This window comes from Bacillus sp. TL12 (genome assembly GCF_022625245.1).
GTDB lineage: Bacteria > Bacillota > Bacilli > Bacillales > Bacillaceae_G > Bacillus_A.
Genome location: NZ_JAJJBY010000015.1, coordinates 57672 through 105695, shown reverse-complemented (window position 1 = coordinate 105695; position 48024 = coordinate 57672). Strand labels below are relative to the sequence as shown.

Sequence of the window (48024 nt, the reverse complement as noted above, 5' to 3'; positions counted from 1 at the left end):
ATTTGGTCATAAAAAAACACCTCCAATTGTTAGTTAGTGTCCAACAATTGGGGTGCAGTTCAAATCCTCTTACGCCTTTTCAATGTGCAGTATTTGCTCTATTACTTCTATTAACAATTTCTTTGTTTCTTCAAAATTATGATTCTGCTTTTCTCCAGGTTGTACCGTATAAAACTCAGCAAACGAGCGCTCTTTATATCTTGGTACAACATGCATATGATAGTGTGTTAATTCGTTGAAGATTCCACCATTTTGACAAATTGTAATTCCGTCAGGTTTATATAATGACTTAATCGCTTTTGTAATAACCTTAGACGCATCCATAATTGATTTGGCTACAACATCATCTAATTCATCCACTTCTAAAACGTGCTGCTTTGGCACAATTAAAGTGTGCCCTGGATAAAAAGGTGCATGGTCTAAAAAACACATTACATAATCATCTTCATATACTTTATATATTTTTTCTTCTTCGTTTGCTAATTTACAACCTAAGCAGTCCATTACACTTTCCCCTCTTTCTAAAACATAAAAACGTGAGTGCCCTATTCTCACGTCTTTATGTTTCACTTTATTAATTCAATTGTTTCTGTAACCTTTATACTATCTTTTACAGATTGAACAATCGTACAATTCTTCACTGCAAGTTGCAGTGCCTTATCTAATTGCTCTTCTGTAATATTCTGCGCTTTAATTTTGTAATGTAAATGAACACTTTCAACCGGTCTTGATAAAGCTTCACTTCTTCCAATTTCAGTTTCAATTGTAAACGCCTCATATGTAATACGTTTCTTTTCTAAAATTGTTCGGAAGACAATTGCACTACATCCCGCGATAGAAGAAACGAGTAATTGTAACGGTGAATACCCGTTTTCTTTGCCAATCGCTAATTGACCATACGATAAATCTGCTTCAATATCATCATGCTTGATTGTTAGTTTCATACGTTGTTTCCATCTCCACTTTCGTAATTTGCTGCCGTTTCTTATTTATATAATAATACACATAGCAGAAAATGATAAATGGAATGCCGCAATATAGTGCCATACGCTGTTCTGGAATGAACGCTAAACTAATTACAACAATACTATTTGTAATTAACGCTGAAATTGGAACAATTGGATATAGTGGTGTTTTATATTTTAAATCTTCTAATTTCCCGCCACCCTTTATATACTGGCTTCTAAAGCGAAGTTGTGACAAGGCAATAATAATCCAACTTGAGACAGCTGATAAGCCCGCGATAGATAATAAGTACATATATACTGTATCTTCCGCTAAAAAGCTTGTTAGTAAAGATAATGCTGCTACTGCAATTGTAACTACTAATGCTGTAATCGGAATCCCACGCTTATTTACCTTTTTGAAAGAAGCCGGTGCCATTCCTTCATTTGCAAGTGACCATAGTATACGTGTCGCTGCATATAATCCTGAGTTCGCTACAGATAATAACGCAGTGATAATAACGAAATTCATAATATCTGCTGCATATGGAATACCGATTTTATCAAATACAACAACGAATGGACTTTCAATAACTCCTGCGTCTTTCCAAGAAATTAAACCTACTAAAATCGTCATTGTTAAAATAAAGAACAACATAATGCGCCATACTGTATTACGAATTGCACGTGGAATTGTTTTTTCCGGCTCTTGGCTCTCCCCCGCTGCAATCCCAATTAACTCTGTACCTTGGAACGAAAAGTTAACTGTAATCATTGTGAGAAGTACCGCAGCAAGTCCATTCGGGAACAAACCTCCATCGCTTACAAAATTAGAAAAAAGAGGTGCTGCTTCTTTTCCGTCATATGGTAAAAATCCTAATAACGCACTACCACCAAGAACAACAAATGCGATAATCGTAATAACTTTAATACTTGAGAACCAAAATTCTAATTCCGCATAACTCTTTGCTGAAATAGCATTTGACATATATAAAATAACTCCAAATACAAGACACCATACCCAAACATCGACATGTGGAAACCATCTTTTCATCATTAAACCGATAGATGTTAACTCTAAACCAACTGTAACTGCCCAGCCAAGCCAATACAGCCAGCCGATCATAAACCCTGTTCCAGGACCTATAAACTTCGTCGCATATTTTTGGAAAGAACCAGAAACTGGCATCGCTACTGTTAGTTCACCAAGGCAAAGCATTGTTAAATACATAATAAATCCGCCCACTAAATAAGAAAGAATCGCTCCCCCTGGTCCCGCTTGGTTAATGGTATATCCTGATCCTAGAAAAAATCCTGTTCCGATTACACCTCCAAGTGCAATCATAAATAAATGTCTACTCTTCATCGTACGATGTAATTTCTCGTTCGTTGTTTGCTGCATCGTAATCCTCCCCTATAAAAACCCTCTATCTCTTTTTAAAATTTTCTGATAATAAAAATATACACGAAAGCGGTTACAATTTCTATATAAAATTAAAACTTTTCTGATAAAATATCATATTCTTTTATCCATCTTACAATTACACTACTAAAAAACAAATATCTACCAAACTAAATTTTCCATACTATGTAAACATAAAAAAACTCTTACATCTTATTCTATGTAAGAGTTAACGGCTCTCCAATTTTCTAGACACAAGCGATAAACTGTAGTTAACAACAAAATACATACAAGCAACAAGTAATAACGTAGGGATCATATAGTTTACGTTTTGTCCATTAATAATTTGGGCGTTATGCATGAGTTCTGGCAAAGAGATAACAACCGCTAGTGACGTATCTTTTAATAAAGAGATAAATTGACTAACAAGTGGTGGTACCATGCGTCTCAATGCTTGTGGCAAAATAATATGCCACAGTGTTTGTACATATGATAGTCCAGAGGCACGTGCTGCTTCAATTTGTCCTTTTTCAATCGATAATAAGCCACTTCGCACAATTTCTGATATCATCGCTGCTTCAAATATCGTTAAAGCAACAATAGCTGCTGTTGTAATCTCTAATTTCAGTCCAGCTTCTGGAAGTGCAAAATACGTAAAGAAAATAATTAAAAGCAGCGGTAAATTTCGAATGATTTCAACGATAAAACCTAGTAACTGTGATACGACTGGTATCTTTGTATATCGCAACGTCCCAACCACACTACCAATAATAAAACTAAGCAAAATTGCTATAACAGCTATTTCTAACGTAACAAGTAGCCCTTTTAATAAAAATAAAATATGATCGCCTGTATAAGCACCTCGAAAGTCCATTTACACCGCTCCTTTCGCTAAGCGTTTCTCAAAGTAACGCACAAGCATACTAAGCGGTACAGTTAAAAGTAAATAAAACATTCCAACAAATATATATACATCAAATGTAACAAATGTTCTTGTTGAGATTAAATCCCCTTGATACATCAAATCTGCCCCAGCAATAATACCAAGAATAGATGAGTTCTTTACTAAATTGAGAAACTGATTTCCTAATGGTGGAATTACTATTTTAATAGCTTGTGGTAAAACGACATAATACATAGCTTGCACGTATGTTAAGCCTGAAGAACGTGCCGCTTCCATCTGCCCTTTCGGAACTGACAAGATTCCAGCTCGAATCGCTTCTGCAATAAATGCTGCTGTATAAACTGTAAGTGCTGCCGTCCCAGCAACAAAGCCATTTAATGTGACACCCATTACTGGAAAAGCAAAGTAAAACACAAATGCAATTAAAACGAGTGGAATATTCCGAATGAATTCTACATAAGTCGCGCCAAACCAATTCAAAACTCGAATGGGTGCAATTCGCATCACTGCCATAATAATGCCAAGAATAAAACTCCCAATGAGTGCAACAACACTAGACATCACTGTATATTTAAACCCTTCTAGATACAAATCAAGATTGTTTGTAAGAATAGAAAAATCAGGCAAATGCTCCCCCCTCTTTCTTTACAAGAAGAGGATGAGTATCTCTCATCCTCTTACTCTTTCTATACTTTACTTCTCTGGCTTTTCACCAATCCATTTTTCATATAATTTATCGTATTCTCCATTTGCTTTCATTTCTTTTAACAAATCATTAATTGCCTTTGTTAAATCTGTTGCTCCTTTTTTCACAGCGATTCCATACGGCTCATCTGTAAAGATTTTTCCAACAACTTGATAATTTGCATCTTGTTTTGCCATACCATATAAAATGGCATTATCTGTTGTAAGTACATCACCTTTTCCTGCTTTTAACGCTGTAAATGCTTCACTATAATTTTCAAATTCTAGCACCGTTGCTTCTGGTGATTTTTTACGAACATTTTGTGTAGAGGTTGACCCTTTTACCGCCAATACCTTCACGCCACTTTTCACATCATCGATACTCTTAATCTTGCTTCCTTTTTTCACAAGTAACGACTGTCCCGCTTTAAAATATACATCTGAAAAATCAACTTCTTTTTTACGCTCTTCTGTAATTGTCATCGTTGCGATAATCGCATCAATATCACCGTTTTTTAACATTGGAATACGCGTTTTGGAAGTTACCTCTTTTAATTCTAATTTACTTTCATCTCCTAGAATTTTTTTCGCAAGCGCTTTTGCTACATCTACATCAAACCCTTCTACCTTCCCTGTTGCAGGATCTTTCAATCCAAATAAGTTTGTATCATTTTTAACTCCAACCACTAGTTTTCCGCGTTTTTTAATTTGGTCTACTATATTCCCGCCAGAAGATTCTTTAGACACTTCTTTAGACGTCTCTTTCTTACCTCCGCAACCCGCTATGATAAGAGTAAATAAACATGAAAATACAATTAAAACAAACAGTTTTTTCGCTTTTAACATGAAATCCCTCCTCTAATGATTTAACACCCTGCTTAAAAACAATCGTGCTCTTTCTTGCTTTGGATTTGCAAAGAAGTCTACTGGCTTTGTATCTTCAATGATTTGTCCTTCATCCATGAATATGATGCGGTCTGCTACTTCACGCGCAAATCCCATCTCATGAGTCACGACAACCATCGTCATCCCTTCTTTTGCTAAAGTTTTCATTACATCAAGCACTTCTCCGATCATCTCTGGATCAAGTGCTGAAGTTGGCTCATCAAATAGCATAATTTCTGGCTTCATTGCTAATCCCCTTGCAATCGCTACCCGTTGTTGTTGCCCCCCAGATAATTGCTGCGGATACACATTCGCTTTCTCTGGAATTCCTACTTTCTCTAAATAGTACTTTGCTGTTTCTTCCGCTTCTTCTTTTGTTACATTATTTACTTTTATTGGTGCAAGTGTAATATTTTGAAGTACTGTTTTATGTGGATATAAATAAAAATGTTGAAATACCATTCCAATATTCCGGCGTAACTCATTCAGATCTGTTTTCGGATTATGTACTTCAACATCTTGTACTACTAATTCTCCTTCTGTAATAGTTTCCAATTGGTTAATGCAGCGAAGTAATGTACTTTTTCCAGATCCAGATGGTCCGACGATTACAACTACTTCTCCTTTTTGAACTTGTAAATTAATATTTTTCAAAACTTGAAAGTTACCATAAAATTTATTTACATCACGAAAAGCAATCAATCTTTTTCCCCCTTTCCACCCTAATTTCATCGTATTTTAACTTGGCCCAATTATTAATAAAGTCAAGCTTACCTGATTCAAATTTTATTCGGCCACGCAAATAGAAATACCCATTATTTGAACAATAACGGACAGAGATACTGTCCGTTATTATTTTACAAATACTCTATTATGAAACTTCTTCTTTCTTATCTTTTCCGTATTCATGCTCCCAGAAATCAGCGTTTTTAATTCCTAGTTCGCGAGGATCGAATACAGGATCTTTTCCTTCTTTCTTCTGTTTTTCATAGTCTTTCAATGCCAGGAGTGCTGGTTTTTGTAGGAATAAAATTGCAATGATATTCACCCATGCCATAATTCCTACGCCGATATCACCAAGAGCCCAAGCGGTTGCTGCTGTTTTTACACAGCCGTAGAATACAACACCTAAGAAAACAATTTTTAAAACAAGTGACATCCATGGACGATCTTTATCACGATTTAAATAGGCAATATTCGTTTCTGCAATGTAGTAATACGCCATAATTGTTGTAAAAGCGAAGAATAATAGAGAAATGGCAACGAAGCCGTTTCCAAATCCAGGGAATACAGATTCTACTGCAGCTTGTGTATATCCAGGACCCGGTTCTGCACCATTTAATTTGTTTACAATGAAGTTTTTTCCGCTTGCATCAAATACGTTATACATGCCTGTAATAATCATCATAAACGCTGTTGCTGAACAAACGAATAATGTATCAATGTAAACGGAAAATGCTTGCACAAGTCCTTGCTTTGCTGGATGTGATACTTCCGCTGCTGCCGCAGCATGTGGCCCTGTTCCTTGACCTGCTTCATTTGAATAAATACCACGTTTTACTCCCCAAGAAATTGCTAAACCGATAATCCCTCCAAAAGCGGCTTCTAATGCAAATGCACTTTTTATAATTAACATAAATGCTTCAGGCAACTTTTCAATATTCATAAAAACAATTACACAAGCAACAAGTATATACCCAACCGCCATAAATGGCACAACAACTTGTGCTACGTTAACAATACGCTTAACCCCACCAAAAATAATAAGTGCTAATACAACGACTAATACTGCACCTGAGACAGATGTATTAATACCAAAAGCTGTTTCCAAACTTAAGGCAATACTATTTGCTTGAACACCTGGAAGCAACATGCCTGTTGCAAGGATTGTAGCAGCGACAAACACAAGTGCATACCACTTAATCCCTAATCCTTTTTCAATGTAATACGCTGGGCCACCACGAAATTGTCCTTGATGCTTCGTTTTATATATTTGAGCAAGTGTTGATTCTACATAAGCAGATCCCGCTCCTAAAAATGCCACAGCCCACATCCAAAAGACTGCTCCCGGTCCACCAAAAGCAACTGCTGTTGCTACACCAGCGATATTCCCTGTTCCAACGCGCCCTGATAAAGAAAGTGCTAACGCTTGGAAAGAAGAAACACCCGCTTCTGACTTTTCTCCTTGAAATGTAAGCCTCACCATTTCCCCTACATGCCTAACTTGTAAAAATCTCGTTCGTATTGAGAAATATAGACCTACTCCTAAGCATAAATAAACAAGTGCGGGACTCCATACAATATTATTTAGCCAAGTAACGAAAGCTTCCAATCCATTTCCCCTCCTTTTATTTATAAAGAATATTCAGAATATATAAAAATTATAAATGTATCTATAGTCTATGACAATATTATTTTGATAAAACAAACATATTTTTGTATAAAAAAACAAAGTATATATTCGATATACATACTTTGTTACATTACATCTGTATTATATATTCACAATGGCTTCCTGTTTTATAATCCTTACATACAGTTCATCTGCTAGTTTTTGAAAATATACTGGCATTTCTTTACCCTTGAACTTCTTCTGAATCGTACCATATAAACCAATATCACGAAGACGTAAAAATAATGGTAGGGATTCATACCAACTTTCATCTAATTGATGTTCTAACTCATAACCTTTTCGTAACACTTGCAGTTGTTTACGTGCAAACAATGTTTTTTCTTGTTCAGTCTTCCATACATTCGAAAGAACGGAATAATAAATAACCATTGCTAAATCATGAATAAAATAATTATAAGTTGCATCATCAAAATCAAAAATCGTCAATTCTTTCCCATCATAATGGAAATTCCCTTGATGAATATCACCATGCATAAGGCCAAAAGTTCTCTTTTCTATTGGAAGCATCTTTATTTTATCAATTAATACATATGCAATCTTTTTTACTTGTTTATCCTCTAACTGATCAATAATCGCTTTCTCTTCTATCTCCCATGTATCACGATATCCTGTATTAGGATAACTTATTGTAAGACGATGAAGTTGACCAATCGCTTTTCCCCATGCTTCAAAAAGATCATCTCCCCAATAAATAGATGTTGAATCTTTTACTCTCTCTCCTTTGGCATACGCAAATAAAGAAGCGTAAAAGAAAGTTCCATCTACTGCTTGTATCCTTTCTACAAGTTTTCTAGATTTTGAATAATATGGTCTAGCAATCTTAGCTCCATGCTCCCCTAGATACTGTAAAAAATCTAATTCTGCTTCTACTTGTTTTTCAAATCGATGAGAAGAGTGCGTTAATCTTAATACGTAAGATGCGCCTTTTTCATCCTTTGCATGAAAAATATAGTTTTCAAAATCTCCAAGCGGATTTTTCTCCACTATAACGTTAAATAAGTTTGCAGCTTCTTCCAAAATTTCATTGGTGAAAACTCTCTCTACGGCTATTTCCATATTTAATCCCCCTTTATGTATCCCTTATTTAATTCGCCATGAACGTGAAAAATACTGCTATGAATAGAATGATCAAGCTAATTTTTATAAATAGAAGGGATCTAAAAGCAAAAAGATTGATTATCACATCAACCTTTTTTGTTCAGGCGGGTGGGAAATCATTTAGAACCTCCCGGCATTCTGTAAAATAAGAAACCTATGCCTAAATGTGAATTTAAACTAAAATTTTACAATAATCTCCTTTAAAGATGGAATAAAATTTAATATTCACTCCGTCTTCTTATTGCCCTTTATATCACTTTATGATATATCATCTTCAGATATATCGTAAAGTGATATAAAGAAGGTAGGGAGAAAATGAAATCATTAGAGCAGTTAACTGATTCTGTATTTTATATTATGGCAGGATTCACAACACCAAGGCATGGCTATGCAGTGATGAGTTTGATTGAAGAATTAACAGAAGGTCAAGTAGTAATTGGACCTGCATCACTGTACACAATTATTAAAAAGTTAATAACCGAATCTTACATTGAGTTATTTGATGATTCAAATTCACGTAGAAAAGTATATGTTTTAACAGATAAAGGTAGGGAAGTGTTGAAACAAGATATTTTGAGACGTAAAACGATGGTTGATTTCGCTGAAAATGGATTAAAAGGGGAGAACTAAAATGGAGAAAACAAAATACATACTGTCAAATGGAATTGCTTTTTCAGAAAGAAAAGACTTACAAAAGCTAAGAAAGTATGCCACAAAAGGCTGGATTGTGAAACGCTTCAAAAAAATGGGATATGAATTGGAAAAAGGTGTTGCTGAAGATGTTATTTTTAATCTTGATATAAGAGAATTAGCAGAAAACGAATTAGAAGAATATATTGAAATGTTTGAACTGGCAGGTTGGGAATATATTTGCTCGAGTTATACTATGCACCTATTTAAAGCAAAACCTGGTACGAAACCAATTTATACAGATAAAGAAACAAAGCAGGAAAAAATAAAAAACCTTAGAAAACCAGTTCTATTAACAGTCACAATTAGTATGGCTCTGCTTATTGTAAGTTATATAGTTCATTCAGTAAGTTCAGGATTATTAAGTACAATATTTTCAACAATCTTTTTATTTTCACTTGTCATTACCATTCCAATGTTAATGACATTAATGGCGACCTACTACCATTCGTTTCGAACAAAATAGTATAGAAACCGAATTTCTAAGTTTATAAAGAAGCGGTAAGTTATAAATCCCTTATATTTCGATCAATCTTTGTTCAAAATATAAGGGATTCTTTTCATGATAAAATGAATGTTCTCAGCAACCTTTTAATCAAATTTTATTTTGAGCCCACACATTCATTTACTTCTCTTCACCTTCTGTTTGCATCGAATTAAATGTCCAATTTAAATTCAATGCATCTCCTTGGAACACATTTTGATCTTCGCCGTTATCTACAAATGTAAACATTACATAGAAAGTATCATCATCACCTGGAGCAAGTCCATTTTCTTCTCGATCTACAATACCTTTTTGCACAAGATCAGGAATATTTCCATTTTGTGTAGCTTCCTTCAATTCAGATAATGTAGTAGACCATATAGGTACTGTATTTTTATCTAAGTTCCATAAGAAATCAACGCGGATGTGATCCCCAAAATCAGTATTTCCATTATCTCCTTTAGCATCGATTACAGTGTAATCAGTAAGAAGCTTCACATCTCCTATCGCTAATGTACCTTTATTAACTAGTTGAAACCCACGCTCCATTTCGTCACCTGGTTTAAGATTATCTACATCAATAACAACTTTAGGATCAACACTCAAGTCTAAAGTACCAGCTGCAAACGTGTTATTTGACACTTCTTTATCACTGAAATACGCATACGTTCCTCCCCCAATTAAAGATAAACCAAGAACCGCAGTCATAGCACTTATACCAAGCTTTTTCTTAAGACCCATTTCAATAATCCCCCTATTTTAAAAGTTCAAGTTATAGATCACGTATCAATTGCACGAAAAATAATAAACAAGCTAGTAAACTATTCCACGTTAAAAACTAACCAATTTTAATTACTTAATGTTAAAATTCAAGTACCAAAACACATTTCACTATAGAACTATTTGAAGAAAAACCGGTAACGTTACCGTGAAGCATTACCGGTCCTCATTAATGATGGAAGCACATTCCTAATTGGTTTTATAGTAGCTGTTTAATAGCATAAAATTGTGCCTACTTATTTTTTCGGTTCTAATCCAATCGAGCGCAAGATTTTCTCTAACGTTACTGGTCCAACATTTTCTTTTGGTTTCTGATTTTCTTTAGCATCTGGACCCTTTTTCAAGAAGTTCTTCTCGATAAAACGTATATCTGTTTCGTTTACAACACCGTCTTGATTCACATCGCCATCTTTGACAGTTACTTTTCCTTTTTCATATGATAGAGCTGCTATTCTAGCATCTTGAATATCCACCATTTTATCGCCGTTCACATCACCTGCAAGGTTATCATCCATATAAGCTCTAAAATATTGACCTACTAATTCCCCGTCCTGCATTTTACCTATTTTTGTTGTTAATTTGCTATTTAAATGACCCGGCATTTCTACAAAAATATCGTATTCTTTATCGCTTACAGGAACATTGTGAATTTCAAATTGACCGTTATCATCAACCGTTCCTGTGTATTTCTTTCCATCCTTGCCAACCGCGTACACTTTTGCTCCTAGTTTTGTGTAGTCGTTCTTATTTAGATATCCCCCTTCATTCAAGAACGCTTCCGGACCAATATATCCTGTAACCGTTGAATGCTTCGAAACAACAGAAAAGGCTTTCTCTTTAAAAATAGGAATCTCAACAGACTCTGACGCACCAGCTTTTGTATAAGAGAATTTATCTGCTCCAAATACAGTTAAATCATTAAAATATTCATCACTCGTCATTTCGAATGTAACATCTAAAAATGGTGTGTCTCCATCTAATCCCTTAAATTCTGCTCCTTCTACAGATGCGCCAACTTTTACTTTATTTTCCCAAGCTCCTTCTTCATTTATCACCGGATCTTCTAACTTGATATTTAATCCATGTTGTTTTGCATATTCCGTAAGAGCTGGATTTGGTTTCACATCTGTAAATTTAAACAACTGTTTACTATAAGGAACCTCAAATGTACCTGTCATAAGTTGTTTCACATTGTTTAGATTTAAAGTTAACGTAATTTTGTCTCCTAATTTTATTTTGTTTTTGTCATAGCTTGGCACAGCGTATTCTGTTCCTTCTTTAACAAAGACGTAATCTTTAAATCCATTCGCCATATTCGCTGCAGTTGCGAGGTCATATCCAAATAGCCTTAAATCTAGCGGTTCCTTAATTTCCTCTGGAAGTACACCAAATTTAAAATCACCGTTGGCTTGAATTGTATTCAACCAACCTGACGGGAAGGCGGAGTTTTGATAATATACAATTTCATTAGCCTTTTGGTCATACTGGAGGCCTTTTGCCTTTAATGCATCCACCGTAGAATCATAAATATTACCGTGGACCCATAATGCCCTTTGACCATCTTCTTCTGTGAACATAGATTCATTTACCTCATGAACACCAGGTTGTACATCAGCAAATTTCACTTCAGGTTTGACATTATCAATAATTACGCTATCACCTTTTGTATAAGATTTCCCTTCTTTGTCGTATCCAACGAAATCCAGTTGGTAATCTCCATCAGGCAGCGTAACTCGTTTATCTCCAATTGGATGATTCGGATCTCCTGTAAATGGGAACACATATCCTCCCATACCATCGAACATCATATATTCAACATTCGGTGTTAGACTGCTTGCATTAAGTGTACCGACAATTCCTAACGCCTTTCCTGTTTTTCGATCCTTCACCACTGCATCAATGGTTTCAATTGGACTATTTAATTTAAATGTCAACGGTGAGCTCGGTCTTCCCATAAATGGATGGAAGTTAGATGCATCTGTCGCCATTGCATCTCTAAGCAAATCTACAGTTGCAATTCCTTTTTCTGTGAATTTCACTGCAAATGGCACTTGATACGTTTCTTTTTCATTGTTTTTATTTGAAATATGAATGTACCCTTCATATCTACCAAACTCTGCGTTTTCCGGAATAAGAATTTCCGGTTGAATTTCTCCGGATGCCCCCGGTGCTACCTTAATAGAATCTTGTACATTCAACTTCACACCATTCTTCGCTGCATCTTGCACTCCTACACTTGTTGGTGAAAACTCTACTTCTAGTTTGAACTCTTTTGCTTCTGTTTTATTGTTGTTTTTAATCAGAACTTTTCGCTTATCTTTAATTGGTCCATTTGCTAATTGCGTTTTATAACCAAATGCAATAGAACCAGTTTTTTCTTCAATTTCTACTTCTTCATCGTTTACCACATTTGTTGTTTTATCGATAACCTCAATAAATGTATCCGTATGAACTGCACGATACGCATCAATTCGTCCTGATCCCACCTCAAATACGGAGCGCTCTTCTTTTAAATCTACCGCTGTATTCATAAGCGCCTCTTTTACTTCAAATGGACTATAGTTTGGATTTTCTTGTAAAATTAATGCTGCTACCCCCGCAGTATGAGGAGTTGCCATAGATGTACCCGACATACGTCCATATGCTACTGGATAATTTTCGCCATCCTTTGGATCATTAATATATTCAGGAACAGTAGAGAAAATAGACACACCTGGCGCTACTATATCTGGTTTAATATCATCTGTTTTACTTGCAGGACCTCGTGAACTGAAATCAGCTAGGTGATCTCCCTCTGTTTTTGTATTACTCAGTTCTCCAAATGCTAAGGACACATCCCCTTGGGCAGCTTTTGCTTGTAATTTCTCACCATCTTCTTTTGTTAAGCGGAAAGATGGAATAGATGAAGTACTTTCTCCAAGATAACTTGTAATTTCACCATCCACATTGTTGTACACAATGACAGCTTTCGCGCCTGCTTCCCTCGCATTTTTAATTTTTTCATCAAATGTAATCTCACCACGCTGGATGAGCGCTAGCTTTCCTTTTACATCTTTCCCTGAAAAATCATCTGATTTTCCAAGGCCTGTATATACAACAGATAAGGATTGTCCTTTTAAGTCCTCAAGCTTATCAGCAAAGCTTTTTCCAAGTAGCATCATCTTATCTACATGTAAATCACCCGTATCAGCAGAAAACGTTGGAATAGTCATCGCAGCGTCGCTTGCTCCAACTGTAATCGGAAGTGCTGCCGCACTAGGTGACCCAAGAGTCCCTTCTTCTGGTCCACTATTTCCTGCCGCTACAACTGCGACAACACCAGCTAGCATAGCATTATTCACTGCCACAGAAGTAGGGTATAAAGGATCATTAATAGAAGCACCCAGTGATAGATTAATAACATCCATATCATCTTTCACTGCTTTATCAATCGCAGCAAGAATACCATTTATTTGTCCGCTTCCATACGGTCCTAATACACGATATGAATATAAATCTACATCAGGAGCAACTCCCTTAACCGCATGATCTACGTTATTCTTTTTATCCGCAGCAATGGTTCCAGCTACATGTGTACCGTGAGATGTATAATATGCATTTCCATTATAAATCTCAGGATAACCTCCAGAATTTTGCCAGTCTTTATATGTTGTTTCCATTGGATCAGCATCGTTATTTACGAAGTCCCATCCTTTTATAGAGTTTGGATCTACTTTTGTTGGATCTTCCCCTTGTGTTGCACGATATCCTTTATATGCATCTTTTAAATCAGGGTGGTTATAATCGATACCTGTATCCAGCACCCCCACCTTAATTCCTTTACCTGTTATTTTTTCATCATGAAGCTTGTCCACACCGATTTGTGGTACACTATCTGCCATTTTTGGCTGGGCAGCAGTCTTAGCTGTTTCTTTCGGCAGAGCAATTTTGACCTCCTGATCTTCCCATACGCGCTTAACGATACCAGTGCGAACTAAGTCTTCAATCATATTCCCAGGTAACGACATTGCCACACCATTAAAAGCATTCTTATATTCTCTTGTTATTTTGGCAGATTTGAAATTTTCTCCTTTATCTTTCTTTTTCCGAAGCTGTTCGAGCTCAGATTTAAATCCTTTATGAGATGCTTCCACCTTCTGTTCTGCATTAGAAAGAGCTAATTTTTTCCCTTTAGCTGCTTGTTTTAGCACCTCAATTTTAGCAGGAGCTTGCTTGAACTCTACAATTACATTCACATTATCAGGACTTGCTGTATTGATACCTGGTGAAATAACAAAACCTGGTTTTGTATCTAATGTTTTTAAAGCATTACGTTGTTCCTTTGTAAGTCCTTTCAATACAGAATTTGCATCATCAATACCAGTTAAAGTAGATGTATTTACCTCTTCTGCCAATACGTTATATGGAATTCCTTGAGACAATAACATACCAGCAGTCAACGTTCCAATAAGAATCTTTCCAAATCTTCTTTTCTTCATATGGCATCCCCTTATAATTACAAAGTTATTTTTCGAAACGAATTGATTCTCAAAACCTTGTTCAGTATTGGTAATTCTATCAATCTTGAACCTTTATTTCGTATAATTAAGAATAACCAGCACTGCTACCATCCCCACATTTCATCTAGCTGACCGCTCATTTTAATTTTTTCTATAAAAGCCCCCCACATTTTATTTCTAATAACAAATTTTCACAAAATGAATTATTAATAGAATGAAACTTTAATTCTATTTTTATTATTCCACATTTTGATTTTTCTGAATATTGGACAAAAGGAGTAATTTTTGTTCTAATGATTCTACACCTAAATAGTACAAAAGAACTATCTTGCTCTTTATTCTTCAAAATATAGAATAAAGAAACGTGATAGTTCTTTTAGACATCTCTTATTTAGTTAAGCGGAACCAGCTGATTTCGAACAGCATAAATAACCGCTTGCGAACGACTTTTTACATTGAGTTTTTTAAAAATTTTATTGATGTGAATTTTAACTGTCTTGTCACTAATATATAGAGCTTCAGCAATTTCTTTATTACTAAGCCCCTTAACCAATTCAAAGAGAATTTCCTTTTCACGCTCTGTCAGTTCATTTTCGTTTGATTCTACTTTTATTTGTTGCTGATGATACGTAATTAATTTTTTCGTCATGCGCGGATGAATAACAGAATCGCCTTGATGTAACATTCGAATTGCTGCTACTACTTGCTCTGATGATGAATCTTTCAACAAATAGCCATCAGCACCCGCCTGAAGCGCATCCATTAAATATTCATCATGCTCATACATAGTAAAAGCAAGCACTCGGCAGGCCGGATACTGTTTTTTCACTAACGCCGTAGCTTCAATTCCATTTTTCCCAGGAAGATTAATGTCCATCAAAATACAATCTGGCTCACATTCCTCAACTTTTTCCAATACTTCATCCCCAGAGACCGCTTCTCCAACTACCCTTATATCAGATTCAACTTCTAATATGCTGCGAATTGCGTCTCGTAAAAAAGCATGATCATCCACTACTAATATTTTAATCATTTTACGCACCCCTTGTTTGTGAATCTGGAATTAACAATGTAATTTCTGTCCCTTTCCCTATAGAACTATCAATCTGTAAAGTAGCACCTAGCTGTTCAGCTTGTTCATTCATATGTAATATACCATAATGTGGCTCACACTTCGTTTTAACCATAGACTCAAATAGTGAAAAACCAACTCCATTATCCTTCACCTTTAAAAGTACGTGCTCACGCTGATAGCTTAACAGCACATCAACTTTTTCTGCTTGTGCATGTTTAACAATGTTCTGTAAACTCTCTTGAAATGTATCAAAAAGAACTCTTTCTTTAGAAAAACTGATTGTGCGAGAATGACCTCTTTCATGGTATGTAATGTCTATTTCATATTCTTGTTTTACAGATTTTATTTTACTTGCTATCGCTTGCTTAAGTCCTAACTGTTGCGTTGGATACGGCTTTAAAGCATAAATAGAATAACGAACTTCTCCTAAGCTTCCCCTTAATTTTTTTATACTTTTCTCCACTACTTGCTGCATCTCAATTGGTTTATCACGATATTTTTTCTGGGCGGATTCTAGTTGGAATATTACCCCAGCTAACGCTTGCGCGATACCATCGTGAATTTCGCGTGCAATTCTATTTCTTTCTTCTAAAATCATTCTTTTTTCTTGTTCAGAAATCAATATCCTTGTTTTAACTACATTAGCTAATTGGTTAGAAAACGTAGCTAAAGACTGTACATCCTCAGGGAAAAAACCCGCATTTCTACTTTTTCCCGCAACAAACATTCCAACTAATTCATCATTTACAATAAGAGGGAAATATACAAGCGAGCGTATGATATCATCAAATATTTCATCTCCAGGAGCCATGCCAGTTTTCCAATCATTAAAAATAAGATTTTGGGAGATTTCCTCAAACGCTCCACTTTTATCGGAATGATCAGAAATATCAGATCGAACTTCCCCATCTTTTAACAGAAGGTTCCAGCTTCCATCCTCTTTTGTCCATATTACATATGCTTGTATTCCAAAAAAACCTTTAAGTGCTTGTTTTATATGCTTCAAATTCCCTCCGGTTAGTCCACGACTTATTTCTGTTGTAATAAGAAACAGTTCGTATAATCGGTCCTTCTCCATTCTTATTCGCACAGAAAAAGAGCTGATAACTGAAATTGCTACAAGTGGAAAAAAGAAAAACAATACTGTAATCTCGTTTATCTCCACACTATATTTACTAACTAAGAAATGCATCAGAGCAGCGTAAAATAAACCAAAAGTTTCACAAAGAAATACCGTTGTGGTTTTTTTATACCATTGATGTATTGAATACGGTTGTGGAAGGAGTACCATTAACAAATCGTAAAAACGGTTGTTGAAAAAACAAAAAAACACGCAAAACAATAACAAGAATATTAATTTCTCATACAGGAATGACATATCCATTCTGCTAATCAATAAAGACAGACATTCATTGGAAAACCATTCTGCCAAGATCAAACTAAGAGCATGCTGGGTACTATTAAATAGCATTCTTTGCACTGGCGAACGACGATGCAGATGAATAATTAGCGTAACAAATACAATTGCAATAATAGTCATATGTATTCCAAACTGCCAACTCATAGCGTAAATAATCGGAAAGGTAAGCGAGCTAGTTCCTCTCCAAAATCGTACAGGAAAATACTCTGCAATCCCCATAAATATTAATAACAATATCAGTATTGTTGGATGAGAAGGGATTTTAATTTCAAGTAAAGATATAGTTATAGTAATCAAACCAAGAAAAGAAATGAAATAAAGATAATAACTAGCAACTTTTTCTCTCATAAAAATAGAATCTACATCTTTCAAAACAGCCCCTTCTTTCTTTATAAGAATACATTTTCTCTATTATCCAACAAAAAACCGGCACTGGCAAAATGGAAGAACTTCCACTAGCCAATCACCGGCTGTGTACTACACCTAAACAGGCAAGACACAATATTAGTATAAATTGATTTTCATAAATTTCCTATTCATCAAATGATGTAATTGTACATACCATTAGACGTAATCTTTATAGTACAAAAGATGTATGTGTTTGTAGTATGAATATGGTGTTTGATCAAAACTATCTTTGATCAAATAAAAAAATTTTTGATTCGATTCAAACGCCTTTTTGCTCTACTTTCTACAAATAGTTCATCACATCCGTACATTTCATCATATCTAAACCTTAGCTTCATACACAATCAAATCCCCGACGATAACTTGCCCTCACCACTCAAACATTTATCTTCTATTTAACCTCTTTGCTTGTTTCTGAGACTTGATTTAGTCATGAGAACATTCTCCTTTAAAACTTCCACACTATATGAAATCCCCTTCAAAATAAAATCATCTTTGGATGATTTTTCCTTCTCATAATTCTTCTTATTTTACACAGATTAAAGCATAATTTTTTCCTAAAAAGCCCAAATTAACATCATAATTTTTTTACTCAATGTGAAAGGGATGGCTAATGTGGTACATACAAAGCAAAACAATACTCAATCCGCAAATAAAACACACCCTATATTCCCATCACTTCAAGAAAATATCAATTATATTGAAAACAAATTATTTCATTCTGATGATTTAAAAAAACTCGATCTCCCTTTTCAAAATGGAAAAGGAACTCTATTTTATATTGAATCTTTAGCAGATTCTAATTTAATTCATCAATTAGCTATCGAACCTTTATTAACACAAACTGAATTACCACTCGATAAAGTTCTTTCTACCTTAAATATGAAAAAGGAAAAGAAATTGTAACAAATGGTCTAGCATTATTTCACAACGATCAATTAACAGGTCTTCTCCCTACTGAACAATCGGTACTCTTTGTATTATTATCGGAGAAAATGGGGAAAACTGCTCGTATGACGCAGAGATTATCGAGTAAAGACTCATCCAATCTATCTGATTATGTGACGTTTGAAGTAAGTAAAGGGAGGCTAAAAAGAAAATTGAAAGTGACAACAGACAAAAATGATAACGTTCATGTAAATATTAAACTTCACTTGCAAATCGTTGTCGTCGAATATCCGAAAGGCCAATTGCATAAAACAAAAGAAAGAGAAAATTTGAATAAGCAATTATCCAAACAGCTTACAAACGAGTCTAAAAAAATTATTAAAACTCTCCAAAAAGCTCATTGTGATGCCTTTGGTATCGGCAGACAGCTTATTGCTTATCATCCAGATTTGTGGAAGAAAAAGAACTGGAAAGAAGATTATCCAAAGGTGAAATTTACTCCTGAAGTAGAAGTGAAAATGTTATATAGCGGCGTTTTAAATTAATAAGAGGTTGAATGCTATGGGCATCCAACCTCTTATTTCAATTATTTAGTAAATCGATACACGATGGATTCATACGGTCTAAGGATAAGCTTTCTAATCTCCTCACCTGAATCCTCATAATTGGATATTAATATTTCTTGCTTCATCCCATTTACTTTAATCTCTTTTGGCACAGAATATGTTATTGTTTCTCCATAGAAATTATTGATTGCAAGTAGCATTTCATCATTTAACTCGCGAGTATATACCCAAACATTCGGATGATTCATATCTATAATTTCATATTTACCATCTGTAATTACGTCATATTTTTTCCTAAGGGCAATTAATTTTTTATAGTGATAAAAAACAGATTCTCTATCTTGTAAGGCGTTTTCCACATTAATCTTTTTGTAATTCTCTGCAACCGAAATCCAAGGTGTACTTGTTGTAAAACCAGCATTTTTTTCTTCATTCCACTGCATAGGAGTGCGCGAATTATCACGAGATTTTTGCTGCAAAATACCAATTATTTCTTCGTTTGACATGCCTTCTTCTTGTTTCGTTTTATAAATATTTAAAGATTCTACATCACGATACAAATCGATATGATCAAAGCCTGGATTCGTCATGCCAATTTCTTCACCTTGATAAATATAAGGTGTTCCTTGCAACATATGCATCGCCGTTGCTAGCATTTTTGCAGATTCATTTCGGTACCGCTTATCATCACCAAAACGAGATACAATGCGCGGCTGATCATGATTGCACCAGAACAGAGCGTTCCATCCTCCGCCTTCTTGCATCTCGATTTGCCATTCCGACATAATTTCTTTTAGTTTCACAAAATCAAAATCAGCTTTTGTCCACTTGTCACCATTTGGATAATCTACTTTTAAATGGTGAAAGCTGAAAGTCATACTTAATTCCTTCCGCTCTGGATTTGAATACTTAATACAATTATCAATTGTTGTAGATGACATTTCTCCAACTGTGATTACGTCTTTCCCCTCAAATACTTCATGATTCATTTCTTGTAAATATTCATGAACACGAGGTCCATCTGTGTAGTATTTCCGTCCATCACTAGTAGCAGTTGTTCCTTCATCATCTAAAAAACGTTGATCTTTTGAAATTAAGTTAATAACATCAAGCCGGAATCCTTTGACCCCTTTTTCAAGCCAAAAGCGCATCATTTCGTATACTTCTTCCCGAAGCTTTTCATTTTCCCAATTTAAATCAGCTTGCGTTTTATCAAACAAATGCAAATAATATTGCCCTGTTTTCTCATCATATTCCCAAGCGGAACCACCAAACTTAGACTGCCAATTATTCTTTTCATCACGCCATATATAAAAATCACGGTACGGGCTATTTTTATCATGGCGCGCTTCCTGAAACCACTTATGCTCCGTCGAACTATGGTTCACAACGATATCAAGCATAATATCAATTTCACGTTTCTTCGCTTCTGATAAAAGTTCTTCAAATTCTTCCATTGTTCCATAAGATGGATCTATTGAATAATAATCACTCACATCATAACCATTATCATTTTGCGGTGAACGATAAATGGGCGTAAGCCAAATATAATCAACACCCAGTTTTTGTAGATAATCTAATTTCTCTGTTACACCTTTTATATCGCCTGTCTCTGTATTGTAATAGCTATTAAAGCTTTTCGGATAAATTTGATAGACAACACTTTTATGCCAATCTTTCATGCTAAACTGCCTCCTACTTCTGTTTTACTCGCTTTGCAAATAACCACGTTAAAACAAATGGAACTACTACTGCGATTATCATCCCAACTACAAACATTGGAATCGATTTCGGAATAATAGAAATAAATGCTGGTAAACCACCAATTCCAATCGCCGGTGCTAATACGCCATTTAACGTGATAAATACTGCCGCAAGTGCCGATCCCGTAATAGCTGCATAAAACGGAAATTTATTTCGTAAATTCACACCAAACATTGCTGGTTCTGTAATACCGAAGTACGCTGAAATAGCTGATGTTGATGCCATACTTTTATCATTTTGATTTTTTGAAATCCAAAACATTGCTAGTGCTGCACTACCTTGCGCGATATTAGAAAGTGCTATCATTGGCCAAATAAATGTACCACCATTTTGTGAAATTAATTGTAAATCAATTGCAATAAACATATGATGCATACCTGTAATAACTAATGGTGCATATAGTGCTCCAAATAGAACCGCACCGATTGCCGGAACTGTTTCATATACACCAACTAAACCAGCTGTTAATAAGTCACCAATATGACGTGTAACTGGACCAATAACTCCTAATGCTAATACACCCGTCACAACGATTGTTGTAATCGGTACAACTAATAGTTGTATCGCATTTGGTACACGTTTTTTCAGGAAAATCTCAACTTTACTTAGCACAAATGCTGCTGCTAAAATCGGTAAAATTTGTCCTTGATACCCTACTTTTTCAATTTGGAACAATCCTAAAATATTAAAGTACTCAATTTTTTGTCCATCTAGTCCTGCCGATGCTTTTCCATAATTCCATGCATTTAATAAATCAGGATGTACAAGCATTAACCCCATTACAATCCCGAGTATTGGACTGCCGCCGAAACGTTTTGTCGCAGACCAACCAACAAGTGCTGGTAAGAATACAAATGCGGTATTTGCCATCATATTAATTAAATCCCATAGCCCGCCTAAGTTTGGATATACCTCTAATAAATTTTTCCCTTCAAAAAATAAGTCTTTAGCACCTAATAAATTATTAATCCCCATAAGTAAACCAGCTGTAACAATTGCTGGCAAAATCGGCATAAATACATCAGAAAATATCTTTACAAATTTTTGCATCGGATTTAATTTTTGATTTCCCGAATCCTTCACATCCGCAACTGTCGATTCCTTCATACCTGCAAGCGTTATCAATTCTGCATATACTCGATCTACATCTCCTGGACCAATAACAATTTGAAATATACCAGCGTTATGAAACGCTCCTTTTACTAAGGAAACTTCTTGCAGTTTATCGCTATCTATTTTACTTTCATCCTTTAAAGCGATACGAAGTCTTGTTACACAGTGAGCTGCTTGGTCAATATTTTCTTTACCACCAATATATTTCAGCACTTCTTCTGCTGTTTGACGATAATCTTTCCCCATATCCCGTCCCTCTTTTCTTTTTTTGATACCGTTTACAATTACATATTAACTCGTATATATAAGTTAGTCAACACTCGTATATACGAGTTTGCATTATTTTTTATCGAAATACACAAAAAGAGATGAAACATCTATCGTTTCATCTCTTTATTTTCTCCGTGCCACATCCGAAAAATGAAAAATATCAAGTCGGTGACGTGACTCCGTATATTCAAACTGACTTCCATCATAAAGGTGCGTAAAGTTTTTTACAACGACTACATAATCTGTTCCATTCAAATCTAAATACTTACGATCATCTTCTGTACAAGGCTGCACTTCGATAACACGTTGTGAATAACTAATATGTAATCCTAATTCTTTCTCAATGTATTTATAAATCGATTTCTCGGCAATTTCCTTTGATAATCCTGGAATATATTCAGATACAAAATAGTTTACATCTAGAATCACGTTTTCTCCATCAATATTTCGAACACGTTTAATATGATCTATCTTCGCTTTTGCCTTTACGTTTAATAATTTTGCTATATCTTTTGTTGCTTCGAGCTCCTTCATCTCTACAACATTTGTTATACAATGGCGGCCCAACCTTTCATTTTCTTCTTGAAAACTCACAATTCCACCAAAGTTGAATTCAATATTTTTTCGTTTTAAAACAAAAACACCCTTACCATGTATTTTCTGTACATATCCACGTTCCTGTAATAAATCCACCGCTTTTCTTACTGTTCCACGACTCGCTTCATACTGCTTCATTAACTCTGTTTCAGAAGGAATTTTACATCCCTCCTGTAATGTACGACTATCAATTGAATTACTTATCTCCGTATAAATTTGTTCATACTTACTTATCATTTTGAATATCCCCTTGTCACCTTCTAATTCTATTTGTATTATAGCATGTCAAAAATCTATTCCAATCTCTCAATTATTTTCCAATACAAGAAATATCTATATAAATATTTAGTCATCAATACGAATTTTTATAATTTTTTTCACATTTCTCTTTTCATTCTAAAAAACATGTAGTATACTAACTTCAAAATCAGAGGAGAAAGGGAGCAAAGAACTATGCTTACGAATACAACTGTAGTTACATTTGCACAAAAACATCATCATCATACTTAACCCTTGAAACCTAGCGGAAAATTCACGCGTAGGTACAAGGGTTATTCCCGTTGTACCTACGTTAGGCAAAGAGCCATGTAGGTATTTTTATCTACATGGCTCTTTTTTTGTTCTCAAAAACGCTAGTAAAAAGATGATGAATAAGCAAAACTACTACAAAGGAGATAAACAAACATGGAAACGAAAAAATGGGGGTTATGGATTTTAACAGCATTTGTTGTTGGAAATATGGTTGGTGGCGGCGTATTTATGCTTCCAGCAAATTTAGCACAAGTATCAGGACCAATGGGTTCTACACTTGCTTGGAGTATTACAGGACTTGGTGTATTTATGATTGCTCTTGTATTTGGAAACCTGGCCGTACGTAAACCAAATTTAAAGGCTGGGCCACAAAGTTACGCACAAGCAATGTTTACTTCTCAAAAGGCAGGTAAAGTTGCTGGATATAGTATGGCATGGGGATACTGGGCGGCAAACTGGGCGGCAACTGCTTCTGTTATTATTTCATTTGCAGGATACCTATCTACATTCTTCCCAGTTTTACAAAGTAAGCAAGTTCTTTTTTCACTAAACGGATTTTCATTAGAACTTGGAAAAGGTTTAACATTTGCTGTATGTAGCATAATGCTATGGGGCATTCAATATATTCTTTCTCAAAATATTGATAGTGCTGGTAACATGAATCTGCTTGCAACCATTGCAAAAATCATTGGATTTACAATGTTTATCGTCATTACATTATTTATTTTTAATGTTTCTAATTTTGGCGATGGTCAAACATTTATGAATGAAGCTGGGAAATCGATTCCATTAGGCGGACAAATAAATTCCGCTGCAATTGCAACTCTTTGGGCATTTATAGGAATTGAGTCAGCAGTTATGCTATCGAATCGCGCAAAATCACAGCGCGATGTAAAAAAGGCAACAATTTTCGGTTTAATTATTGCTCTTCTTATTTACATGGCAATTACACTACTGACAATGGGTGCTCTTCCACAAGATGCTTTAAAAGAGTCACAAAAACCTTTAGTAGATGCTTTAAACCTAGCCATCGGTAATAAGGGTGCTTATATCATGGCACTACTTGCACTTGTATCATTATTTGGATCTACTGTTGGCTGGATTGTTGTTAGCTCAGAAGTACCTTATCAAGCAGCAAAGAACGGACTTTTCCCGAAATTTTTTGGAAAAACGAATAAAAAAGGAAGTCCTTCAAAATCACTGTTTATTACAAATATTATGACGCAAATTTTTTTGTTCTCAACAATATCTGGCACTGTTTCAGAAGCTTATAATTTTGCCATTGCTGTTGCGACTTTAGCTTATTTAATTCCATACCTTGTTTCTACCCTATACCAATTAAAGCTTGTTGTTACAGGAGAGACATACGATATAACACCAGGCTCTCGAGTAAAGGATGGAATCATTACCGTACTTGCACTCCTATACTCCATTTGGGTAATTAAAACGGGAACAGCTGATTTAAAAACATTTTTCTTAGGAATTGGATTGTTTGTATTAGGTCTCGTTCTTTACCCGATTCTTATGAAAAATTCATCTACTTCTGCTTCAGAACAGCCTAATAATAAAGCTAGCTAATACAACAGAAGCTGTGGGCTACATTCCAAATATACTGGAGTGTTTCCCACAGCTTTTTTTATTCCTAAGAAACGTTCAACTAATAATCAGTGGAGGATGAAGAAAACCGCCACTAATTAAAGTTTCATTATATATTGTTTCACATGAAACTCTTTCTATGCTAATAAAGTGAAACTTTGATTCCCCCTTATCAATTGTACTTTTAGCGGTTAAATAAACCAGCGGCACTTGAATCTACATAGTAAATACGATTACTTAAGCTCTTTTTTATAGCTAATCGCTTGCTTCCCCATTTGCTCCCAAGCTGCTTGAAATTCATTTTTGGAAACAGCGATATGTGGTTCTGCTCCAAGAGGATTATGAACATATACTTTTTCTTTATCATATCCGGTTACGAGCACACTATGCTCATAGTACGTAATACGAACCATTCCTTGCGGCGTTTCCCAATTACGAAAATGACCATCGGAAAGACGCCGAAAAGTAGAATTTGTAATGACTAAAACTGGTATCCCCGAACGAATTTGTGTATAAATACTCTCTATATCTTTTCCCGTTAAATCAATTGCTCGTTCCCCTAAATATTGCTGTGCCAATTTATAAATTGGCTTATGATATGCTCCATATCCAGGATAAGAATACGTGTAAATATTCCCAACAAACCCCTCGTTTGGATGCCCATGTTTATTTCCAATCCAAAACGGAACTTTATGTATTTCCTTTGCTAACCTCATTTTATCTACTTGAATATTTGCTGACTGAAGTAGCATCGCCAAACTCGTTACTTCACAACCTCTTTTTAATTCAGGAAGCTGTCTTATAAACGGAACATGTGATAAAACAATTTTCTCTGGTAAAGGTTTTGCTGTTTCTTGTTTCACTTGTTGAATCTTATATTGATTTGCTTTCCCATCCATTTTTACTGATGGAGAAGGCTTCTTATTCACTGGAGAACAACTTCCAAATAATACTGTAAAAACAAAAAGTAGCTTATACAATTGCACATATTTTTGCATATATATAACTCTAACTCCATTTCATATTAAAATGCCTCTTTCCTATTGTGTACGATTACAAATAAAATCTCCTTGTTATTTTTTCCCGAATCGTCTTATCACCCTATGCAGGACAAATGCGGAAGGCTTGGGCATTTTATCTAGATTTGTACAGATAAAACAAAACGTTTTATAATAAGGGTGCTATACTAAATTTCTATAAAGTAATACATAAGAAAGAATAGGTGAAATATATACATATGAAAAACCGTGTCGTTCAATTACTATTTGTACTTACACTTGTAGCAATTGTACTTATGCTCTTAAATAAAGAGGTCATATCTTTATATAAATTTGTTGGTGTACTATGGTCGATTACGATTATAGGAATTTCCTTCATTATTTTTATCGAAAATCGCTCTCCACAAAGTACACTTGCATGGTTTTTAGTATTAGCGCTTCTTCCTGTTGTTGGTGTACTATTGTATGCACTTTTTGGACGAAGTCGCTGGAGAAGAACAAAACATTTGCATCGTGCAGAAGAACAGCGAAATGTATTCCGGCAGATTTTAGAAGGCAAGCGTTTAGATGTAGCACTTCCTTCCTCATTAAATAAACGGTCTACCCATTTAACTAAAGTTGTCCAAAAATTTGGCGGTGGTCCTGTCGCAGATGAAACAACAACAAAGCTATTAACAAACGGAGAAGAAACATTTACCGAGATCATACAGGCCATCGAAAATGCACAGCATCACATTCATATTCAATACTATATTTATCGTTCAGATGAAATCGGCACAAGAATTCGGGATGCATTAATAGAAAAAGCAAAATCGGGCGTCATCGTGCGTTTTCTTTACGATGGACTTGGAAGTAATACACTGCGAAATCGCTTCTTACAACCGATGAAAGAAGCCGGAATTGAAATCGTTGAATTTGACCCCATTCTTTCACCGTGGCTACTGGAAACAGTCAATTATCGGAACCATCGTAAAATTGTTATTGTAGATGGAGTCATTGGTTTTACTGGTGGACTTAACGTTGGTGATGAATATCTTGGCCGCTCGAAAAAGTTTCCAATTTGGCGCGATAGCCATTTAAAAATAGAAGGAAAAGCATTGTATAAACTACAAGCTGTTTTTCTAGAGGATTGGCTATATGCTTCTAGCGGTTTAAATACCTATTCTTGGGATTCATTTATGAATAGAGAATACTTTCCTGGACAAGGTATTCCTCAAGCAGAAAGTGCCGTTCAGATTATCGCAAGTGGTCCAAGTTCCGATGATAAGAGCATTCGCAATGCTTTGTTAGCCGCTATGGGCTCGGCGAAAAAATCCATTTGGATCGCAATGCCCTACTTTATTCCAGATCAAGAAACATTAACATTATTGCGTTTAAGCGCCACTGCTGGAATTGATGTCCGCGTTCTATATCCAGGCAAAAACGATAGTATCATTAGTGATCAAGCGTCCCAATCCTACTTTACACCACTCTTAAAAGCTGGAGTCTCTATTTATCGCTATAAAGATGCATTTATGCATGCGAAAATTGTACTTGTTGATGATGAGATTGCATCAATTGGTACAGCAAATATGGATATTCGTAGCTTTGAGCTTAATTATGAGATTATTGCAATGTTATACGAATCCAAAACAGTTCTCGATATTAAACAGGATTTTGAAGAGGACTTTAACAATTCTATAGAAATCAGATGGGAATCATTTCAAAAGCGTAGTATTCGAAAACGCATACTGGAATCCCTAATGCGTCTAATTTCACCCTTACTTTAAAAAGTAATCAAAATACATTTGATTACTTTTTTCTTTTATAATGATACATTCCCCTCCCTCTCCTTTTCTTTGCATACCATATTAAAACAAGTTATCATAAGATGTATTGTTTACTTTATGAAAATAATGTTAGGTGGGAAATACATGTTAGAACAATTTCATATACATGCTGATTTAAAACAGCAATTAGCAACAATTCACGACAAAAATAAGCAAGCAGCTGGTGAAAATGCACATTTAATTGGAACAAAAATGTATAAAGCATCAGATAGCAGCATTATTGAAGATGCCATTACAGCACTTTTACTTGGCAAAAACATTTTATTAAAAGGCCCGACAGGAAGCGGTAAAACTGTACTTGCAGAAACACTATCTTCTTTATTCCAAAAACCAATGCACAGTATTAACTGTTCTGTCGATTTAGATGTTGAAGGTATTTTAGGATACAATACTTTAAAAACAAAAGATGGAGCATCTGAAGTTTCCTTCGTTGACGGTCCTCTTATGAAAGCAATGAAAAACGGCCATTTCTTATATATCGATGAAATCAATATGGCAAAACCTGAAACACTTCCTCTTCTTCACGGTGCGTTAGATTACCGTAAAATGATCACAAACCCATTTACACAACAAGTTGTATATGGTGATGAGGAGTACCGCGTTATTGCGGCAATTAACGAAGGTTACGTTGGAACGAGCGAACTAAACGAAGCATTAAAAAACCGCTTCGTCATCATTGAAGTTCCTTACATTCAAGGTGATACATTAAAAGAATTATTACTGTCTGAATCAAAATTAAAAGACGTTGCAACGATTGGAAAATTTGTAGCATTCGTAAGTGACCTCATGCCACTTGCTCGTGATGGACGCGTCAGTGAAGAAGCAGCAAGTATTCGCGGAATTATCGACGCATGTGATTTAGGTGTATATATCCCTGTTATGCGTGCGATTGAGCGCAGCATCATCGCAAAATTAAATGATGAAACAGAACAAATGACTGTCCGTGAATTAGCAGAAAGCTACTTTTTTGAGGGATAATTCATGAGACAAATTTTTAGTGACAAAAAAATTGATGCGTCGCTGTTTCTTCAAATGGAAAATTTAATGTATGCCCTTCTAAAAGAAGACGATGCCTACCTTGAGTATGGCTATAAAGCATACTACGACGAAATAGAAAACAAGGTTGTCATTAGTCACTTTTGGGATGATCGAAAAGAAGAAGATACCGTAATCGGACTAAAAAGTGAAGTGTTTTTAAAAGCACTTGGTAATAAACATTACTCGGACATGACTTTAATTCGCTCTTATGCAATTGAATTACAAGAATCTCCGCTTAAAAAGTTTTTAACACAATTATTTGTTTTATTAGAAGATTTACGTGTTGAGGAAATCGTGAAAAGCTTACGTCCTGGCACAAAACATATTTTTAAGCGCCGAAAAGAAATGTATCGTAATTACTTCGGCTCACAAAATGAAATAAACCGCGTTCGTAATTATCACGGTGATCGTCTATTTTGTTTATGTTATCTTTCATTAACGAGCGATAAATATGAAATGTTCAACAATGAATATTTCGAGCAAATTGAAACGATTTTACACGAAACATTCCAAGCACGTAGTACGGAAGATACTATGTACGTCGTTGAAAAAATTCGCTATCGTCTAGAAGGTCTTCTGGAAAATGATATGATCAATAACTATTTCGGACATGCCCCACTCTATTTATCTGTCATTGCAGATGAAAAAAACTGTCGCGTCGAAGAATTAGCAAATGATGATACTCAAATCGTAGATGATGAGAATAAAAATAAAATTAATGAAAGCTTCTCAACATGGCATCGTGAAAATAAAAATAACGAAAACGAGAACTTTTTACGCTTTGAATTAGAAAGCGGAACAAAAACAAATATGATGGGTGACACTGCTCGTGAGTCTGAAGATGGCGATCAAGCGCTTGGTTCTGTACAAGGGACTTCGCAAAAAAGTACGCAATCTAACTTTGATGGGGCTGATACAGAAGAAGCAAGATCCTCCCATGCTTCTAGTCAAAATGAAGGCATATACGGTAAATATAACGTCGGTGCCTCCCATACATTTAAAGAAGCACGCAAGCCAAACTCTGATGAGAAAAAGGACTACCAAGCGATTAAGTCCCTCATTAATAAAGACGTAAAAGAGTTAAAGAAAATCATTGAGAAGACGATTGAAAATAAAACAAACGCAAATAGTGATAAATATTACGGAAGACTCCGTAAAAAGTTCCTCCGTATTTATACAGAGAAACAACCACGTATGTTTTATAAAAAAGGACAAGAATCGCAAGAACTTGACGTTGCCTTTCAACTATTAGTCGACTGCTCTGGCTCTATGTATAACAAAATGGAAGAAACGAAGAAAAGTGTTGTTCTATTCCATGAAGCATTAAAATCATTAAAAATTCCACATGCAATTAGTGGATTCTGGGAAGATGCTTCTAGTGCGACACCAGAAGATAAACCAAACGTAATTCATGAAGTGGTAACATACAAAAACTCAACGCTTCCAAACGTTGGTCCAGAAATAATGCAACTTCGCGAAGAAGAAGACAATCGCGACGGTTACATTATCCGCATCGTTTCAGAAAAACTAGCAAAACGACCAGAGAAGCACAAATTCCTACTCGTATTTACAGACGGTGAACCATCTGCTTTAGACTACCAACAAGATGGTATTTTAGATACACACGAGGCGGTTAAACTTGCTCGTAAAAGCGGTATGGAAGTCATCGGGATTTTCATCGAAGAAGGCGAAGCAAAAGAAGCAACATATCAATTGATGAAAAATATTTATAATCATCATTTCTTAGTTGCAAACCACGCTGAAGATTTACGCTTAAAGATTAAGCCGTTATTGAAGAAATTATTGCTGAAGACGATTGAATAACAAGCAGGAGCCCATTTGGCTCCTGTTTTTTAATCGTTATTTGTCGAGTGATCGATATCCTATGTCGAATCGCTGATATATTTTAATTTGCGCCGATATACGTAAGAAACAGTCGACATCTTTGAAAAAGCGCCGATAAAATTTCATGTACTATTTTGTTTCCTTTTGAAATTTATATGGAATAGATGTTTTTAATAACGATTCAATTCCCCCATCATAATATGGAAAGCACGTGTTTGCTGTTTTCACATCGACCCATTCTATTACCGAAATCTCATCTGCATCTTGCACAGCAATATCCCCATCTATCACATCGGCGTGAAAAGTAATCAACAATGCATGGTTACTTACCTCAGTAAAAAACTTTTCGTTTATTGCAGCAACCCCCTGTATCTCTACTATTAATCCTGTTTCTTCTTTTGCCTCTCTTACAGCTGCAGCTTCTAATGTTTCTCCTTTTTCCACTGCGCCACCTGGTAATGACCAAGCATTTTGTTCTACATTATGTACCATTAATATTTGATTTTTTTCTTGATTATAAATTAATGAATAGACAACATCGACTCTTTTCATATATATTTCCTCCTATTTGTATTTTTACGTATCTAAATTTGGTTCAATTTTCTATACAATTCTACTCGCTCATACTATTAGTTATGAAGATATATAAATAATTCTATCAAGAAGAAAAGGAAATGAAAAATTCATAAAAACCTTTTTGGGTATATTAAGGAAGGCGTCTACTACTAAATATATTAGAAAGGATGTTTCATTTGTCCCCAAAAAAGGATGAACAATATACAGATGTTACAGCTGCTGAAGCAAGACATGAATATATCATTCCCGAAGAGTTTCCTGAGGGGCCTTACGGTTCTTCCACTAACAGAAATTTAGGAAAATCGACTCCTTGGGAGAAAGATCAAAAAACACATAAAGCATTTAGTTACGAATATGAAAAACAATACGAAGAAACAGAGCAGCAATATCCTGAAGCTAGCTCCGAATCAGAAAGTAAGAATGCAAACCATATAAAATCTATATAACGAGAAAACTTATCTCTTCCCTAGACTAATTCTAGCTATGCCGACAAAAAGAGCCGATCCATTCGAATCGGCTCTCTTCATTAACTAAGTACTAACTCAGCTGTTAACTTTTTTTTTAACTTTGCTAGCATATCTGCTGTCATTTTATCTAAGTCATACTCCGCTTTAAAGCCCCACTCTTCTTTCGCTGCTGTCGCATCGATTGAGTTTGGCCAACTATCAGCAATTGTTTGACGAGCTGGATCAACAGCATAGTCCATTGTAAACGTCGGAATGTGCTTACGGATTGCTGCTGCAATTTGTTCCGGTTCAAAGCTCATTGCCGTAATATTAAAAGCGTTACGATGTATTAACTTACTTGGATCTGCTTCCATTAAAGAAACAATTGCTTGCAGTGCATCTGGCATATACATCATATCCATGTATGTGCCTTCCGCAATGTAAGAGGTGTAGGTACCTTTTTTAATTGCTTCATAATAAATTTCAACTGCATAATCCGTTGTGCCGCCTCCTGGAGGAGCTACGTAAGAAATTAAACCTGGGAAACGTACACCGCGCGTATCAACGCCAAATTTTTGATGATAATAATCGCATAATAATTCTCCTGCTACTTTGTTTACCCCATACATTGTAGTAGGGCGCTGAATTGTATCTTGCGGTGTATTATCTTTTGGCGTTGTTGGACCAAATGCACCGATAGAACTTGGTGTGAAAAATTTACATTCCAGCTCACGTGCTGCTTCTAACGCATTTACAAGTCCGCCCATATTTAAATTCCACGCAAATAACGGATTCTTTTCTGCAGTCGCTGAAAGTAAAGCTGCTAAATGAATAATTGTATCTACTTCATTACGTTTTGCAATATCGTGTAGTTTCTGACCATCAGTTACATCTAACGTTTCAAATGGACCAGATTTTACGACATCACTATCCGTCTCACGAATATCTGTTGCAATAACGTTTGATGCGCCGTATACATCACGAAGTTTCATTACAAGTTCAGAACCAATTTGCCCTAAAGAACCGGTTACTAGAATTTTTTTCATTTTTCCCACTCCTCATTTGCAAGCTTTCAAAAGATGTAATTGTGTTAAATGATTCCCATTTCTTTGCCCACTTTTTCATACGTACGAATCGCTTCATCCAGCATTTCTTTCGTATGAGCTGCTGTTGGCATATTACGAACACGACCTGTTCCTTTTGCTACAGTCGGAAATACAATTGATTTCGCATAAACGCCTTCTTCATTTAGACGTTTACTGAACTCTTGTGTTAATACTTCATCACCAATAATACAAGGTGTAATTGGTGTTTCACTTTCTCCAATGTTAAAGCCAAGCTCTTTTAAACCTTGTTTTAAATAGCGACCATTTTCCCATAAGCGATCATGTAATTCCGTGCTTTCCATTAAAATTTCAATCGATCTCATACAAGCTGCTGCATCTGCCGGTGTTAGCGCTGTGGAGAATAAGAATGGACGTGAACGAACTTTTAACCAATCAATTAAGTTTTGTTTTCCTGCTACATATCCGCCAACTACCCCAATCGCTTTTGATAATGTACCAATTTGGAAATCTACTTTATCAGAAAGACCGAAATGTTTTACAGTACCTGCACCTTTTCCAAGTACACCTGAACCATGTGCATCATCTACATATGTCATTAAATCTAACTCTTCTGCAATTTCAACAATTTCTGGTAGTTTCGCAACATCACCATCCATTGAGAAGACGCCATCTGTAATAACCATCAATTTATTGTAAAGACCGGATTCCTTGGCCTCTTTTGCTTTTTTGCGTAAGTCTTCCATATCAGAATGTTTATACACAATAATTTTTGCTTTTGATAAACGACTACCGTCAATAATAGACGCATGGTTTAATTCATCAGAAAGAATTGCATCATTTTTATCCATAACAGCTGAAATCGCTGCCATATTACAGTTAAATCCTGATTGATATGCAATCGCTGCTTCTGTATGTTTGAACTTTGCAATTGTTTCTTCTAATTTGATGTGCAAATCAAGAGTACCGTTAATTGTACGAACCGCTCCTGCACCAACGCCATACTTATGAATTGCCCCAATTGCTGCTTCTTGCAGGCGATTGTCTGTTGCTAAACCAAGATAGTTATTTGAAGATAAGTTAATATATTCTTTTCCGCCAATTGTAATGATTGGTCCATTCGGACTTTCTAGCGGATCGATTACGTTATAAAGCCCCTTTGCTTTTAAATCCTCTAAATTTTCTTCTAAAAAGTTTGCAAGTGTTTTACTAGACATCGTGAAGCCTCCCTATCGTTCATGTAAGCGAATTATTGTCTTAATAATGCTAATAATCCCTCTACTAGCTTAACACGTTTTCGAAATTTATTATAGAAAAATAGTTCGAAGAAAACGCTTACAACTCTAAATTATATATGATAAAACGACAGAAAGCTATCCTTTGCTTTTAAACTTTGATAGAATAGAGAAAATATTTTTTGGAGCTGAGAAAATGGCATTTACAGAATCTGAAGTGTATAATAATGATTCTTTTTTTGAACAGTATATGAAGCGCAGATATCGAAATGATAATCCAAATGAAGCAATTGAAAAACCTACCTTATTGCAGCTCATCGGGGATATGAAAGGGAAGAACATTCTTGACTTAGGATGCGGTGATGCTAAATTTGGTGTGGAATTATTGCAAAAAGGATGTCTTTCTTACACAGGTATTGAAGGCTCTCACCTTATGTATACAGAAGCTGTACAACAACTAAAAAACGTAAATGGCACTGTCCATTTCATGAACCTCAAAGACTATACGTACCCTTCTTCTACTTTTGATCTCGTTACATCTAGACTCGCTCTTCACTATATTGATGATCTCGATATTATTTTTCAAAACATCTATCAAACCTTAAAAACAGATGGCACTTTCACCTTTAGTGTGCAACATCCCGTTATTACTTCTTCTTATGAGAGCTTACAATCTGGTAGTACACGTACAAATTGGCTCATTGACGATTATTTTAAAAGCGGGAAACGTGTAGAACCGTGGATCGATCAAGAAGTAATCAAATATCATCGTACTACTGAACAATACTTCATTCTCTTACAACAAGCTGGTTTTACAATTACAGACTTACGAGAAGCAACACCAAAGCGGCGACATTTCCAAAATGAAGAAGAATATACGAGGAGATTGCGTATTCCCCTCTTTCTCTTATTTTCTTGTAAAAAATAAAAAAGCGATGAAATTTCATCGCTTTTTTCATTTCACTACTTGCGCTACTTGCGGAAGTAAACATCTTCCTCTTCCCTGCGGAATGCATAGCGGTGTTCCAAATAACGGATCTGTCGTAATTTGACACTCCATGCGGAATACGTCACGAACTAGCTTGCAGTCAATAATTTCTTCTGGCTTACCTTGCGCATAAATTTGTTTATCTTGAATGGCTACAATATTGTCTGCATAGCGGCAAGCTAAGTTTAAATCATGCAGTACCATAACGATTGTTCTTTGTTCAGTTTCATTTAATTCGAATAACAAATCAAGTACTTCAATTTGATGTGTCATATCTAAATATGTTGTTGGCTCATCTAACAAAATAATATCCGTATCTTGTGCAAGCGTCATCGCAATCCAAGCACGCTGACGTTGTCCACCTGAAAGTGCGTGAACATCACGCTCAGCAAATTCAGTCATACCTGTTGCTGCAAGCGCCTTTTGTACCATTTCCTCATCTTTTTCTGACCATTGTTTAAGCCATGTTTGATATGGATAACGCCCTTGTTTTACAAGCTGAAGCACAGTTAGCCCTTCTGGAGCTTGAGGACCTTGCGGTAAAATTGCCATTTGCCGAGCGATTTGCTTCGTTTGCATATTTTGAATTGCTTTATCCTCTAGTAAAATATCACCTGATGTTGGTTTTAGTAAACGAGCAAGCGAACGTAATAAAGTTGATTTTCCGCAGCCGTTAGAGCCGATAAAAATCGAAATTTTTCCTTTTGGAATCTCTAGATTTAACTCATTGATAATAATTGTTTCACCATAAGACAATGTTAACGTTTTAGTCTCTAATGCTTTTTGCATGTTCATCTCCCTTTACTCCGTTTTCTTAGTAGACAAGGAATCGTCTATGTACTTCTTTACCTTTATGAATTTCGACTTTTATAAAGTAAATAAATAAAATACGGAGCACCGATTGCTGATGTAAATACACCTGCTGGAACTTCAAGCGGAGCAAAGACTGTGCGTCCAATCAAATCAGCAGCAAGTACTAAAATTGCCCCAACAACAGCAGCAACTGGAAGTAATGCACCATATAAAGAACCAACTAACCTTCTTGAAATATGCGGTGCCATTAAACCAACAAATCCAATTCCACCTGCAAAAGCAACCGCTCCACCAATTAATGCTGTACTAAGAAGCAAGAGGAAAAATCTTGATTTCGTTAAACCAATACCAAGTCCTACAGCAATATCATCACCAAGTTCTTGGGCATTTAAATGTCTCGCTGCTATAAATGCAACCACTGTTAGAATAAGGACCCAAGGTGCTAACACCCCTACGTTTTGCCAAGAAGACCCATAAACAGTACCAGTAATCCACACATTTGCTTGACTCGCTTGATAGATTGGTGCTAACAACATAAATAATGTTGTCGCAGCTTTCGTTAGTGCCCAAAACCCAACACCAATTAGAACAAGACTAATCGCCGATAATCCATCATTTCTCCATGCAAATAAATAAACAAAAAAGGCAACGATGGTTGCCCCAATAAAGGCCGCCAACGGCATATAATGAATGCTTACTGTTAATGCATTGTTTTTATCACTAAATATAGCTAGAAATAGTACAACTGCAACACTTGCACCACCTGTAATCCCAATAATATCAGGAGAAGCAAGCGGATTGCGAACGAGCCCTTGTAAAATACATCCAGCTACAGCAAGAGCTATTCCGACAAGAATTGCAATTAAAATACGCGGCATACGGAACTTATTTACAACCATATTAGACATCGCATCACCGTTTCCGGTAATTGCTTGCCATACATCATATGGAGCAACTTTCATCTCTCCTATACCCGCGCTTGCAAAGAATAATCCTATTAAAACAACGAATAAACCTAACAAGACGAAAAAAGCTCGTTTATACATTAAAAACGAGAGGCCGTCTTTTCCTACACGAAACGGAATATACTTCTTCATTTGCTAAGCCCTCTCTTACGTGCAATATAAATAAAGAATGGTGCACCAATAAATGCTGTCATAACCCCTACTGGTACTTCTTGTGGCATGATCACGTATCTCGCTCCAATATCTGCAAGAAGTAATAATATAGCACCTAACAACCCGCTATACGGTACCCTCCAGCGATGATCTACACCAACAAGTGCTCTTGCAAAATGAGGTATAATAATCCCCACAAATCCAATTGGACCAGCAACCGCAACCGAGCCACCTGACAGTAATACAATAATGAGTAACACTAGTGATTTCATCCAAACAGTTCGTTGCCCCAACCCTTTCGCAACATCTTCTCCCATCATTAATGTATTTACTTTTCCTGCCATCATAAGAGATGCTATCCACCCTATTAATAAATAAGGGAATACAGATTGCAGTATTTCTAACTTTCTTCCTTGAACAGAACCTGCTAACCAAAATAGTACTTCTTCTAATGCTTGCTCGTTTAATACGAGCAGACCTTGTGTTAAGGATGAGAATAAAGCACTAATTGCTACCCCTGCCAAGGTTAATTTGAGAGGAGTTGTCCCTTCTTTTCCTAAAGAGCTAGAAGCAAATACAAGTGCTGCAGCAACTGCTGCGCCTAAAAAAGCAATCCACGTAAACGCTGACAAAGATGAAATCGAAAAAACAACAATGGCTACAACAATGAAAAAGGCAGCACCTGAGTTTAATCCGATAAAATCTGGGGCAGCAAGCGGATTTTTTGTTAAAGTTTGCATAAAGCAACCAGCGATGGCTAAACTAGCACCGACACTAGCAGCAATAAGCGCACGTGGTAAACGTACATTTTGAATAATAATATGTTCATTCGAACCATCAAAATGGAAAAAAGCATCCAACGCTAATTTCCCACTTGTATTTGTATATCCAAAAATAATACTTCCCCAAATACAAGCAATAACTGCAATGATTCCAACAAATAATCCAACCCATCTTGCCTGATTTGTTTTTAATAACATGCAGCGTTTCTCCTTCAATGTATAATGATACGTTGTTAGTGTATTGCAACTTAATTTACGTTGTCAATGATAATAATTATTAATGTCAATTATTACTATTGACATTACATTTTTAAAACTGTAATATCAATTTCGATATTGAAAATTATTCTCAATATATAGGGGGATACATAATGAATTTCATCAAACAAAAATCATTTGTATTATTTGTATTCGTGTTATCATTTTCACTTCTATTAGGGGCATGTGGGAAATCTGATAACAAAGCGGAGCCTAAAAAAGAAGAAAAGAAAGAAATGATTTCTGTAGAACATGCAATGGGTAAAACGGAAGTTCCTGCTAATCCAAAGCGTGTTGTTATTTTAACAAATGAAGGAACAGAAGCTTTACTTACCCTTGGTGTAACACCAGTCGGTGCTGCTGAATCACCTACCGGTAATCCATGGTATCCACATACGAAGGATAAACTGAAAGATGTAAAAACTGTCGGTACTGAGCTTCAACCCAATGTAGAAGCAATTGCTTCTTTAAAACCTGACTTAATCATTGGTAACAAACTGCGTCACGAAAAAATATACGAGCAATTAAATGGCATTGCTCCTACTGTTTTCTCAGAAACATTACGCGGTGAATGGAAAGATAACTTTAAACTTTATGCAAAAGCAGTAAATAAAGAAAAAGAAGGTCAAAGGGTATTAGCTGATTACGACAAACGTATCAAAGACTTAAAAGGAAAACTTGGAGATAAAGTGAATCAAGAAATTTCTATGGTACGCTTTATGCCTGGTGATGTTCGTATTTATCACGGAGATACATTCTCTGGGGTTATTTTAAAAGAACTTGGTTTCAAACGTCCTGGTGATCAAAACAAAAATGACTTTGCAGAGCGTAACGTATCTAAAGAACGCATTCCTGCAATGGATGGCGATATCATCTTCTACTTCACTTACAATCAAGGAAATGAGAAAAAAGGATCTGAACTTGAGAAAGAATATATCAATGATCCTTTATTCAAGAACTTAAATGCTACAAAAAACAACAAAGTATATCAAGTTGACGATGTAATTTGGAATACAGCTGGCGGCGTAATGGCGGCGAACTTAATGCTAGATGACATTGAAAAACGTTTTACAAAATAATACTTTTCTAAAACAGCTTCCCTTTCGGAAGCTGTTTTTATTTCACCTTCACGAAAGTGTCACATTATTTCATTTTGTATTTTTATTCCCTATATGTTATATTATAAAAGTAAATAAAATATATTTTCTATATACCAGAAAAATTTTTATAATCTAAATTTTCTGATTTATCATTATTTTAGTTTCTTTTGAAATTCAAATACTACATTTGAAAACGCTTATTATTAATTTTTCAGGGTAAAATACAGTAACATATAAACACTCAATAGATTATTTAAGAAATTTCCTTGCTATTCTCATATAATTCTATTGACTTCTAAATATTTTGTAAATTAAAATGATTACATAAATATCCGTTATACAGGATTAGGGGGAAACAATATGGATGCAGCTTTAAAAGTAGAAAAAGCTGGAGGGCAACAATCACCAAAAAAACATCCACCTGGATTATATTTGTTGTTCTTAACAGAGATGTGGGAAAGATTTAGTTACTACGGAATGCGTGGCCTTTTAGTTCTTTATTTAACAACAACTGTTGTAAGTGGAGGACTTGGATTTGATAAGGCTTTCGCAGTGCAATTATACGGAATTTTCACAGCTTTAGTATATTTCACACCGATTATTGGTGGATGGTTAACTGACCACTTTATTACAAGACGTCATGCAATTACTCTTGGCGGTATTATCATGGCACTTGGTAACTTTGTACTATTTTCAATGAATACAAAAACTGGACTCTTTTTAGGATTAACACTCTTAGTTATTGGTAATGGATTCTTTAAACCAAATATTTCTACACTTTTAGGTGAACTGTATGGCGAAAATGATTCGCGTCGTGACAGTGCTTTCACAATCTTTTACATGGGTATCAACGTAGGAGCTTTCTTTGCACCACTTATTTGTGGTTTCCTAGCAGAAGATTTCTTTAAAACAAGCGTTGATGGCGTTATGGTTATGGGTTATAAATACGGGTTCCTTGCAGCTTGTATCGGTATGATTATCGGACAGATTTTCTTTAACCTACTAGCTCCTCGTTACCTTGGCAAGGCAGGAACAACGATTGTAGGTAAGAAATCAAAAGATCAAAATGTAGTAGTGGAAAAGAAACCTTTAACAAAACAGGAAAAAAATCGTACTATGGCAATTGTTATTTTAACTTGCTTTGTTGTCTTCTTCTGGGCAGGATTCGAACAAGCTGGTAGTTCTTTAACACTTTACACAAACACATTTGTGGATCGCACAATTTTCGGATGGGAAGTTCCAACATCTTGGTTCCAATCTGTTAACCCAGCATTTATCGTACTATTCGCACCATTTGTATCTATGTTATGGTTGAAACTAGCAAAATCAAAGCGTGGCGATTTAAAAGTTCCAACAAAGATGGCGTTTGGTATGATTTTACTAGGGATTGGTTACCTTGTTTTAACATTAGCTGTTCTGAAAACTGGCAGCGACGAAGCAAATATTGCTACGAAAGCAAACTTATTATTCATCGTCTTCACATATATGTTCCATACAATTGGTGAATTATTCTTATCACCGATCGGTCTATCAATGGTAAGTGCAATTGCTCCTGTAAAATTAGCATCTCTATTAATGGGAGTATGGTTAGCAGGTTCTGGTATGGCGAACTATTTAGCTGGTGCACTAGCTGCTTTCACACAATCTTTAGGATATCTGGAGGTATTCGCAAGTATTGGTATTATCGTAATTGTACTTGGTCTAGTACTCCTTATGTTCTCTAAGAAAATTGCACGTATGATGGAATAATTAAATCAATAACAAGAGAGTCTCTCGTAATGTGAGAGACTCTCTTTTATTTCTCTTCTAACGCTGTAACATCCACTTGCACTGTTTCATGTGGTGTTTTCACATCATGTACATTCGCAACTCCACTTCCCTCATCACAGCTTTCAATCCATACTGGTACACCTTGATACGTAACATCAATTCTGCTTGAAGACGACAAAATTTGTTTTACACGCTTTACATCCATTATTTATTCCTCCTTCTATTCATTACACCTCCTAGCTTTCCATATTTTCAAAACTCTATTCCATTAAAAAATCCGTGTATTTCTACACGGATTTTTCCATAATATTCAAATTTTACGAAAATAATGTTTTTACAACTTCACTTACTTTCTCATTATGCACTTGATAATATACTTCTAAGCCACGTCTTTCAAAACGAACAACTTTATTTTGCTTTAATTTCGTTAAATGCTGTGAAACAGTTGATTGCGGAATTTCTAATACTCCCTGCAATTGTGTTACGTTACAAGTTCCACGCCCCATCAGCTCCATTACTAGGCGAAGACGAAGTGGGTGAGCTAACGCTCGTAGCATTTGTACATCCTCTTCTGAAATACGACAATCAAATTGATTTTGATTCATAAAGTTCCCCTCATTTTTTCATTTTTATTTTCTCTTTATTTATCTTTATATATTTGTTTTTATATTTCCTGTTACGACACAACTTTATCAACCTAAAATAAAAAAATTATTTCCTCCTTTTATCAACATACAATTAAGGGCAAAAAATCCTGTTGATTTTGAATATTATACTACATCGTTTAGTGAAAAAGCAAAACATACAGATAGGAATACTTTGCTTCTAAATGTTGATTTATCAACCTTTTTGTTATATTTCGCCCCCCATAATCCTCTCGTAATAATATTGTAAGATATTGTTCTTACATGATATATCACTGTAATCTTTTTTAATGATTTGACCTATAAAAATCACTTTGTTACGATGGGAGGAGTGAAATTTTGGTAAAGGGGGGAATTATTATTAAAAAATGGCTAATAATATGCTTCATTAGTATTGCACTTGGTTATACAATTATCCAAAACTTTCTATTAAAAGATAAAGAAGAACAAAAATCCCAAACAGAAAATATCACAATTGGAACAGAGCTTGGTAATGTCGCTCCTAATTTCCTCTTACAAACAGTCGATGGAAAAGAAGTACATCTCACAGATTATAAAGGAAAAAAAGTATTATTAAATTTTTGGGCCAGTTGGTGCGGTCCGTGTAAAATAGAAATGCCGGACATGGAAAAATTCTATATAGATATGAAGGGAAAAGGTATTGAGGTTATCGCTATAAATGCAACTGCTAGTGAAAAAAGTCCAGATCATGTAAAACAATTTCTTCAAGAAAACAAATATACTTTTCCCGTTCTATTCGATATACAAGGACAAGCAAATGCAACATATCAAATCATGAGCATCCCTACCTCCTTCATTCTTGATGAAAAAGGCATCATTCACTTTAAACATGTAGGACCAATGACATACGAAAATATGGTTGAGTATATGGACAGTTTATAAATCGCTACTATGAAGACAACGAGAACCTACATTTTTTTCTCTATTTTAACTTGGTAGTGACGGGAAAATGTTCTAGCCGGATCCTCTCTCCCACCTAAATAGAATGAATTTGTTTCTTATATAGGAATCGTGTACTTTCTGTACACGATTCTTCTTTTTGTCCAGTTTATGAACAAAATGTAGCGGAATTTTTACAGTTAACACTATTATGAAATAATTATACTTTTTCACGTTGACAATAGTGTTGAGCAGGGATATACTTAGCAATGTAAGTTGATTGTGAATCATTTCACAAATAATGTGAATATCTTCACATATTATAGATAGGAGTTGTCATTATTATGAGTACTTGGACACAAATTTATGATCCATTAAACAACATTTGGTTATCAGCACTTGTCGCTGCTCTTCCAATCTTATTCTTTGTCCTTTGTTTAACAGTATTTAAGATCAAAGGATATTTATCAGGGCTTTACAGCGTAATTTTAGCAATCATTCTTTCCATATTTGTTTACAAAATGCCTGCAACTATGGCAGTATCATCCGCTGTATTTGGAGTAGCAGCTGGTTTTTATCCAATTTGTACAATCGTTATTGCAGCCATTTTTCTTTACAAATTAACAGTAAAAACTGAGCAATTTAACGTTATTCGTGACAGCATTTCCAGTATTACAAGCGACCGTCGTCTTCAAGTCTTATTAATTGCCTATTCATTCGGTGCTTTCTTAGAAGGTGCAGCTGGTTTTGGTGTACCAGTTGCAATTACAGCCGCATTACTTGTAGGTATGGGATTTGATCCATTAAAAGCAGCAGGTATTTGTTTAGTTGCAAATATTGCTGGTGGTGCAATGGGGGCAATGGGTATTCCTGTTACAGTACCTGCTCAATTAACACAAATCGATGCATTAACTGTTGGTCGTCAAACTGTAACATTATTACCTTTCATTAGTTTTGTATTACCATTCTTACTTGTTGCAATGGTAGATGGTCTTAAAGGTATTAAAGAGACTTGGCAAGGTATCCTTGTAAGTGGTGGTTCTTTTGCTATTACACAATTTGTTGTAACATACTTCCTTGGTGCTGAATTAACTGATATTTTCGCAGCTGTTGTCAGCATGGTTGCATTAGCTTTATTCTTACGTGTATGGCAACCAAAATCTTCAGATCAATCTAGCTCTGGAAAAGTTGAAAAACATAGTTACACAATGAAACAAATTTTATATGCTTGGTCACCATTTGCTTTCTTAACTGCATTCGTAACAATTTTCAATCTAAAAGCAATTAAAGGTTTATTCGCTTCAGATGGTGCATTAGGAAGCTTAGTATGGAATATTCAAGTTCCTGGTTTACACAACCATGTTATTAAAACAGCACCAATTGTAAATGCAGATACACCATTTGCAGCAATCTTCAAACTAGATGTATTTTCATCTACAACTACTGCAATTGTATTAGCAATTATCGTATCCCTACTTGTATATCGTGCAAAAGGTCAAATGATTAAAGAATTAACTATTGAAACATTAAAAGAACTAAAAACTCCAATTTATACAATTTGTAGTGTAATTGCATTAGCATATGTAACAAACTATTCTGGTATGTCTTCTACTCTTGGACTAGCTTTATCATCTACAGGTGATGCTTTCCCAATCTTATCTCCAATCTTAGGTTGGATCGGCGTATTCTTAACTGGCTCAGTAGTATCAAGCGGTTCATTATTCGCACCACTTCAAGCAGTAACAGCCGACCAATTAGACATCGTGCCATCTACACTTGTTGCATTAAACGTAGTCGGCGGTACAATGGCAAAAATGGTTTCACCACAATCCGTAGCAGTTGCGTGTGCAGCAGTTGGACTAGTTGGTAAAGAATCTGCTCTATTTAAAACAGCAATGAAATATAGCTTAATCTTCTTAGCAATCATTAGCTTACTTCAACTTAACGCTGTGTTTAATATCTTTTAAAATAAAAAGGCTGATGACTCGTTCATCAGCCTTTATTTCTTTTTTCTCTTTAACCATTCACTCAGATATAGTACTTCACTAGTTCCAATTGATTCTTCATCTAACTTTGCGTTAAACTCTAAACTATTTCCATCTAAATCATAAAAATAAACAGCCGCCGATGGCATCCAATCATGTACAATCGGCTCAATTGGTTCTTTCTCAAAGCTTTTTCTTAGTTTTATCCCTCTTTCTTGTAACCACTCATTTGCCCTTTTTAAATCTTCTAACGTTACTCCAAAAGCAAAATGATTTATTCTTATCTTTTCTCCCTCTGCAACTTCCCATACTCCTAACATTTGTTTCCCTTCTCCCACATAGAAAAATGCACATCTTCTTTCTTCTATTTTATGTGCAAGAACAATTCCTAATCCTTCATAAAATTCAATTGATTTTTCTAACTGCTTAACCTGCACATGCGTTTCATAAATAGATTGAATCATTTTTCTCTCCCTTTTATAATGAAGGCTTTCCTTCATTATAAAAAGCTTCTCACTTTTAACCATCATAAATAAGGATGAGAATACATCATACTTTTGTATGAAAAAATCCTGATACACAAAGTATCAGGATTTTTTATTCTTTAATAGCGACGCTCCTGCAATCTCAGGATGCGTCATTTCATATGGATCTAAAATAATATCCAATTCTTCTGCTGTTAACACACCATGTTCTAAGCAAAGTTCACGGACTGATTTGCCTGTTTTAATTGCCTCACGTGCAATACTAGAAGCTGCTTCATATCCAATATGAGGGTTCACTGCCGTAATAATTCCAACGCTTTTCTCAACATATTGTTTTAACAACTCTTCATTTGCAGTAATCCCTTTAATACAGTACTCACGGAATACGCGGAATGCGTTATTCATAATACTAATAGATTGAATTAAATTAAATACTAATACTGGCTCCATTACATTTAATTCTAATTGCCCTGCTTCTGATGCTAAACATATTGTATGATCATTTCCAATGACTTGGAAGGCAACTTGGTTAATCACTTCTGCCATCACCGGATTTACTTTCCCCGGCATAATAGATGATCCTGGTTGACGAGCTGGTAATTGAATTTCAGCTAATCCAACGCGTGGACCAGATGCCATAATACGCAAGTCATTTGCAATTTTAGACATATTCATCATACATACTTTGAGCGATGCAGATACTTCTGTATACGCATCTGTATTTTGCGTGGCATCTACTAAATGTTCGGCGCCAACAAGCGGAAACCCACTAATGCTGCATAAATGTTTTACAACCTGCTTAATATAAGTTGGATTTGCATTTAAACCTGTTCCAACAGCTGTCGCTCCCATATTTACTTCATATAAGTGCTGACGAGATTGTTTTATTCGTTTTATATCACGTTCAAGCACACGACTATAGGCTTCAAACTCTTGACCAAGGCGAATTGGAACTGCATCTTGCAAATGTGTACGTCCCATTTTAATTACATGATCAAATTCTTTTGCTTTATCAGCAAACGCATGATGCAGTGCATCCATTGTAATAAGAAGCTCTTCTAACATGATAAGCGTCGCAATATGAATTCCTGTCGGAAAAGCATCATTTGTTGATTGTGCCATGTTCACATGTGTATTTGGACTAATTATTGCATAATTTCCCTTTTCATAACCTAATCGTTCTAATGCACGGTTTGCAATAACTTCATTTGTATTCATATTAATGGAAGTTCCTGCCCCGCCTTGAATCGGATCTACAATAAACTGCTCATAAAACTTTCCGTCAATAATTTCCTGAGCTGCTTCTACAATTTCTTTCCCAATATTCTCTTGCAAATAACCTGTCTCCATATTCGCAAGTGCTGCAGCTTTTTTAACCATTGCCATTGCTTGAATTAATGACCCATGAATACGATATCCTGTAATCGGAAAGTTCTCTACAGCACGTAATGTTTGAACACCATAATAAGCTGCATTAGGCACTTCTTTTTCACCTAAAAAATCTTTTTCTATACGTACGTTTTTCGTTGCTATCATTTTTCATCACCTATACTTTTCATTCTAATCGATGACCTAAAAACATTTTCTATGAAAATATGATTTTTGTAAGATATATATTTTCATATCTTTCTTCACTATAGTGTACCTCTTTTGAAAGCGCAAACATTATTACTTTTCTACAAAATCACCTATTAAAATTTTAACCGGTGGGAGTTCCCCTTCCCACTGATTTATAAAAGTTAGGCAATTGCTGTATCTTCTGCTTCAACTTTCTTTATTTCCACCCGTTTAATTTGATGCATATCTTTTTCGAGAACTTTGAATATCCAACCATTTGTCTCAATAATATCTCCCTCAGTAATGATTTGTTTTTGCATCATAATCCAACCACCGATTGTGTCTACATCATCAGCAATTAAATGTAAACCGAGCAAGTCATTTACTTCACTAATGAGTACTTTTCCGTCTACAATTTTATATGTGTCACTTCTATGCTCGATAGGCGGATGTTCATCTTCATCATACTCATCGCGGATTTCACCAACAATCTCCTCTAAAATATCTTCAAGTGTAACAATCCCTGCCGTTCCTCCATATTCATCATATAAAATTGCAAGCGGAATGCGTCTTTTTTGCATTTGCAATAACAAATCATGAATTGGGATATTTTCCAACACTTCAATAACAGGTCTTGTATAAGGAACAATGGAGCATTCTTCATTTCGACCACCGTCCATATAACGAATAAATAAATCCTTTACATTAACCATCCCAATAATTTCATCTTTATCTTCTCCAAATACAGGATATCTTGTATACTTTTCTTGACCAATCACTTTAATATGTGTCTCAAACGGTTCATCTTCATATAAACCAACAATTTCAGTACGCGGGACCATAATTTCTTTTGCTATTCGGTTATCAAATTCAAAAATATTATTTACATATTTAAATTCAGCCTGATTTATTTCTCCGCTTTCATAGCTCTCTGATAAAATAAGTCTTAATTCCTCTTCTGAATGTGCAACTTCATGCTCAGAAGCCGGATGTAATCCGAATAGGCCAGTCACAAGACGAGCTGATCCATTTAGAGCCCAAATAAACGGATACATAATACGATAAAAATAAATGAGCGGCTGAGCTAATAACAAGCTTACTTGCTCTGCTTTTTGAATGGCAAATGTTTTTGGCGCTAACTCTCCGATTACAACATGCAAAAATGTAATCACGGCAAATGCAATAATAAACGATATAGTGCTTGCAATTACCGGTGAAAGTTCAAACTTTAAAAATAACGGTTCCAATAAATGCTTTATCGTTGGTTCACCTAACCATCCTAGTCCTAGCGCTGTAATTGTAATTCCAAGCTGACATGCTGATAAATATTCGTCTAAATTGGAAATCACTTTCTTAGCTGCTAGTGCCCCTCGCTTTTTTTCTCCTACAAGCTGATCAATACGACTACTACGGACTTTTATAATCGCAAATTCAACTGCCACAAAAAAACCAGTTAATGCAATGAGAATAACAACCATGATTAATTTAGCAATTTCCAAAGAACACCTTTAGCCTTTTCTTAGCTAAAGTTACACCTCCTTTTTAAAAGAAGTTTTTTCTCCATCAAAGTAGCTGCTGATTG

40 protein-coding genes and 2 pseudogenes are annotated in these 48024 nt (G+C 35.4%); 14 read left to right on the top strand and 28 right to left on the bottom strand.

Annotated features, from left to right (window positions below):
* Positions 1-69 precede the first annotated feature (69 nt).
* The 9 genes from LOK41_RS15850 to LOK41_RS15810 form a co-directional block, all read right to left on the bottom strand.
* The gene (locus LOK41_RS15850; protein WP_241817370.1) at positions 70-504 is read right to left on the bottom strand and encodes an HIT family protein; all 435 of its coding nucleotides are present in this window, start codon (positions 502-504) and stop codon (positions 70-72) included.
* A gap of 62 nt (positions 505-566) precedes the next feature.
* Positions 567-944 (bottom strand): OsmC family protein, encoded by a 378-nt coding sequence (locus tag LOK41_RS15845; protein ID WP_241817369.1) that lies wholly within the window; start codon positions 942-944, stop codon positions 567-569.
* Entirely contained in the window at positions 922-2346 is a 1425-nt protein-coding gene (locus LOK41_RS15840) for an amino acid permease (protein ID WP_241817368.1), read from the bottom strand. Before LOK41_RS15840 ends, LOK41_RS15845 begins: the two co-directional genes overlap by 23 nt.
* A 229-nt stretch (positions 2347-2575) precedes the next feature.
* Positions 2576-3220 (bottom strand): amino acid ABC transporter permease, encoded by a 645-nt coding sequence (locus LOK41_RS15835; RefSeq protein ID WP_174100293.1) that lies wholly within the window; start codon positions 3218-3220, stop codon positions 2576-2578.
* Entirely contained in the window at positions 3221-3877 is a 657-nt protein-coding gene (locus LOK41_RS15830; protein ID WP_174100294.1) for an amino acid ABC transporter permease, read from the bottom strand.
* Positions 3878-3943: 66 nt separating this feature from the next.
* The gene (locus LOK41_RS15825; RefSeq protein ID WP_174100295.1) at positions 3944-4780 is read right to left on the bottom strand and encodes a glutamate ABC transporter substrate-binding protein; all 837 of its coding nucleotides are present in this window, start codon (positions 4778-4780) and stop codon (positions 3944-3946) included.
* 12 nt (positions 4781-4792) lie between these two features.
* Positions 4793-5521, bottom strand: a complete 729-nt coding sequence (locus tag LOK41_RS15820; RefSeq protein ID WP_241817367.1) for an amino acid ABC transporter ATP-binding protein — start codon at positions 5519-5521, stop codon at positions 4793-4795.
* A gap of 169 nt (positions 5522-5690) precedes the next feature.
* Positions 5691-7151: an alanine/glycine:cation symporter family protein gene (locus tag LOK41_RS15815; protein WP_241817366.1), complete on the bottom strand. Its 1461-nt coding sequence runs from the start codon at positions 7149-7151 to the stop codon at positions 5691-5693.
* A gap of 162 nt (positions 7152-7313) precedes the next feature.
* Positions 7314-8288 (bottom strand): phosphotransferase enzyme family protein, encoded by a 975-nt coding sequence (locus tag LOK41_RS15810; RefSeq protein ID WP_241817365.1) that lies wholly within the window; start codon positions 8286-8288, stop codon positions 7314-7316.
* 357 nt (positions 8289-8645) lie between these two features.
* Between LOK41_RS15810 and LOK41_RS15805 the strand changes: the two genes are divergently transcribed.
* Positions 8646-8960 (top strand): PadR family transcriptional regulator, encoded by a 315-nt coding sequence (locus LOK41_RS15805; protein WP_241817364.1) that lies wholly within the window; start codon positions 8646-8648, stop codon positions 8958-8960.
* Position 8961: 1 nt separating this feature from the next.
* Positions 8962-9486, top strand: coding sequence for a DUF2812 domain-containing protein (locus LOK41_RS15800; RefSeq protein WP_241817363.1), 525 nt, complete (start codon positions 8962-8964; stop codon positions 9484-9486).
* A 159-nt stretch (positions 9487-9645) separates the two neighbouring features.
* Here LOK41_RS15800 and LOK41_RS15795 read toward each other — a convergent pair whose 3' ends face one another.
* The 4 genes from LOK41_RS15795 to LOK41_RS15780 all read right to left on the bottom strand — a co-directional run bounded on the left by LOK41_RS15795 (position 9646) and on the right by LOK41_RS15780 (position 17650).
* The gene (locus LOK41_RS15795; RefSeq protein WP_241817362.1) at positions 9646-10245 is read right to left on the bottom strand and encodes a TasA family protein; all 600 of its coding nucleotides are present in this window, start codon (positions 10243-10245) and stop codon (positions 9646-9648) included.
* A gap of 275 nt (positions 10246-10520) precedes the next feature.
* The gene (locus LOK41_RS15790) at positions 10521-14762 is read right to left on the bottom strand and encodes a S8 family serine peptidase (RefSeq protein WP_241817361.1); all 4242 of its coding nucleotides are present in this window, start codon (positions 14760-14762) and stop codon (positions 10521-10523) included.
* Between the two features lie 412 nt (positions 14763-15174).
* Positions 15175-15816, bottom strand: coding sequence for a response regulator (locus LOK41_RS15785; RefSeq protein WP_241817360.1), 642 nt, complete (start codon positions 15814-15816; stop codon positions 15175-15177).
* Position 15817: 1 nt separating this feature from the next.
* Complete coding sequence (locus LOK41_RS15780; protein ID WP_241817359.1) at positions 15818-17650, bottom strand: GAF domain-containing sensor histidine kinase; 1833 nt, start codon at positions 17648-17650, stop codon at positions 15818-15820.
* A gap of 642 nt (positions 17651-18292) precedes the next feature.
* Here LOK41_RS15780 and LOK41_RS15775 point away from each other — a divergent pair.
* Together LOK41_RS15775 and LOK41_RS15770 are read left to right on the top strand one after the other, a co-directional pair.
* A pseudogene (locus tag LOK41_RS15775) lies at positions 18293-18589 on the top strand (spore germination protein); the annotation flags it as partial.
* Positions 18574-19119 (top strand): annotated as a pseudogene (locus LOK41_RS15770) (Ger(x)C family spore germination C-terminal domain-containing protein); the annotation flags it as partial. The pseudogenes LOK41_RS15775 and LOK41_RS15770, both read left to right, overlap by 16 nt.
* Before the next feature lie 41 nt (positions 19120-19160).
* Here LOK41_RS15770 and treC read toward each other — a convergent pair.
* From treC to treR, 3 genes are all read right to left on the bottom strand, one after another.
* Complete coding sequence (gene treC / locus LOK41_RS15765; RefSeq protein ID WP_241817358.1) at positions 19161-20822, bottom strand: alpha,alpha-phosphotrehalase; 1662 nt, start codon at positions 20820-20822, stop codon at positions 19161-19163.
* Between the two features lie 13 nt (positions 20823-20835).
* Positions 20836-22263, bottom strand: a complete 1428-nt coding sequence (gene treP, locus LOK41_RS15760) for a PTS system trehalose-specific EIIBC component (RefSeq protein WP_241817357.1) — start codon at positions 22261-22263, stop codon at positions 20836-20838.
* A gap of 147 nt (positions 22264-22410) precedes the next feature.
* Entirely contained in the window at positions 22411-23121 is a 711-nt protein-coding gene (gene treR / locus LOK41_RS15755; RefSeq protein WP_241817356.1) for a trehalose operon repressor, read from the bottom strand.
* A gap of 447 nt (positions 23122-23568) precedes the next feature.
* Between treR and LOK41_RS15750 the strand changes: the two genes are divergently transcribed.
* Positions 23569-24993, top strand: coding sequence for an amino acid permease (locus tag LOK41_RS15750; RefSeq protein WP_241817355.1), 1425 nt, complete (start codon positions 23569-23571; stop codon positions 24991-24993).
* A 251-nt stretch (positions 24994-25244) separates the two neighbouring features.
* On the opposite strand, the gene LOK41_RS15745 is transcribed toward LOK41_RS15750, so the two are convergent.
* Positions 25245-26009 (bottom strand): C39 family peptidase, encoded by a 765-nt coding sequence (locus LOK41_RS15745; RefSeq protein ID WP_174100307.1) that lies wholly within the window; start codon positions 26007-26009, stop codon positions 25245-25247.
* A 239-nt stretch (positions 26010-26248) separates the two neighbouring features.
* Between LOK41_RS15745 and LOK41_RS15740 the strand changes: the two genes are divergently transcribed.
* The 3 genes from LOK41_RS15740 (at position 26249) to LOK41_RS15730 (ending at position 30700) form a co-directional block, all read left to right on the top strand.
* Positions 26249-27778 (top strand): cardiolipin synthase, encoded by a 1530-nt coding sequence (locus tag LOK41_RS15740; protein ID WP_241817354.1) that lies wholly within the window; start codon positions 26249-26251, stop codon positions 27776-27778.
* A gap of 144 nt (positions 27779-27922) precedes the next feature.
* Entirely contained in the window at positions 27923-28816 is an 894-nt protein-coding gene (locus LOK41_RS15735) for an ATP-binding protein (RefSeq protein ID WP_241817353.1), read from the top strand.
* A 3-nt stretch (positions 28817-28819) separates the two neighbouring features.
* A complete protein-coding gene (locus LOK41_RS15730; RefSeq protein ID WP_241817352.1) occupies positions 28820-30700 on the top strand; it encodes a vWA domain-containing protein in 1881 nt (626 codons plus the stop codon).
* A 150-nt stretch (positions 30701-30850) separates the two neighbouring features.
* Here the strand turns inward: LOK41_RS15730 and LOK41_RS15725 are convergent, their stop codons facing one another.
* On the bottom strand, positions 30851-31273 hold the full coding sequence (locus LOK41_RS15725; RefSeq protein ID WP_241817351.1) for an NUDIX hydrolase: 423 nt from the start codon (positions 31271-31273) through the stop codon (positions 30851-30853).
* Positions 31274-31464: 191 nt separating this feature from the next.
* On the opposite strand from LOK41_RS15725, the gene LOK41_RS15720 reads away from it, so the two are divergent.
* Entirely contained in the window at positions 31465-31743 is a 279-nt protein-coding gene (locus LOK41_RS15720; RefSeq protein WP_241817350.1) for a hypothetical protein, read from the top strand.
* A gap of 80 nt (positions 31744-31823) precedes the next feature.
* Here LOK41_RS15720 and LOK41_RS15715 read toward each other — a convergent pair whose 3' ends face one another.
* Positions 31824-32789, bottom strand: coding sequence for an L-threonine 3-dehydrogenase (locus LOK41_RS15715; protein ID WP_241817349.1), 966 nt, complete (start codon positions 32787-32789; stop codon positions 31824-31826).
* Positions 32790-32833: 44 nt separating this feature from the next.
* Entirely contained in the window at positions 32834-34024 is a 1191-nt protein-coding gene (locus LOK41_RS15710) for a glycine C-acetyltransferase (RefSeq protein ID WP_241817348.1), read from the bottom strand.
* Positions 34025-34238: 214 nt separating this feature from the next.
* Here LOK41_RS15710 and LOK41_RS15705 point away from each other — a divergent pair, with 214 nt between their 5' ends.
* Entirely contained in the window at positions 34239-34970 is a 732-nt protein-coding gene (locus LOK41_RS15705; protein WP_241817347.1) for a class I SAM-dependent DNA methyltransferase, read from the top strand.
* Between the two features lie 27 nt (positions 34971-34997).
* Here the strand turns inward: LOK41_RS15705 and LOK41_RS15700 are convergent, their stop codons facing one another.
* The 3 genes from LOK41_RS15700 to LOK41_RS15690 are packed head-to-tail and all read right to left on the bottom strand — an operon-like array spanning position 34998 to position 37941.
* Entirely contained in the window at positions 34998-35825 is an 828-nt protein-coding gene (locus LOK41_RS15700) for an ABC transporter ATP-binding protein (RefSeq protein ID WP_174100316.1), read from the bottom strand.
* A 56-nt stretch (positions 35826-35881) separates the two neighbouring features.
* The gene (locus LOK41_RS15695) at positions 35882-36940 is read right to left on the bottom strand and encodes a FecCD family ABC transporter permease (protein WP_241817346.1); all 1059 of its coding nucleotides are present in this window, start codon (positions 36938-36940) and stop codon (positions 35882-35884) included.
* On the bottom strand, positions 36937-37941 hold the full coding sequence (locus tag LOK41_RS15690; RefSeq protein WP_241817345.1) for a FecCD family ABC transporter permease: 1005 nt from the start codon (positions 37939-37941) through the stop codon (positions 36937-36939). Before LOK41_RS15690 ends, LOK41_RS15695 begins: the two co-directional genes overlap by 4 nt.
* 173 nt (positions 37942-38114) lie before the next feature.
* Between LOK41_RS15690 and LOK41_RS15685 the strand changes: the two genes are divergently transcribed.
* Positions 38115-39080 (top strand): ABC transporter substrate-binding protein, encoded by a 966-nt coding sequence (locus LOK41_RS15685; protein WP_241817344.1) that lies wholly within the window; start codon positions 38115-38117, stop codon positions 39078-39080.
* 381 nt (positions 39081-39461) lie between these two features.
* Positions 39462-40850: a peptide MFS transporter gene (locus tag LOK41_RS15680; protein ID WP_241817343.1), complete on the top strand. Its 1389-nt coding sequence runs from the start codon at positions 39462-39464 to the stop codon at positions 40848-40850.
* A gap of 46 nt (positions 40851-40896) precedes the next feature.
* Here LOK41_RS15680 and LOK41_RS15675 read toward each other — a convergent pair whose 3' ends face one another.
* Complete coding sequence (locus LOK41_RS15675; protein ID WP_098491134.1) at positions 40897-41076, bottom strand: acid-soluble spore protein H; 180 nt, start codon at positions 41074-41076, stop codon at positions 40897-40899.
* 112 nt (positions 41077-41188) lie between these two features.
* A complete protein-coding gene (locus LOK41_RS15670) occupies positions 41189-41476 on the bottom strand; it encodes an ArsR/SmtB family transcription factor (protein ID WP_241817342.1) in 288 nt (95 codons plus the stop codon).
* Between the two features lie 378 nt (positions 41477-41854).
* Here LOK41_RS15670 and LOK41_RS15665 point away from each other — a divergent pair, with 378 nt between their 5' ends.
* Together LOK41_RS15665 and LOK41_RS15660 are read left to right on the top strand one after the other, a co-directional pair.
* Positions 41855-42418, top strand: a complete 564-nt coding sequence (locus LOK41_RS15665) for a redoxin domain-containing protein (RefSeq protein ID WP_241817341.1) — start codon at positions 41855-41857, stop codon at positions 42416-42418.
* A 341-nt stretch (positions 42419-42759) separates the two neighbouring features.
* The gene (locus LOK41_RS15660; RefSeq protein WP_241817340.1) at positions 42760-44382 is read left to right on the top strand and encodes a lactate permease LctP family transporter; all 1623 of its coding nucleotides are present in this window, start codon (positions 42760-42762) and stop codon (positions 44380-44382) included.
* Positions 44383-44414: 32 nt separating this feature from the next.
* Here LOK41_RS15660 and LOK41_RS15655 read toward each other — a convergent pair whose 3' ends face one another.
* From LOK41_RS15655 to LOK41_RS15645, 3 genes are all read right to left on the bottom strand, one after another.
* Positions 44415-44864 (bottom strand): VOC family protein, encoded by a 450-nt coding sequence (locus tag LOK41_RS15655; RefSeq protein ID WP_241817339.1) that lies wholly within the window; start codon positions 44862-44864, stop codon positions 44415-44417.
* 123 nt (positions 44865-44987) lie between these two features.
* Positions 44988-46421: an aspartate ammonia-lyase gene (aspA, locus tag LOK41_RS15650; protein ID WP_241817338.1), complete on the bottom strand. Its 1434-nt coding sequence runs from the start codon at positions 46419-46421 to the stop codon at positions 44988-44990.
* Positions 46422-46624: 203 nt separating this feature from the next.
* Positions 46625-47941 carry a hemolysin family protein gene (locus LOK41_RS15645; protein ID WP_241817337.1) on the bottom strand — a complete coding sequence of 439 codons (1317 nt, stop codon included), beginning with the start codon at positions 47939-47941 and terminating at the stop codon, positions 46625-46627.
* Positions 47942-48024 lie beyond the last annotated feature (83 nt).

Bases quoted from the DNA above. Each gene is read 5' to 3' on its own strand.
- LOK41_RS15705 (WP_241817347.1), top strand. From the start codon at position 34,239: ATGGCATTTACAGAATCTGAAGTGTATAATAATGATTCTTTTTTTGAA.
- LOK41_RS15810 (WP_241817365.1), bottom strand. From the start codon at position 8,288: ATGGAAATAGCCGTAGAGAGAGTTTTCACCAATGAAATTTTGGAAGAA.
- LOK41_RS15710 (WP_241817348.1), bottom strand. From the start codon at position 34,024: ATGTCTAGTAAAACACTTGCAAACTTTTTAGAAGAAAATTTAGAGGAT.
- LOK41_RS15740 (WP_241817354.1), top strand. From the start codon at position 26,249: ATGAAAAACCGTGTCGTTCAATTACTATTTGTACTTACACTTGTAGCA.
- treR (WP_241817356.1), bottom strand. From the start codon at position 23,121: ATGATAAGTAAGTATGAACAAATTTATACGGAGATAAGTAATTCAATT.
- LOK41_RS15840 (WP_241817368.1), bottom strand. From the start codon at position 2,346: ATGCAGCAAACAACGAACGAGAAATTACATCGTACGATGAAGAGTAGA.
- LOK41_RS15655 (WP_241817339.1), bottom strand. From the start codon at position 44,864: ATGATTCAATCTATTTATGAAACGCATGTGCAGGTTAAGCAGTTAGAA.
- LOK41_RS15675 (WP_098491134.1), bottom strand. From the start codon at position 41,076: ATGGATGTAAAGCGTGTAAAACAAATTTTGTCGTCTTCAAGCAGAATT.
- aspA (WP_241817338.1), bottom strand. From the start codon at position 46,421: ATGATAGCAACGAAAAACGTACGTATAGAAAAAGATTTTTTAGGTGAA.
- LOK41_RS15725 (WP_241817351.1), bottom strand. From the start codon at position 31,273: ATGAAAAGAGTCGATGTTGTCTATTCATTAATTTATAATCAAGAAAAA.
- LOK41_RS15700 (WP_174100316.1), bottom strand. From the start codon at position 35,825: ATGAACATGCAAAAAGCATTAGAGACTAAAACGTTAACATTGTCTTAT.
- LOK41_RS15835 (WP_174100293.1), bottom strand. From the start codon at position 3,220: ATGGACTTTCGAGGTGCTTATACAGGCGATCATATTTTATTTTTATTA.
- LOK41_RS15660 (WP_241817340.1), top strand. From the start codon at position 42,760: ATGAGTACTTGGACACAAATTTATGATCCATTAAACAACATTTGGTTA.
- LOK41_RS15750 (WP_241817355.1), top strand. From the start codon at position 23,569: ATGGAAACGAAAAAATGGGGGTTATGGATTTTAACAGCATTTGTTGTT.
- LOK41_RS15720 (WP_241817350.1), top strand. From the start codon at position 31,465: ATGTTTCATTTGTCCCCAAAAAAGGATGAACAATATACAGATGTTACA.
- treP (WP_241817357.1), bottom strand. From the start codon at position 22,263: ATGGGGAAAGATTATCGTCAAACAGCAGAAGAAGTGCTGAAATATATT.
- LOK41_RS15685 (WP_241817344.1), top strand. From the start codon at position 38,115: ATGAATTTCATCAAACAAAAATCATTTGTATTATTTGTATTCGTGTTA.
- treC (WP_241817358.1), bottom strand. From the start codon at position 20,822: ATGAAAGATTGGCATAAAAGTGTTGTCTATCAAATTTATCCGAAAAGC.
- LOK41_RS15670 (WP_241817342.1), bottom strand. From the start codon at position 41,476: ATGAATCAAAATCAATTTGATTGTCGTATTTCAGAAGAGGATGTACAA.
- LOK41_RS15825 (WP_174100295.1), bottom strand. From the start codon at position 4,780: ATGTTAAAAGCGAAAAAACTGTTTGTTTTAATTGTATTTTCATGTTTA.
- LOK41_RS15850 (WP_241817370.1), bottom strand. From the start codon at position 504: ATGGACTGCTTAGGTTGTAAATTAGCAAACGAAGAAGAAAAAATATAT.
- LOK41_RS15785 (WP_241817360.1), bottom strand. From the start codon at position 15,816: ATGATTAAAATATTAGTAGTGGATGATCATGCTTTTTTACGAGACGCA.
- LOK41_RS15800 (WP_241817363.1), top strand. From the start codon at position 8,962: ATGGAGAAAACAAAATACATACTGTCAAATGGAATTGCTTTTTCAGAA.
- LOK41_RS15745 (WP_174100307.1), bottom strand. From the start codon at position 26,009: ATGCAAAAATATGTGCAATTGTATAAGCTACTTTTTGTTTTTACAGTA.
- LOK41_RS15790 (WP_241817361.1), bottom strand. From the start codon at position 14,762: ATGAAGAAAAGAAGATTTGGAAAGATTCTTATTGGAACGTTGACTGCT.
- LOK41_RS15715 (WP_241817349.1), bottom strand. From the start codon at position 32,789: ATGAAAAAAATTCTAGTAACCGGTTCTTTAGGGCAAATTGGTTCTGAA.
- LOK41_RS15695 (WP_241817346.1), bottom strand. From the start codon at position 36,940: ATGAAGAAGTATATTCCGTTTCGTGTAGGAAAAGACGGCCTCTCGTTT.
- LOK41_RS15690 (WP_241817345.1), bottom strand. From the start codon at position 37,941: ATGTTATTAAAAACAAATCAGGCAAGATGGGTTGGATTATTTGTTGGA.
- LOK41_RS15845 (WP_241817369.1), bottom strand. From the start codon at position 944: ATGAAACTAACAATCAAGCATGATGATATTGAAGCAGATTTATCGTAT.
- LOK41_RS15730 (WP_241817352.1), top strand. From the start codon at position 28,820: ATGAGACAAATTTTTAGTGACAAAAAAATTGATGCGTCGCTGTTTCTT.
- LOK41_RS15805 (WP_241817364.1), top strand. From the start codon at position 8,646: ATGAAATCATTAGAGCAGTTAACTGATTCTGTATTTTATATTATGGCA.
- LOK41_RS15795 (WP_241817362.1), bottom strand. From the start codon at position 10,245: ATGGGTCTTAAGAAAAAGCTTGGTATAAGTGCTATGACTGCGGTTCTT.
- LOK41_RS15735 (WP_241817353.1), top strand. From the start codon at position 27,923: ATGTTAGAACAATTTCATATACATGCTGATTTAAAACAGCAATTAGCA.
- LOK41_RS15680 (WP_241817343.1), top strand. From the start codon at position 39,462: ATGGATGCAGCTTTAAAAGTAGAAAAAGCTGGAGGGCAACAATCACCA.